The organism is Bacillus sp. PK3-037 (assembly GCF_054161355.1).
The window spans coordinates 2,989,200-3,046,870 of the sequence record NZ_CP096408.1; the positions used below are offsets into that span (position 1 = coordinate 2,989,200).

The window sequence follows — 57,671 nt, forward strand, 5'->3', positions numbered from 1 at the left end:
TGCTCAGAAAACACAAACTCAATACGATCTAAGAATGCCCGGCCTTTAAAGTACCGCTCGTTGGCTTGAAGAATGAGCATATGTTCGTCATGCTGAACAAGGCAAAAAGGTCCCGTCCCATTCACCCCGCCGTTCGTTTCTGCCGGCAGGATAGACAGCCGTTCATCACAAAGAATATATGGCAAAAGCTCATTCGGCTGATCGAGCTCAATGTCCACACAAAAAGGCCCTTTCTCTGAAATCCGTTCAACACCTTTCAGCAGCCATTTATATGGATTGTCATCATGATCCATAAAACGCTGAAACGTAAATACAACATCCCTTGACGTCAATGGCTTTCCATTATGAAAAGAAACGCCTTTCCGAAGAAAAAATCTCCACCGTTTTTTCCCCGCCTTATTCCATCCGTGGATCAAATGCGGCTGCGGCTCTCTCTTTTCCCGATCAAATCGGAGCAGTGTATCATAAATCTGCTTGACAAAATGGCCCTCTGACCGCAGAAAAATCCTGCACGGATCAAAACTGCTTACCGCAGCTGGGGCTATAAACAAGCGCAGCACATCCTGTTCACCATCCTGTCCGGTTTCTGTTACAAAACCGAACACCTCAGAAAACCACATGTCATACATATTTTGAATCCCCGGAAACGCCGGCTGATACTGGTCAAGCAGTTCTTTTGCTTTTTCAAGCTTTCCGGCTGTTGTATATTCCTTGGCAGTTTGAAGCAGCAAATCTTCCGGATGACGGAGAAAAGCGATTTTTGATTTATGGCCGCGCCCCGATCCGCTTTCGCGAATGATCCACTTTTCGCTCTCCATCTTACGTAAAATCAGCTTCGCATTTCTCTCTGTACAATATAAACATGCCGCAATCTCACTGAGCGGCATTTCCTTCATCTGTCCCGGTTCGCCGCTCTCAGCTTTTGCGAGCGCCACATAATGGTCAATCAGCTTCAATCCCTGCACCTCCTGACAAAAAAGGGGAATCTTTTTCTCTTATTTTCTTCTCTTTTTGGCCCGCCGCCCCTTCTATACACTACTACTATATCAAACAGCGAAAGGCGGAAATCACATGTTTATCCTCTTCCAATCAATTACATCCCGCTACACAGTACCCGTTTGGCTCCGATTTTTCGGCGAAATGCTGACAAGCCTGACAGGGGCCATGATGGGGCCGTTTATGGTGCTGTATCTGCATGAGCAATTAAACGGAAGCGTGATGCTTCCCATGCTGATCATCAGTCTTCAGCCCTTCGCTGATATTTGCCTGACACTCATAGCGGGACGGGTGACAGATCAGCTCGGACGGCGAACAGCGATCCTTACTGCCCTGCTTCTGCAAACAGCGGCAATGGCGGGTTTTGTTTTTGCTCACGATGCATATTTTTTCGCTTTCCTTTATATCCTCAACGGCATCGGAAGATCCCTGTACATTCCTGCATCACGCGCCCAGATTGCCGAAAGCACGCCGGAAAGCAGACGGTCGGAAGTTTTTGCCGTCATCAATGCCATCTACTCAGCAGGCTTGACAGCAGGTCCGCTGCTTGGGCTGCTGCTGTACGCTCATGATCCCGTTTGGATATTTGCATTAGATGCCGCGGCGCTGTTCATTTATTTTCTTATCGCCGCCTTTAAATTACCAGAAACAAAGCCGCTAAAAGCAGATCATTCCGCAGCATTATCCGCGAGTTTCACAAGATATCGGCCTGTTTTGATCCTTTTGCTGCTTTCTCTCCCAATCAGCATGTTATACGCACAAACAGAAACAACATACAGGCTGTTCAGCAAAAGTATGTTTCCTGATTACCTGTCCATGCTGGCAATCTACTCGGCGGCAAAAGCTTTATTAAGCTTTGTTCTTCAAGTCCCTTTAGTAAAATGGACAGAAAAATTTCCGATGAAAACGATTCTTCTCATCACCTATATCAGCTACTCACTTGCGGCCGCCGGCTTTGCATTCTCAACATCTTTGACGCTGCTTATGCTGACTGCGGCCGTGATGACGGTTGGAGAAAGCATCGGACTCACTCATATCCAAACCTTTATTTCCCGGCTGGCGCCGCCGCATATGCTCGGCCGTTTCTATGCGATATACGGCCTGCATTGGGATATCTCAAGGTCAGTCGGACCGCTGGCCGGCGGACTGATCCTGACTTCGTTTGGCGGAGAAATCATGTTTTACACTCTTTCCGCGTGTCTTCTCGCCGCCGGTTTCTTGCAGTCTCATATCATGGAGAGGATTGAATATAAGGTCATAAGAAAAGTGAATGACTGACAGAAAAAAATTCATCATTTCATTATCAACAAAAATATACTATAGTAATGATACATTCACTACATGAACAATTGGAACTGTAAGTTAATAGGAAGAAGGGTTTTATATTGAAGAAAGACAAAAATCTCCTCACAGATCTATGGTTTATCGCAATCAGTGCAGCCGGGGGGTTTATTCTTTCGTTAACCGGAATATCGATCGGGTGGATGATCGGAACGCTGATCGTCGCCTGCTGTCTCGCTATGATACGGCCGGTTTGGCTGATGATGGCGCCAGATCAAAAAGGAATTAACCGCCGGTGGCTCGCTCTCGGGCAGATGATCCTCGGCATTGAATTGGGCCAAAAGCTGAACCTATCCGTTCTGTCTGTCCTCAAAGATCATTGGTTTTCGGTCGGCATCATGCTGATTTTATCGATACTTCTTGCCATGCTGTCAGGCTATGTGCTTTGGCGTTTCAGCAAAACGGATATGATGACCAGCTTTGTCGGCACGGCTCCCGGCGGACTGTCCGCCATGCCGAGTATTGCTCAGGAGGTCGGTGCCAATACCGCTATTGTCAGTCTCGTTCAAATGATGCGGGTGCTGCTCGTGGTCCTGTCTATTCCGTTTTTGGTTATCCTGATTTACGCTAAACAAGATGGCCCTGCAAATGCCGCAACACAAACGGTATCCGCTGCCACGACAGAAATCGGGCTCGCTCCCGTACTGTGGACCGGCGTTCTCATTTTCGTTGCCTGGGGTGCTTGCAAAGCGGCAAAATATTTAAAATTTCCCGCTCCGTGGCTGCTCGGCAGTATGCTCGGTGTAGCGGCCGTGCACATAGGCGGCGCTTCAATAACAGGCCATGACATGCTTGCATGGTGGCCGTCACAAGCCAACCATCTTTCACAGATATTTCTGGGGGCTACAATCGGTTCTAAGATGTACAAAAGCATGTTTGCCGGCGTTACACGTATCATGATCGTCGGTTTCATTTCATCAGTCGGCTTAATTGCCGCTATGCTTTTAAGCGCGGTGATCGTTTCCAAACTGACAGGGATTTCGCTGATCACCTCTGTTTTGGCATTTGCACCCGGCGGCATTGCGGAAATGGCGACCACGTCTGTTACATTGCATGCCGATTCCACCTTTGTCGTTGCGGTTCAGGTCATACGCGTCATCCTTGTCATCGCCCTCTTGCCGCCGTTTTATCGTCTGCTTCACCATCTTCACGGTGAAAAAAAAGGCAAAGAGAGTTCGATAAGCGGCAGCAATGCCTAGTTGGGGAAAATCTCCATATGGTAGACTTTAGGAAGAAAAGGCTTGGGGTGACTCTATTCTGCAGAGTATGGAAGACTTCAAAATGGAGCAGGTAAGTGAAATAAAAGGATTCAAAAACTTTTAAATCGCAAACCACCAAGATGAGGTGTAAAAAGCGTCAATCCAGATATTTCGTTGTTGAGAATGCGTTGATTGAAATTGCTGACACAAATGAATGATAAGTAAAAGCGGATACAGCGTATAGAGCAATGAGTAATGAAGAATCTTTAAATAGAGCGACTTTTGGTATAAGAGCATCCATAAGAATTCCAAAAAACAGGCTTCCTGATAGAAAAAGAGGTTATATATGATAACCTCTTTTTCTATACAAAGATAAAATGATAAGGAAGTGAAAATCTCTAGTTACGTTGATTCTCTTATAATAAGATTTGTTGGAAGTTTAATAATTTTTCTGTTTAAAGAAGTGTTACCCGAAATATACTCGATTATTTTCAACACAGCCTGTTGACCCAATTCTATTATGGGAATATCAATTGTTGTTATGGTCGGAGTAACGACTTGGCAAATCGAATGGTTGTCAAAACCAATTACAGCTAAGTCTTCTGGGACTTTAAAGCCATTTTTTATCGCCTGTTTAATAATCCCTGCGGCGACTTGATCATTTCCTGTAAATATTGCTGAGGGTCTGTCCTTTAGATCCTTTATCTTATGAAAAACGCGAAAGCCATCCTCGATATTAAACAATTCGCCGAATATCCATTCGTTTCTATGATGTAAATTGTAATCTTGTAAAGCTTTCAAGTAACCCTCTCTCCTCTGACATTGAGCTTCGCTATATGGAGTATCAAAACAAAATCCAATTTTTTTATGTCCTCTTTCAATTAAATGTGCTACCCCCATGTATGCGGCTTCAAATTCATCATACCCAATGATCGTTATGTCCGCTGAGTGATGATATTCATTACACAATAAGATAGGACCATACTTTAAGAAAGGGGATATCTTATCCCATTCATTTTCTAAGGTTCCAAGAATAATGCCATCAACTTCTTTATGTTTCAATAACTCTAATAATTCCAGCTCTGTCTGTTTGTCATAAAAGGTTTGAAATACAATGACCTTGTAATTCTTAAACAGCGCCTCATGAGAGACCCCTTTTATTAATTGAGCAAAAAATGGATGGTCGATACTCGGAACCGATAACGCTATCGTTTGTGTCTTATTTCTCCTAAAATTCCGAGCTAAATAATTGGGAGTGTAGTCAAGATCGTTAATAGCCTCTAAGATCATATCTCTTTTTTCTTTTGATACATAAGGATGATTATTCAATACTCTTGATACTGTGGTTTTAGACACATTGCACAATTTTGCGATTTCATCAATTGTAGGCATATTTTCCCTTCCTCAAAAAAGTTATTGACATGTTATCGGTTTCAGAAATTAGGATAAATTTGTATCAAATTTTCCAGATTATAAAAATCATTGGAGGTACTGTTCATGCAAAAACAGGTTAGAGTTTCAGGTAAAAGTAAAGAAAACATGTTATTGCTAAAACATTTAAAAGGTGACATGCAAGGAAAAGAACTTGTTATTGAAGACAGTATTGCAAACGAGCGATGGAAACAAGTATTAAAAGAAAACACGGATATTGAAAACGACCTTTTCAACTACCAAAAAAATCGTGAAATCAGTAAAGTCCCTTTTATGCCTGTAGACAGATTAATAACCAATGATGAAGTGGATGATATCTTAAATACATTAACTGCAGTTTTGCCAACTGGAAAATTTACGAGTGGTTCCTATTTAGAGCAATTCGAAGATGTTTTATCTACATATTTACATAAAAGGTATGTAATTGCAACCAGTAGTGGAACGGATGCTATTATGATAGGATTATTGGCTTTAGGGTTAAACCGAGGGGATGAAGTGATCATGCCAGCTAATAGCTTTGCAGCTACTGAAAATGCTGTATTAGCTTTGGGAGGCGTCCCTGTCTATGTAGATATTAACCCGCAAACATTCTGCATCGATCCTAACAAAATTGAGGAAGCAATAACTCCTTATACAAAATTTATTCTGCCTGTGCATTTATACGGGAAACATTCAGACATGAAGCATATCCGTCAAATCGCAAATCGTTATAACTTGAAAGTAATTGAGGATGCTTGCCAAGGAATTGGACTGACAGACTTAGGAAAGGATGCAGACATAACCATATTAAGTTTTAATCCATATAAGAATTTTGGTGTATGTGGCAAGGCTGGAGCAATAGCAACTGATAATGAAGAACTCGCTAAAAAATGCATTCAATTTAGTTATCATGGTTTTGAAGTAAATGTAAAAAATAAGAAAGTCATCGATTTTGGACTTAACTCAAAAATGGACAATTTACAGGCAGCTATTGGTTTAGAGAGGATTAAGTATCTTTCCTTAAACAACTTCAAAAGACTGTTTTTGGCGGATAGATACATTACCCAATTAGCAGAATTACAGAATAAAGGTCTTATTGAATTACCGGAATTAAGTGAAGATCATGTTTGGCATCTGTTTCCTATTAAGGTAAGAACAGAAGATAGGACAGATATCATGACTAAATTAAATGATGATTTTGGTGTTCAAACAGATGTATATTATCCAATCCTGTCTCATATGCAAAAAACTCCTTTAGTACAGGACAAGTATACAAAACTCCAATTGGTTCATACGGAAAAGGCTCATAGCCAGGTACTGCATTTGCCATTATATCCGTCATTTACTTTAGAAGAACAAGACAGAGTAGTGGAGGGTCTGTTTCATGTTATTAAGCAAGAAGTCAGAGTATAAAACCTTATCTAAGGTTGAACATCCTAAGTATATTGTTTTTTGTGATTTTGATGAAACGTATTTTCCGCATACAATCGATGAACAAAAACAACAAGAGATATATGAACTCGAAGACTATCTAGAACAAAAAAGTAAAGCTGGGGAACTGCTCATCGGATGGGTTACCGGGAGTAGTATAGAATCTATTCTCGATAAAATGGGACGAGGGAAATTTAGATATTTCCCGCATTTTATAGCTAGTGATCTTGGAACTGAAATTACGTACTTTTCAGAGCATCATTTCGGACAGCAAGATAATGAGTGGAACAGTCGTATAAATGAAGAGTTTAGTAAAGAAAAGATTGAAATACTTGTGAAACAGTTACATGAAAGTCATAACATTCTTTTGAATCCCCAAACTCAATTAGGAAAGTCACGGTATAAGCATAATTTTTATTATCAGGAACAAGATGAAATAAACGACAAAAAAAACCTATTAGCAATTGAAAAGGTCTGCGAGGAATACGGGGTTTCAGTTAATATAAATCGCTGCAATCCCTTAGCAGGTGATCCAGAAGACAGCTATGATGTAGATTTTATACCCATGGGAACAGGAAAGAATGAAATTGTAAAGTTTATGTTAGAGAAATACAACCTAGATACCGAAAAAGCTATCGCATTTGGAGATAGCGGAAATGATGTTCGTATGTTGCAGGCAGTAGGAAATGGATATCTTCTAAAAAATGCAACACAAGAAGCCAAACATCTGCACCAATTGATAACCGATTGTGAGTACTCAAAAGGAATTACCAATACCTTAAAAAAATTAATTGGATCATGAGGAGGAAATAGAGTATGAAGAAGATTGGTATCATAGGTGCAGGCGGTATTGCAAGAGCGCACGCAACTGCTTTATCTACAATTAAAAATGCAGAGTTAGTTGGCGTGTATGACATAAATCAACAAAATGCGGAAAGCTTTGTTAAAACTTTCGGCGGGAAGACATATGAAAATGTAGATGAACTAATTGATGTCTCAGAAGGTTTAATTGTAGCATCTCCAAACTTTTGCCATAAAGAACATGCTTTGCAAGCATTAGCAAAACATAAGCATGTATTGTGTGAAAAGCCCATGGCTATTTCTCTTGAGGAAGCAAGCATTATGAAAGATACTGCTGAGAGGTTAGACGTAAGAGCTAGTATGGGATTTAATTATAGATATTTGTCTTACGTAAATATCTTAAAAAGCTTAATTATCAATAATGAACTAGGTAACATCCTGTCCATAAAAGTACACTTTAAGAAAAATAGCGCCCTTAGACGTAAGAAGTTTACTTGGAGAGATGACGCGAATAGTAAGAAAACCAGCGGGTCATTGGGGGATCTGGGTATTCACCTTATTGACATGGTATGGTATTTGTTCGAGAGTGATTTCATCACAGAATCAGTAAGGGCAAAGATGAACACAAATGTAAAAACAAAAGAGGATAAACAGGTACTTGTAGATGACTATGCAGAAATATACGGTCAACTGAAGAACAAGGTATTTGTAAATATCATCACATCAAAATGTTCTGTACCTGAAGACTGCGGTTTTAGCATTGAGGTAGTTGGACACAAAAAAGAGTTTAAATACCACACAGGCAATCCTCACGTTTACAAGCTCATAGATGGCTTGAACGCGGTAGACTGCCCAGTGCCGCAAAGTCTATTAAACGATCCGCCAAACGAATTTTATGGTTGGGCTGATTCTTTTAGAAGCGAGTTAATCAATTGGATTTCATCAACTCAGAAAGATTGGGTTGAGATCCCTTCTTTTAACGATGGTTTTAGATCTCAGGAAGTATTAGAAATGTTCTTCGAGAAAGATAGCAACTCTCAAACAATGTCTGTTTTAGCAGTCAACTAGTATTTCGAAGAGATAAGTTACTGAAAAAGCAGGAATTTATTTTCCTGCTTTTTCATATAGGGGTGTAATGAATGTTAAGAGGGACATATTTATTTGGATATGCTTTCTTTTTCACAGTGGGTATTATCCATATATCAACAGGAAGTTTGACACCATTTCTTTTAGAGTCTTTTAATAAGACAACAGATGATATTTCGATCATCATTTTCTTTCAGTTTACCGGATTCCTAAGCGGAGTATTAATCGCACCGTTAATGATTAAGAAATACAGTCACTTTAGGACACTTACTTTAGCTTTGATCATAATGCTTGCAGCGTTAAGTATCTTTTTTCTCACTAAGGATTGGTATTATATTGTTGTAATGGCTTTTCTCTTAGGATATGGAGCAGGTACATTAGAAACGACAGTTGGTTCCTTTGTTATCGCTAATTTCGAAAGCAATGCAGAAAAAATGAGTAAGCTAGAAGTCCTCTTTGGATTAGGCGCTTTAACTTTCCCATTATTAATTAATTCCTTCATCAATATCAATAACTGGTTTTTACCGTATTACTGCATATTCACCTTTTTGTTCGTCCTATTAGCAGGGTGGTTAATTTTCTTATCCAAGAACCGAAAGTACGCTAAGAATGCTAACCAGCAAGTGGCCTTGCCAGATGCAGGAGCATTTCAATACTTTATAGGAGACAGAAAAAAATCAAAGCAATTGGGCTTTTTTGTATTTTTCGCTTTCCTATATGCTGGTATTGAAACAAATTTCGCCAACTTTTTACCTTCAATTATGATAAACCAAGACAATGAACAAATCAGTCTTATCAGTGTCTCCTTTTTCTGGGTAGGGATCATCATAGGAAGAATACTGATTGGTTTCGTAAGCAAAAGGCTTAATTTTTCTAAGTACCTCCTATTTAGTTGCAGTTGTTTAATTGTTTTGTTGATCGCCTTCTCTTATATAAGTAACCCCATACTTCAATTGGGCGGCACATTTTTGATTGGTCTAAGTATAGCGGGCATATTTCCCATTGCTTTAACACTAGCATCAATCATTATTCAGAAGTACGTTGACGAAGTTACAAGTTTATTTATTGCTTCGGCAAGTTTCGGAGGAGCGATCATCTCTTTCTTAATTGGATGGAGCTTAAATCAGGATACGATCTTATTAACCATGGGAATCTTTACAACGATGGCGGTCATTCTAGTAGGTATTTCTGTAAAGATTAGGAGAACTAAAACAGAAGACCCTATTTCACTTGAAAGCAAAGCTTCAAAAACACAGTAAAAAACGTGAAAATGAAAGATACTAAAGACATATCGTAAGTAAGAAGAGGACTTAATGTCCTCTTTTTTATCATGAGAAAACAGTGTTGTAGCAAAGGAGATGGCAGATGATAGAAATGATTATGATTTTGTACCTGTCCGAGATACGTTCAGGTGACTAGCAAAGGTATTTACAGAATTGATTTATGATACATCCATAAATCAAGGTATACTAGCCTGTTGCTCCCCATCAAAAATAATTCTAAAATTTCCTCAAAAAAACATCAAAAGCCAAAGATCGACTTTTGAGATGAACCGAAGATGCATGTAAACTAAAGGAGAAATCATAAAATGAATAGGGGCGTTATGATGAAAAAGATTTTTAAAGGGAATTTGCTGCGCGACAACCCCGAGAAAGCAATGCACTTATATTATGGAATATGTTTAGGAATCTGGCTGATTTATAATTTGGTGACATCCAGCTCCCCTGGGTTGCCGCTTATCATTTTAGCCGGAGGAAATCTGATTTACCTTACAATCTTGAAAAAGAAAGAAGAAACGTGAAAAACACGCACCTCAGTGCGTGTTTTTTATTTAAAAACGTTGTGAAGACCATCTTCCATCTCTTCTGGCGACGGATACCATTTTGTCACCAGATCCCGAAACAGCCGTTCCGCAAAATGAATCTCTTCCTCTGTATACCGGTCAAAAAATGACAGAAAACGCTGTTCGACCTTCTGATGATAATATTTATGCAAATTGTGAAGTTTTTTCCCAGCCGGCGTCAGTCGGAAGTAGACCTCCTTTTTATTATCGCTGAGCTGTGTTCTGTGAAGGAAGCCTGCGCCGAGCAATTTTGTACTGATGCGCGATACAGTCGCTTTTGTCGTATTCATTTTTTCTGCTATAGACGTGACATTGATTGGTTCATTGTCCCCGACACAGGATAGAACATGCATTTCTGTCATCGTCAATTGAGATTTACTCCCGTGCTCGGCATCAAGCTTCTTCAATTCATCAGCCAAAAAGGCTTTAATGAGCCCCTCCCATTTCTCCTGCTGATGAATGAGCTCCGCATATAATTCAAAAAGATTGCGTTTCGTATGATCTGTATTCATCGGGTTTTCCATCCTTTTTCATTCGATTGTTTCTTTTATCATACCGTTTTGTTACAGATGAAACAATCGAATTACGTTACACCCGGCTGGTAACGGAAAGCCAGCGGCTGATCCCTGTTTGAATCACCTCGGCACAATCAGGCGCCGATGCATCCACAGCCCAGGCAACATGTCCGTCAGGGCGAATCAATATTGTATGCACGTCCCGCAACTTTTCATTCGGTTCTGCAAGCGAGGCGTTTACCGTGCGTAAGCCTTTCATTCGGCTATGATCATCAGCTTCTTGCATCAATGACAGCAAAACGAATGTCCCGTTTTGGAGACAGCTGTACAGCCGTTCCGAACTGCCGCCGGAACGAATCAGCTTCATATCAGGGAGCCTTAACCCGTTCAAACGATGCGGCGGCATATTGGGATCGGCTTCATACCTGACATCAAGCGCAGAAATTTGCCCCGCTACATATCGATTCACTTCAGGGAAGGCGAGCAGCTCCGACATCATACTCCGCAATTGGAGGCCTGCTTGAGTGAAATCAATCAGCTTTGTCTGCGCCTCCGTGTTCCTCAGGAGCCCTTCTGCAGCCGGATGCCGCTCCTCATGATAGCTGTCTAAAAGCCATGAAGGCGCAGCGCCCTTGACGGCCGCCGCCAGCTTCCATCCAAGATTCATCGCATCCTGAAGGCCGACATTCAGCCCTTGGCCGCCCGCTGGAAAATGAATATGCGCCGCATCCCCTGCAAGGAAGATTCTGCCGTCGCGGTACCGCTTCGCTTGGCGTGCTGCGTTCCCGAACCGTGACATCCAGGAAGGCTCGGTTAAACCGAAGTCAGTTCCGCAAATTCGTATGAGATCAGTTTTTAGCTCCTCCTCAGTGACAGGCACATCTTTCGGCGTCTGCGTGCGATAAGGGCTGATCACGACTACACGGTATCGGCCCGGAGAAAGCGGAACGATCATGACACCCCCCTCTTTTGTGCAAAGGGACAGCACGCCTGACGGCGGCGGAGAAAGGAGCGCCACATCTCCAAGCGCAGCGGTGACAGTGCTGTCTGTTCCCGGAAACTCAATTTTTGCCTGTTTCCGGACGGTACTCCCGGCGCCATCTGCCCCAACGGCAAACTTGCTTGTGATCGTCCGTACACTGCCATCCCGATCCTTAAAAATCGTTTGGACCGCTTCCCCGTTTTGCGTAACCGCCAGCACCTCTGCCCCTCGTAACACCTCTGCTCCCTGGCTCCGCGCATGTTCCTCTAGCAGCTGCTCTGTTTTGGCCTGCGGAAGCAAAAGCGTGTAAGGACAACCCGTATCCAAGTCTGAAAAATCAAGACGGGTATCCAGCATCGAAAAGTGTCCGGAAGGTATTTTGGTTCCCATGGATACGAAACGTTCCAGCAGCCCTCTCATCTCAAGAAGCTCCAGCGTGCGGGGATGCAGCGTCAGTGCCTTAGAATGCGGAACAGGCTTTTCAAGCCGCTCAATCACACATGTTTTCACCCCAGCCATCGCAAGCTCGGAAGCCAGCATAAATCCGACCGGTCCTCCTCCTATAATCACTGCTTCAACATTCATCTAAATCGCTCCTTTTGTTTCATATAAAACTAATGGAAACCACTGAAAATAAAAGAAAAACCAAAAATCAAATATATTTTTGTTACACACGTAACGATTTTGATTATAACTCCTTACAATTTTTTCTTCAACACATTTTTCCAAACCAGCACAAAAAAGACGCCGCTTCAATTGGCGTCTTTTTGTTCAGCATCGGAAATCAAACCGACGATATTTTTTTCTCTAACCGGACCAAAGTGCCGGCTGTCGAAGCTGTATATGCGATTATCTCCAACGACAAAATATTGACCTTTCGGCACCTTGCTTGTTCCTGTCACATCTTTCAACGTAAAATCACCTGTTACATGGCTTCCGGCAGAAACTGATTTCAAATGCTTCAAAAATGGTTCAGCCACCTGCTTTCCGTTCACATACAGCTGATCATCTTTATATTTGATTGATTCACCAGGCAAGCCGATTACCCGCTTAATCAGCACTTTTTGATCAGGGCCTTTAAACAAAACAATATCAAAACGATGGATGGTTTTGAATCGATGTGAAAATTTATTGACCAACAGTTCGTTCCCTTCCTGAAAAGTCGGGTTCATGCTGATGCCTTCTACTTTGTAATCAATAAAGACGGCATTTTTGACTTGAATGGCGAGAACTACGGACACGACACCGGCAAGAAACCAAAACCGTTTTTTCATGTTACTGTCTCCCTCCATCATGCTCACGCTGGCTGGCTCTCACATGCAGATGCCGTTCCACCCTTTTGCCGACATACCATAAGACAGCAATCACCAGAACGGCAATAACCGTGCGAATCGGCTGCGTGATCAGCGCGTGAAGATCATATCCGATGAAGCTGATCATAAAAATCATGCCGAGCTTTCCCGAGGCTGCCGCCAAAACAAACGGCCGCGTCCCGATCCTTGACAAACCGGCGACCACATTCACCGCGGCAGACGGTGTAAATGGAAAACAAAGCAGAAGAAACATCGGGCCAAAACCGTGTCTTTCCACCCATAACATAAGCTTTCTGACAGACGGATGCCTGCGGATGAATCCAAGAGCTCTTCTTTGTCCATAATGACGGACAATGAAAAACACGAGAATGGACCCCGCTGTTGATCCGGCCCATGACAGGATGAAGCCTTCCCACAATCCAAACGAATTTGTATTCGCCACCACAAAAACGATAAGCGGCAAAAACGGAAGAAATGCTTCAATTAAAGGCAGCAGCACAGCAATAAGCGGACCGAAAGCCCTATAGCTTTGAAATAATTCAGTTAAACGATCCTCTGTCAAATAGGATAAAAATTGCTCCAACGTTTATACTCCTCACCGGGTTTGTCTATCCTTATTCTACACATTCTCGGCGAAAAACTAAAAAGTTTTGGTGATTTTTTCTGTCTTGAAACATTTCACCAGCCGATATAGAATATAATAAGAACAAACGTTCCCTTAAGAAAGAAGGAGTTACCATGCCGCATTTGCAGCCGGAAGGATATGAATTGATAGAGCGGGCCCTCTTTTTGCCTATGGTCATTACCATTTTAAACCGCGATCTCGGCGGAATTGAGAAAAGCTCATTAAAATTGAAGCACCCTTATATACAACTTATCAAAGAATCATTAAAAATAGCACAAAAGGATCTGATTGAGGTCAGAAAAGAGCTGAGGAAAAGAAAAATCGCCATCCACGAGGCTGAGCGTGATGAAGCCTTTACGCTTTATTTATTTGTCATTGATGGCTACGAAGAAAAACACCGCTATTTTAACCCGCGAATCCGGGAGCAAGTAAGCAGTTTGTTAACATTCTATTTATTTGCGCCGGACTCGCCATGAGTCTTTCAGATCATTCTGTATTCCCCCCTTGCGCCCGTCCCCTCTTTCTGGCTCCTTACAAATAAATTTCAGACAATTCACACTATACAAACAAAATAATTTTATTTATAATTCGTACCACAGCCTTTCACTCCCCAAAAAATGACATGTGCCGCCAAATTAGCGACTTGATTTGCAGGCTGCACATGACACGCACCGCCCAACTTTTGATCAAAGGAGGATTTTATGAAACTGATTCACATTCTTGCCGCTTTGCCCTTCATCGGACTTTTGCTTGGCATCCCTTTTGCAAACAAAGTGACACCCTATCTGTTTGGCATGCCATTCATTCTCGCCTATGTCGTCATGTGGGCTTTGCTGACCTCTGTCCTGATGGCGATCGTGTATGTCCTCGACAAAGAAAATAAAAGGGAGGAAGCAGAATGAACGCAGCTCTCATCATCATTTTCGGTGTCCTGCTATTCAGCATGTATCTCGGCGTACGCGCCCAAAAAGGAAAAGACATGGACCTTGAGCAGTGGACGGTTGGAGGCCGCGGCTTCGGTACTGTCTTTGTTTTCTTATTGATGGCAGGAGAGATTTATACGACGTTTACGTTTCTCGGCGGAAGCGGCTGGGCTTACGGAAAAGGCGGACCGGCTTTTTACATCATCGCCTACGGCTGCCTGGCCTATATTCTTTCTTATTGGCTCCTGCCGGCGGTATGGTCCTATGCGAAACAGCATAAGCTGATGTCGCAGTCCGATTTTTTCATTAAAAAGTACAACAGCCCGCTGCTTGGCGTGCTCGTCTCACTTGTCGGCATCTCCGCGCTTATTCCTTATCTTGTGCTGCAGCTGAAAGGGCTTGGATTGATTGTATCGGAAACGTCTTACGGAAAAATTTCTCCTACTGCTGCCATTTGGATCGGCGTCATTTCAATCACAGTTTACGTTATGGTATCCGGCATCCACGGGTCCGCCTGGATATCCGTTGTCAAAGACATCATGATTTTGGCCGTCGTTTTATTCTTAGGCGTATATCTGCCGATTCATTACTACGGCGGATTTCAAGACATGTTTCAGCAGATTGAAAACGCAAATCCCGGTTTTATTACCCTGCCCGAAACAGGGCAAAGTGCTGCATGGTTCAGTTCAACCGTGCTGCTGACGGCGCTGGGCTTTTACATGTGGCCCCATACGTTTTCCGCTTCCTATTCAGCAGAAAACCCAAAAGTCTTTCGAAAAAACGCCATTATTATGCCTTTATACCAGCTGGTCCTTCTATTTGTCCTTTTCGTCGGCTTTGCGGCTATCCTGCAAGTTCCCGGTCTGAAAGGCGCAGACGCGGATTTATCACTTTTGAGACTGTCTCTTCAAACCTTTGATCCTTGGTTTGTCGGAATCATCGGTGCAGCCGGACTGCTGACAGCGCTTGTGCCAGGTTCCATGATTTTAATGTCGGCCTCCACTTTGTTTGCCAAAAATGTTTATCAAGTGTTTGCTCCCCGCACGACGGAACAGCAGGTGTCATTATTGGCTAAATGTTTAGTGCCTGTGATTGCGCTGATTGCTGTGTACTTTACATTCAAAGGCGGGAACACAATCGTTACGCTTCTCCTTATGGGATACAGCCTCGTCACACAGCTATTTCCGGCCCTGCTGTTCAGCCTGTTCAAGCATAAGATCGTGACCAAACAAGGAGCCTTTGCCGGCATTATAACGGGAGTCGGAGCGGTTTCTTATATTACCGTTACAGAAACAACAATCGGCACTTTATTTCCGGCGCTGCCGCAAGCGGCGAAAGACTTAAACGTCGGCATTGTCGCTTTGCTGCTGAATGTTACGGTCATGATGGCAGTCAGTCTTATGACAAGAAAAGCGAAAAACGCAGCTGCTGATCAAGCCGCTTAAACACGAAAAAAGCAATCTGGACTACAGATTGCTTTTTTGTTTAGCGTTCGCAGGCGATATAATCTTTATCGCGATCTTTCTTTTTATTGGCATCATAAAGCGCCTTAGATACGTAAGGCTTGTACTTCGTTTTTCCGCCTTTATTTTTCACCTTGGACGTACGGGCTACCCCGCCTTTGTACACTTTGTTTAATTCCTTGCAGTTCTTATACGTCTTTACCTTCGTTTTGGCTTCCGCCACATGGTCAGCTCCGTATGAAAAACCGAAAACGAGACCGAGTGACAGCAAAAGCGCCGCGGCTTTTTTCATGACAATATACTCCCCCATACCCAATATTTAGTTGTTTTATAGCGATTTTATCATAATTCAATTCGTCATATTTTACAAGATAAATATGGAAGGAGCAGCAGTTTTTTTGCTTTCTTTGTCTTGCAGAGAAGCAAACTGCCAAAACATGTTTTTCTCACTTTGCTCAAGGGTACACATACGAATGTACACCACACAAAAAGGAGCGTTGATGATGTCTGATACAAAACGAAACAATCCTTTAACAGCATTTTTTCACGATGAATTTCCTGAACAATACCAAGAACCGCCCGGCTTGCAGCAAAAAATGAAGCCGGTTCCGGACTGCGGAGAAAAAAGCTATAAAGGAGCCGGCAAACTAAATGGCCGAAAAGCTCTTGTCACCGGCGGTGATTCCGGTATTGGCCGCGCTGCCGCCATCGCTTATGCCCGGGAAGGCGCCGATGTGGCAATTAACTATTTGCCCGCGGAACAGCCTGATGCAGAAGAAGTAAAAGAACTGATTGAAGCAGCAGGACGCAAGGCAGTCCTAATTCCAGGTGATCTGAGTGACGAATCGTTTTGTCACGATTTAGTCAAACAAGCGCATAACGAACTCGGCGGGCTGGATGTGTTAGCGCTCGTTGCCGGTAAACAGCAAGCAGTGCAAAACATTGAAGACCTTCCTACTGAACAAATCTATAAAACGTTTGAAGTGAACGTCTTCTCGCTATATTGGGTTGTTAAAGCGGCGCTTCCGTATTTACCGGAGGGCGCGTCTATTATTACCACAACTTCAGTTGAAGGCTACAACCCAAGCCCGATGCTGTTAGATTACGCGGCGACGAAAAACGCCATTATCGGCTTTACCGTTGCGCTCGGAAAACAGCTGGCGCCCAAAGGCATCAGAGTGAACTCTGTTGCGCCAGGACCAATCTGGACTCCGCTGCAAATTTCCGGCGGACAGCCAACTGAAAGCATTCCGAAATTCGGCAAAGGGACTCCGCCGTCACCATTAAACCGCGCGGGACAGCCGGCGGAACTGGCAGATGTTTATGTATTCTTAGCTTCAGAGAATTCAAGCTATGTGACATCTCAAATATACGGCATCACCGGCGGAATTCCGACGGCCTGATCGTTAGAAGGAGTTGCCCTGTTTGGTCAGCTCCTTTCTATTTTCTAATACCGCTCCCCAAGCTCACGCAAAATAAAATCATAAATCATCTTCGTCCGCTCTTCCTTCGGGTACAGCATAAATTCCTGCCGTTTCGGGACACGGTGTTCGATTCTGTCCTGAAATTTGGTTCTGAGCCAGGCTGTCCGGTATACCTGATTTTCGAACGAATTGCAGGAGACCGGAAGTTCCATCGTTTTTCCGTTTGAAAACGTCACTTCCGTATCGTCGAATTCAGTCGGTTTGAATTCTTTTACATGCACATGGGAAATCCAGCCGCATTGGGGTCTAGTCGAAGAAAGTGTAGGGAATAAAAAGATTTGGTTCGAAGGGTCCACCATGATTGGCGGTTTGTGAGAAATTTTTGTCACTTCATAAGTTCCCGCTTTTCTTCCCGCGTAGCTTGATCCGAAAAATCGGCAGCTTCGGTCGACAATTTGCAGCGGCTTCATGCTGACGTAAAACATACAGTCTTTTTCAATGATTTTCGAACAGATTTTGCCGTCGATTTCTTCTGGCAAAACGGCAATTGTTGCGCTGTTTACTTCATACGATTCTAATGGTGCGTCAGTTTTCTGACTCATAGTATGGCCTCCATCCTTTTTCTGCAAAATTTATACTAATAATCTATCATCTGCATTTATAAAACAACAGTATTTTTTAACAAATGAACTAAAATTATCTTTTATTTATATTTTTTAGTTCTATTTTACTAGTAATAAACCGATTTTATTTTACTGCATGATCTCAGATCACAGCATTTCGCAGGATATGTCGATAGATTGCCAAGTGTTAGTTGTCTAAAGATTATAAAAATTTATTGATTTTTTCGACCGTTATCCATATACTATAAAAAAGGCATTGGGGGGATTCTTTATGAAAGAGAAAAAGTCGTACACTGAGCTCATGAAGTCCCGCAACACGCAAAAAACAAAAGAATTTGATGGAACAATGATGGATATTTACATTCAAATGGTGCTCGATGAATCCTTGTTTAAGCGTCGGTTGACCATGCTGACTGACCAAATCAACAAAGCCTTGGACGAAAAAGATAAAGATGCGTTTCTTACGCTCTCTAAAGAATATGCAGCGCTCAAACAGAGCGAATAAGCCAATCCTTAAGGATTGGCTTTTTTAATTACCCATTTACAATCGTTCCCCCGTTGACATGAATGGTCTGGCCGGTGACGTAAGTGGAATCATCGCTGGCAAGATATAAATAGCTCGGCGCCACTTCCACCGGCTGGCCCGGCCGTTCCATCGGCACATCCGAACCAAACACTTCCACATCTTTTGCAGCAAAGCTGGCCGGAATGAGCGGTGTCCAGATTGGCCCCGGCGCAACCGCATTGACTCGAATGCCTTGCTGAACAAGCGATTGGGAAAGGGATCTCGTAAAAGTGACAATGGCTCCTTTCGTCGCTGAGTAATCGATCAATGTTTTATTGCCTTTGTACGCGGTGATCGATGCTGTATTGATAATACTGCTTCCTTTTTTCAAATGAGGCAGCACAGCCTTCGTTAAATAAAACATAGAGAAAATGTTCGTCTGGAAGGTTCTGATCAGCTGATGGCTAGTGATTTTTTCAATGCTCGGCTGCACATGCTGCTCAGCGGCATTATTAACCAAAATATCTATGGTTGGAAAAGCCTGGCTGGCCTGTCTTACTACTTCATTACAAAAGGCTTCATCTCCGACATCTCCTGCAATCAGCAGGCACTTCACCCCTTCTTTCTCTACATACTCCTTTGTTTCTTCGGCGTCCTGATGTTCATTAAAATACACAATGACCACATTCGCCCCTTCTTTTGCGAATAACACCGATACAGCGCGTCCGATCCCGCTGTCTCCGCCTGTAATAATGGCCGTTTTGCCCGCTAGTTTTTTTGCCTTCTTCGGCTTATCAAATACCGGACGGGGATCCATCAGATATTCGAATCCCGGCTGCTGGTCCTGATGCTGCGGCGGCAATGTTTTCTTTTTCTCATTCGCCAATGCAATCACTCCTTTTCAACCCTATTATGGTATGAACAAACCCTGCTTCCTATGTATGAAAAGATAGAAAATGGAAAAATTAAGAATAAATGATATTGGAGGTACAATGGTTTGGCTAATCAACCTTTTTCAAAAGAAGCTCCCGAAACATATTGGAGAACATCGGCGGACTTGCCTTCTTTTCCGGCGCTGCAAGAAGATACGGAATGTGATGTCACCATTATTGGAGGAGGCATTACAGGAATCACGACGGCCTATGAGCTGTCCAAAAGAGGCCTCCGTGTCGTTCTGATTGAAGCGAATCAGGTTCTCAATGGCACAACGACCCACACAACGGCAAAAATTACAGCGCAGCACGACATGATTTATGATGAATTTATCCGCAATTTCGGACTGAACCACGCAAGGCTTTATTATGAAGCGAACCAGAATGCAATTGATTATATAAAAGGAATTGTTGATGAACTTCAGATCGATTGCGAATGGACCGAACAAGACGCTTACCTTTACACAACAAGTGAAGATGCTGTACAAAAAATCCGCACTGAGCATGAGGCATACACAAAACTCGGGATTGAGAGAGACCTCGTAAAAGATCTCCCCCTTCCCGTCGGCTCTAAGCTGGCGCTCGTGATGAAGAATCAGGCCCAATTTCACCCGCTTCACTTTTTAACCGGGCTCCTTGATCAGATCGTGCAAAAGGGCGGACGGATTTATGAAGAGACTGTTGCGCTTGATATTAAAAAAGGAGAAATGCCTGAAGTTGTTACAAAAAGCCGGCACGCCATTAAAAGCCGATTTATCGTATGCTGCTCCCATTTCCCTTTTTATGACGGGGGCGGCTTATATGCAACAAGAATGTATTCTGACAGATCCTATGTCCTCGCCGTCAAGCCGAAGATCGACTATCCTGAGGGCATGTATTTAAGTATAGACCAGCCGTCAGTTGCGCTTCGCTACACCATTGCAAACGGAGAAAAGCTGATTCTCTTCAGCGGAGTAAGCCATAAAACAGGCCAAGGCAAAGACATGTCGACCCATTACGAAACGCTGAGACAATTGGCAGAAAGCACAATTGGAATCGAAAGCATTCCCTATTACTGGTCTACACAGGATCTCGTGACCATTGATAAAATTCCATTCATCGGGCCTATGTCTGAAAATGAAGACAATATTCTCGTTGCGACCGGCTTCAAAAAATGGGGCATGACATCATCAGCTGTCGCAGCTCAGCTTTTGTCAGACCTTGTGGAGAAAAAAGACAATCCATATGAGAGCATTTTTACACCGTCTCGTTTTCATCTGAATCCCGGCTTACAAAAGGTGATTTCTTACAATGCAGATGTGGCTAAGCATTTCATTAAAGGGAAGCTTGAAAAACCGGACGTCGAGTTTGAAGAGATCACGCCAGGTGAAGGAAAAGCCGTCACCATTAACGGCAGACGCGCGGGGGCATTCAGAGATGAAACGGGCTGCCTGCATCTCGTTGATACAACCTGCACCCATTTGGGCTGTGAAGTGGAATGGAACGACGGAGAGCGCACATGGGATTGTCCGTGCCACGGATCTCGCTTTAAACCAACTGGCGAGGTAGTCGAAGGACCGGCCATCAAACCACTAAAACAAATTGACCTTGATTAAACCGTTCATATAACTGAACGGTTTTTTTATAAATAATTTCTATCTGCCGTCTTCATTCGTGCTTCCCTTGACCGATAAAAAAGAAAAAGGCTTAAAAAGCCAAAAGATAAAATTATATTTTCCCAAGGGGGATCACTGTATTGTTATTTAAAAAAGATAGAAAAAAAGAAACGGTTTATTTTTCAAATTCAAACGACCAGCAAAAAAACCGCATTCAGCTCACAAACAAGTTCTCAGATGTGAAAAAACAGCTCAAAATGGTCAGACTGGGAGATCCAGAGCTGCACGTGCTGCAAGAGCTGCAGCCCTTAATACAAGAAAACATTGTCTACATAGTTGACGCTTTCTATAAAAATCTTGATCATGAACGCTCATTAATGGATATCATTAACGACCACAGCTCAGTTGACCGCTTAAAACAAACGTTAAAACGGCATATTCAAGAAATGTTTGCCGGTGTCATTGATGATGAATTTATTGAAAAACGAAATAAAATTGCTTCTATCCATTTACGAATCGGCCTTCTGCCAAAATGGTACATGGGGGCGTTTCAGGAATTGCTTCTATCAATGATTGACATTTATGAAAAAGCAATTACAGATCACCAGGAACTGCTGAAAGCAATCAAAGCGACAACTAAAATCTTGAACTTAGAACAGCAGCTTGTCCTTGAAGCGTTTCAAGCTGAGTACAACCAAACCCGCGATGAACAAGAAGAAAGGAAAAATCTTCTGCATCAGAGAATCCAAGAAACCTCCGGGTCGATCGCAAATCTGTTTTCAGAAACGAGCCGATCCGTTCAAGAGCTTGTTGACAAATCTGAAGGCATTTCCGAAGCATCCAAAGCCGGCACAGTGACATCCAGCACCGTTGAAGAAAAGTCGATCGGCGGGAAAAAAGAGCTTGAAATCCAGCAAAAACAGATGAACCAAATCGATACAAGCCTCGTCCAAATCGAAAAAGAAATGGTCAAGCTGGATGAAATCGCACAGCAAATTGAAAAAATCTTCGGCATCGTCACAGGCATCGCCGAACAAACGAATCTTCTGTCGCTAAACGCATCTATTGAATCAGCCCGTGCAGGCGAACACGGCAAAGGCTTTGCCGTTGTGGCCAATGAGGTGCGAAAGCTGTCTGAAGATACGAAAAAAACCGTATCTACAGTGTCCGAGCTTGTGAACAACACCAATACACAAATCAACATCGTGTCGAAGCATATCAAAGACGTGAACGGGCTTGTCAGCGAAAGCAAAGAAAAAATGACACAAATTAACCGTTTATTCGATGAAATCGTTCACAGCATGAAAGTCAGCAAAGAACAATCAGGAAAAATTGACGTCGATCTGCAGGCCTTTCTCGGGGGGCTCCAGGAGGTCAGCCGCGCCGTTTCTCATGTGGCTGCTTCTGTTGATTCGCTTGTCATTCTTACAGAAGAATAATCATCAAAAACCGGCCGACCGAAGGGCCGGTTTTTTCACACCTCATTTGTAAACCTTTATTAAAATTAAGTTGACATAAAAACTGTCTGCATTTATTGTATAACCATATTTTATTCGTTAGTTGGAGGATTTCATATGAAATTACTAGACATGATGCACATTGCAATCTTTACTGCACTGATGGCAGTGCTTGGGTTTATCCCCCCTCTTTTCTTATCCTTTACACCTGTTCCCATTACACTGCAGACGCTCGGTGTCATGCTGGCCGGCAGTATTCTCAGACCAAAAGCCGCTTTTTTAAGCCAGCTTGTCTTTTTGCTGCTCGTCGCCTTTGGAGCGCCGCTATTGCCCGGCGGCCGCGGCGGGTTTGGCGTTTTTTTCGGACCGAGCGCGGGTTTTCTGATCGCTTATCCGTTCGCCTCGTGGCTGATCAGCCTAGCTGTTCACAGACTGCGTAAGGTGACAGTGTTCCGTCTCTTTTTCATTCATATTGTGTTCGGCATCATCTTTATTTACCTGCTTGGCATTCCTGTACAGGCTTTTATCATGCATATTGATCTGTTACAGGCTGGTTTTATAAGTCTTTCATTTGTGCCCGGCGATTTATTAAAAGCGGCAGCATCTGCGCTGCTTGCCATTAAGATCACCCAAGCCTTGTCTCTTTCTGATACGATGTATACAAAAGGAGGCTGACATTCTGTGACCATTACACATACTTATCTATCCTTTGCCAATAAAAATCCAAGCCGGATTGCGATCCAGACTGAATCTGAACATATTACATATCGGGATTGGAACCGGCTCGTTACCCAAACTGCCAATTGGCTGCGGGCGCAGCCAAACGTTCCAAAACGTGTAGCCATCCTGCTCCCAAACAGCCTTGCATTTTTACAGCTGTTTGCCGGAGCTGCCGCGGCCGGATGTACGGCGGTTCCCATTGATACACGCTGGAGTGCCGCTGAATGCGGTGAGCGGCTGGCATTAAGCGGTGCTGATTTTGTGGTGGCTTCATCTCTTTTTAAAAACAAACTGACAGATTGTCTGACACCCGTAGTTTGGCTGGAAGACTGTATGGCGCATATCGCTGAGGCATCCGCTGCCCCGGTCCCAGCCGTTGACCCGGAGCTTCCCTTTTATATGGGCTTTACGTCAGGCTCAACAGGCAAGCCGAAAGCATTTACGCGCTCTCATCGTTCTTGGGTTGAAAGCTTTCATTGTACAAAAACTGATTTTTTGGTCTCTTCAAATGACAAAGTTTTGATTCCGGGAACATTACTGTCCTCTCACTTTTTATACGGTGCTGTCAGCACTCTGTATCTCGGGGGAACCGTTTGTTTGCATAAAAAATTCATTCCCGCTCAAACGAAGGAGTGGCTAACACAGCAATCCATCAGCGTACTCTATACCGTACCGACAATGACAGATGCCCTCGCCAACATTCACGCTTTCCCTGACAGTTCCGTTAAAATCATTTCTTCGGGAGCGGACTGGCCGGCAGCATCCAAGGAGAAGCTTGCATCCAAATGGCCTCATTTGAAGCTGTATGATTTTTACGGCACATCTGAGCTTAGCTTTGTTGCGTATCTCTCACCAGAAGACAGCAAACGAAAACCTCATTCAGCGGGCCGCCCTTTTCATAATGTCCGCATAGAGATCCGCAGCGCCGCCGGGGACCTCTGTCAGCCAGCGGAAATAGGGAAAATATTCGTCAAAAGCCCGATGAAGTTCTCAGGCTATGTAAACAGCCGCACACCAGATCAACCGGAATGGATGACAGTAGATGACATGGGCTATGTTGATGAAGATGGATTTCTGTACATAGCAGGACGGGAAAACGGGATGATCGTATATGGCGGATTAAATATTTTCCCTGAAGAAGTTGAGCGCGTGCTTCTCTCCTGCCCAGAGGTTGAAAAAGCAGCTGTGGCGGGCATTCCAGACGAGTATTGGGGAGAAATCCCCGCGGCCGTCATTTGCGGGAATACAGACGCCAAAAAGCTGAAAGCCTGGTGCAAGCAGAAACTGGCATCCTACAAAATCCCGAAAAAATGGGTGTTTACAGACAGTATGCCGGAAACAAGCAGCGGCAAAATTGCCCGTTCCAGCGTAAAAAAATGGCTGCGGGGTATGGTGGATTGAATGCGGTTATTGCAGATGCAAAACGAACGATTTTCGGAAAAGAAAACGGTCTGCTGAAGCAGTTTCTGCCGGAGGATTTGGCCGCTCCTCTCATCAGCTGTCTCGGCCGAAAGTTAGAGAATCAAATTGACGAGGTGATTTTGGGAAACGCCACTGGCAGAGGCGGTAATCTCGCCCGGCTGTCAGCACTTCAAGCTGGACTTCCTTTATCTGTTCCCGGCATGACGATTGACAGACAATGCGGCTCCGGGCTTGAAGCAGTGCGTTCCGCATGCAATCTTATCAAAGCGGGTGCCGGAAACATTTATATCGCAGGCGGCGCAGAAAGCAGCAGCCGATCGCCTTTTTCAGAAAGAGCCCGCTTTTCGCCAGACACTGTTGGTGATCCCGATATGGGCATGGCGGCCGAATATACAGCAGCACGCTATGCCATCCCAAGAAGCATGCAGGACGAATACGCGCTTCTCAGCTATCAACGCAGTTGGAGTGCTCATACCGAAGGATTGTACCGTGAAGAGATTGTTCCTCTCGGGGAGTTGGAAACAGACGAAGCTTTTCTGAAAAGACGGCCGATGAAAGCGATCATATCTCGTGCAAAGCCGGTGTTTGACACCAGCTCCGGAACGGTTACAGCCGCCAATAGCAGCGGCATTTCAGATGGAGCTGCTGCACTCCTTGTCATGGAAGAGAAAAAAGCTGCATCCCTCGGCTATAAACCTGTGCTGCGCTTTATCGGAAGCGCCCTTAGCGGCATTCATCCCAACTATCCGTCCGCCGCGCCGGTTGAAGCGATCAAAAAGCTTTTAGCTGCAAACGCGTTGACGACTGATGATATCGGCTTATACGAAATCAACGAAGCCTTTGCCGTTAAAATATGTGTCTGCTCACAAGAACTTGGCATTCCCTATGCGAAGATCAATGTGCGGGGCGGCGCATTAGCTCTCGGCCATCCTTACGGCGCTTCCGGGGCGGCACTGGTCACCAGATTGTTTTATGAAGCGCAGAGACGGACAGGCTGTCAATATGCTGTCGCCGCCATCGGAAGCGGTGGCGGAATCGGCTTGGCTTTATTATTTGAGGTTTTGGCATAGGCTTTTTCATAGGATGCATGCCTCTGATTTAGTATAATAGCGATAAGATCAAAGTCAGGAAGGGGATTTTATGACAGCCGTTTGCTTAGTAAGACACGGAGAAACCGATTGGAACCTGCAGCAAAAATGCCAAGGGAAAACAGATATCCCGCTAAACGCGACAGGCGAACGCCAAGCAAAAGAAACCGGAGAATACTTAAAAGATTTTTCTTGGGATATCATTGTCACCAGCCCGCTGAAAAGAGCCAGAAGAACCGCGGACATTATTAATGAATACCTCAATCTTCCTATCGTCGAGATGGATGACTTTAAGGAGCGTGATTACGGGGACGCGGAGGGCATGCCGCTTGAAGAACGGACAAAGCGCTATCCGGACAAGAACTATCCAAACATGGAAACGCTAAAAGAGCTCACGGACAGGCTGATGGGCGGATTGGTGAAAGTAAACCGCGCACATCCAAATCAAAAGGTGCTCATTGTCGCGCATGGCGCAGCGATTCACGCACTGCTGACAGAGATTTCCGGCGGTGATGCCGAGCTTCAAAATACGCGCCTTGTCAATGCCTGCCTCAGCAACATTGAATTTGCAGAAGAAAAATGGAAAATTAAAGATTATAACATCAATAGCCATTTATCCGGTTTTATTCAATAAGAAAAGACAGGCGTTTGCCTGTCTTTTCTTATTTATTTTCTGCTGTCATATCATTTTGAAGCTCATCTAAAATCGCATTCGCTCCGTCTACACTGCGGCGCAGAGACCATACCTGACGGTCAACATGGTACACATGTCCGTTTTTCACTGCCTTCAGCTTCTTCCACAGAACATTTTTTTCGATCGGGCGTTTGCCGTCCGCGTCAATGTTGTCTGTTTTTCCTGTCATCATTATGATTACATCCGGGTCTGTTTTCAGCAGCTGCTCAAGTGTCATTTTCATGTTCACAGAGTCGCCGCCATTACCGGTTTTTTTGTTATCGGACGTGCTGATCGCATATTGATAGCCGACTTGTGTTAAAAGTCTCGATGTGAAGAAATTTTCATCTCTGGCCATAATCGTATCATTTGTATTTCCAATCAAAAGCACAGATTGGCTGTTCGCACTGATCTTTCTCTTTGTTTCATTCACTTTTTCTTCATGCGCTGTCAGCTTTTTCTCCATTTCCTTCTCTTTGCCGACTGCTTTGGCAATGGTAAGAGAAGCGTCAATTGTATCCTGATAATCAGCATTTAAATTATGAAGCGCGATCGTCGGTGCGATTTTTTTCAGCTGATCATATATCTTCTTATGACGGGTCGTGTCTGCAATAATCAAATCCGGTTTTAGCGAAGCGATTTTTTCCATGCTTGGCTGCGACCGTGTGCCGACAGATGTGTAGCCGTCAATTTTTTTCAGTACATCCTTGTTGATCAGCTGCTTTGCTTTATTGTCATCCGCCACTCCAACAGGCGTAATGCCGAGATCAAGCAAAGTGTCGATAAAGCCAAGCTCAAGCACAACGACCCGCTTCGGATGCTCAGGCACGTTCGTTTTCCCTAAATCATGTGTTACCGCTGCTTTATTTTCTTCACTGTTTTGATGGCCGGCTGAAGAAGAACAAGCCGCAGTCAAAACAGAAAGAAGTAAAACTGTAAGAATAATCAGTGTTTTTTTCATAACATTCCAATCTCTCCTGTATGTAGTTTCTCGATTAAGATGTCCAAAAGATAGTATAACACGGAATGATAATCATTATCACTATTATTATTGAAAATCAGTATAGAAAGTTTCACATCAAAGGAACGTTTAAAATACGGAAGCATTGGATGCACTTGCATATTCTAGAATCAAACAAAAAAGCTTGCAGAAAAAGCATCGTTTTTTCTGCAAGCTGAAACTTCTCATTTTACAGTTTTACAAGGACTCTTCCTTGAATGTGATTTTGCAAAATATCTTTTAGCGCATCAGGTGCTTCTGTTAACGAGACTTCCTTGTCTATGATTGTCAGAAGCTGTTCAGGCTTAAGATCGGATGCCATGCGCTCCCAAACCGCCGCTCTAAGATCCATTGGACAATAGACTGAGTCTATCCCCAGCAGGCTGACTCCGCGAAGAATAAACGGATACACCGTTGCAGGAACCTCTCCCCCGCCTGTTAGACCGCTCACCGCGACAGATCCGCCATATTGGATTTTGCTTAAAAGCGAGGCAAGCTGCTTCCCGCCGACAGGATCAACAGCTCCTTGCCATTGCTGCTTGGACAGCGCCTTACGTTTACCGTCATAGACATCTTCCCTGCTGATTACTTCATCAGCACCGAGCTGCTTCAAATAGTCAGCCGCCTCTCGGTTTCCTGTGCTTGCGACCACGTTATAGCCGCGTTTGCTGAGCATCGTTATTGCAATTCCGCCGACACCGCCGGTTGCTCCGGTGACAAGCACGCTCCCTTTTTCAGGAGAGAGTCCGTTCTGTTCAAGACGGTGCACAGATAACGCCGCTGTAAACCCCGCCGTTCCGTACGCCATCGCTTCCTGCAGCGAAAGGTTCTTTGGCAAAGGCACCAGCCAGTCGCCAGGCACTGAAACATATTCGCTTAATCCGCCATGACGTGTGACACCAAGCTCATAGCTTGTCGCAATGACTTCATCCCCTTCGGCAAAACGCGGATCATTTGAAGAGACAACCGTACCTGCGGCATCAATGCCTAAAATAAGCGGATATTCTCTCACAATATTGCCGCCCGCTTTTCCGGCCAAGCCGTCTTTGTAGTTGATACCTGAATATGCTGTTTTAATCAGCACGCCGTCTTTCGGCAAATCCTCTGTTGATATGGTTTTGATATTGACTGAAACATCATCTGCATTTTTTTCTGCCAGCAATGCTTGAAATAACGTTGACATTCGGCACACTCCTTTTCATTTTTATCGTAACCGAACATCGGCCAAAAAACCAAATCATGAGGCCTCTATTTTCACTTCTCCGGCACATTAAGGCTGTAATGCACAAATGCGGTTTCCTCTTCATAGCCGTTTTGCTCATATAAACTTCTTGCCGTCCGGTTGTGGTGTTCCGTCTGCAGCTTTAAACATTTCGCTCCGTTTTCCGCGGCATAATCCTTTGCAGCGGAAAGCAGCCGCCCGCCAACTCCCTTTTTTCGTACAGAAGAAGCGACGAATAAATCATTTAATATGTAGATTCTTTTCATAGCCACGGAAGAAAAGGCAGGATAAAGCTGTGTAAAACCTATAAATTCCCCATTTTCTTCTGCGATAAAAATAACAGACTCTTCATTTTCCAGGCGTGCTTTCAAAAAAGCATCCGCTCCTTCCAGATCCGACGCCTGCTTATAAAATTCCCGATACTGATTAAACAGCGGTGCTATAGCTGCCGCATCTGCTGGTAAAGCTTGACGAATGTTCATCTCGTTTCCTTCTCTCTATATGCTGTTAAGAATTATATTTTATATTTAATAGAATTTTCTGTAAACCATATTGATCAGAATACTTTTTTCAGCATGCATGAAAAAAATATCACGATAATATCCATTGATCTCATAGAAAAAAATGCAGGTCAATGGAACTGATTTATTCGACAGGTTTTTTTCTGGTCGCGGGAGGATTTAACCTGAAAAAACATGAAATTTCAACATAATGATTATTTACTCATGTCTATTTTCGTTCTTTTCTGTATGAATGCAGTTATTTCGAGTCTCTATAGAAATAACGAGAGATGATATACCTAAATAGAAATAAAACAATCTCAAAAAAATGGGTCTACTAAAATAGCATCCAATCTATTACAATAAATTCACAGAATAGTCTATTAATAGGCTGCTCTGAAATTGTAAAGGAGAGGGTAAAGAGTGAGAAGCAAAAAATTGTGGATCAGCTTGTTGTTTGCGTTCACACTAATCTTTTCGATGGCATTCAGCAACATGTCTGCACAGGCTGCCGGAAAAAACAGTGAAGAAAAGAAGTACATTGTCGGGTTCAAACAGACAATGGGAGCTATGAGCACCGCCAAGAAAAAAGATGTTATTTCTGAAAAAGGCGGGAACGTTCAAAAGCAATTTAAGTATGTAAATGCAGCCGCAGCAACATTGGATGAAAAAGCTGTAAAAGAACTGAAAAAAGATCCGAGTGTTGCTTATGTGGAAGAAGATCATGTTGCACATGAATATGCGCAATCTGTTCCTTACGGCATTTCTCAAATTAAAGCGCCGGCTCTTCACTCTCAAGGCTACACAGGCTCTAATGTAAAAGTAGCTGTCATCGACAGCGGAATTGACTCTTCTCATCCTGACTTAAACGTTCGAGGCGGAGCAAGCTTCGTACCTTCTGAAACAAACCCATACCAAGACGGCAGTTCTCACGGCACGCATGTAGCCGGTACTGTTGCCGCTCTTAATAACACAATTGGTGTTCTGGGCGTAGCGCCTAGCGCATCATTATATGCAGTAAAAGTTCTTGATTCTACTGGAAGCGGCCAATACAGCTGGATTATTAACGGTATTGAATGGGCGATTTCTAACAACATGGATGTCATCAACATGAGTCTTGGCGGACCTTCTGGGTCTACAGCGTTGAAAACAGTAGTCGATAAAGCGGTTGCAAGCGGTATCGTCGTTGTTGCCGCAGCCGGAAACGAAGGAAGTTCAGGCAGCACAAGCACAGTCGGCTACCCTGCAAAATATCCTTCTACTATTGCAGTAGGCGCAGTAAACAGCAGCAACCAAAGAGCTTCATTCTCAAGCGCAGGTTCTGAGCTTGACGTTATGGCTCCCGGCGTGTCGATCCAAAGCACACTTCCTGGCGGCACATACGGCTCTTACAACGGAACCTCAATGGCGACTCCTCACGTTGCCGGAGCAGCAGCTTTAATCCTTTCTAAACATCCGACTTGGTCAAACGCGCAAGTCCGTGATCGTTTAGAAAGCACTGCAACATACCTTGGAAGCTCTTTCTACTATGGAAAAGGGTTAATCAACGTACAAGCAGCTGCACAATAAGATAAAAAAGAAGCAGGCCACTCCATACCTGCTTCTTTTTTATTAATCGGCCCCCTGTTCTGAGGCCGGGTGTTCTGACGTATTTTCATCGGTTTCCGCATGTTGAATCCGCTCCATGATCGAAGGGTGGCTCCCTCTGAAAAGTTTCACGAGAAAAGGCGGATCAACCTGGCTCAGCCCCGTAACAGCCAAATCCTGAAACGTTCTGACTGCGGCTTCGCTGTCCCCTGTCAGCTCAATTCCATATTGGTCTGCCTTATTCTCCTGATAACGGGAAACGGCATTAGAAAGAGGCGTAACCGCAAAACTCAAAACAGACACGATAAGCAATAACAGCGGCAATGCCGCAAGATCACGCCGGCCCTCTACATGAAACAGATTTCGTGCAAAGCGTACCCCCCGCTTGTAAAGCTTATCAACCATATAAAATCCCGCTAGCGACACGATTAAATAGCCGGCCAATCCGATATACACGTGCTTCATGACATAATGGCCCATTTCGTGCCCCATAATAAAGAGAATTTCCGAATCATCGAGTTTATTCAGCGTCGTATCCCATAGAACAATCCGCTTATTGGCCCCAATTCCTGTCACATAGGCATTAAGCGCGTTTGTTTTCTCTGACATATTCACTTCATACACATGATCAGCCGGAATATCGGCTTCTTCGGCCAGTGCTAAAATTTTGCTTTCCAGCTCTTTGTTTTTCAGCGGATAAAAATCATTGTATAAAGGATCAATAATCACCGGCTGAATAAAAAACAGAAACAGCGAAAACGGCACTGTTAACAGCCAGGCGTAAAACCACCATTTTTTTTCATGCTTTTTGATCAGCCAATAAAACACCAGCACGCAAAGCGTAAAGATCGGAAAACTGATCCAAAAATCAATGACTTGATCTTTAGCCCAGCTGGAGGCTGTCTGCGTCGAAATATTGTAATCAAGCGATACCTGATAGCCTATCCAATCCAAAGGCAGTGTCACCAGAGCCGTGATCAACGAAAGCACAAACACAAAACCGATGATCTGCAAAAAACGAAAACGCACAGCTGCTTCCATCCATTGCTTGATTTTCTTTGAAACACCGCTGATCAGCAATACAAAAAACAGAAACCAATCAAGAGGAATACTGATAAAAAATAAAAAGTTCTTCACGTCAGAATACTGTTCGGCGACAGTCAATTGAGACGGCTTCATGAAAGAAGCCGGGTCAGCCTGTGTTCCTTTCACGGCCTCCGGCACAGCGGAATCACCGGACATAAAGAAATACCAATAGAAAAAAAGCCCATACAGCACATATGCAAGCCCTGCACCCGCAACCCACTTGCGCATAACGCCTCACTCCTCACATCTAGACCCATTACTTCTATTGTAATCATAAATTCAATTTCTTAGAACCAAGCTGTGAGTTCGGACTTTTTCGCATGGAATCGCCCTTTGCTGGAGAAACTAGCAAATGTTTGGAGTGATGCAGATGAAAAAAATAGTAGCAGCCATCGTGGTTATCGGTCTTGTGTTTATTGCATTTTTCTACCTTTACAGCCGGTCAGGCGATGTATATCAATCGGTTGATGCGGAATTGATCACCCTGTCTTCAGACGGGCGGAAAAATATTGAAATCGAAAAAAGACAGCACGTCAAAGATATGCTGGACATTATGAATCAGGGAAAGCAGCTGAAAACGGAAAAAACATCAGCTCCTGATTACGAAGGCACGATTAAATTTCATAAAGACAGATTTGACTCATTCAGATTATGGATTAACGACAGCCAGCAGGCCATTTTTTTAAAAGACGGCACGTATTACAAATTAACGCGAAACGATACCAAAGCGCTGCAAACGATCATTAAAAAAGAAGCAAAGGATTAACAATGAAAAAAGCGAAGCTCACTGGCTTCGCTTTTTTCACATTAATGAGGCAGCATATCTTTGAGCGCCCGTCTGAGCATTTTGCCGGTCGCATTTTTCGGAATCTCATCAAGAAAGATGATCGCGGCAGGCCGTTTGTATTTTGCCAGATGTTTTTCGCAATGCGCCATCATTTCTTCTTCTGTGACACCAGACCGTTTCGGTACGACATATCCCTTTACCGCTTCGCCGCTTTCAGCATCAGGCACGCCGATGACAACAGCCTCCTTTACGTCCGGATGGCTGTACAGCACCTCTTCCACTTCACGCGGATACACATTGTAGCCGCCTACAATAATCATGTCTTTTTTCCTGTCAACAATGTAAAAATAACCGTCCTCATCCCGCCTTGCCAGGTCTCCCGTATAAAGCCATCCGTCCTTTAAAGCGTGCTTCGTTTCCATCGGCATATTATAATAGCCCTTCATCACATTGGGCCCTTTTACGATCAATTCGCCCACCTGGTGATCAGGGACCTCTCGGCCGAGCGGATCAACGACCTTGTTTTCGACATGCAAAATACTTGTCCCGATGGAGCCTGGTTTTCTCCCTCTGTCAAACGGGTTAAAGCATGTGACAGGCGATGCTTCCGAAAGCCCGTAGCCCTCCAAAATGGTAACGCCGAATTTCTCTTCAAATGCCGTAAGCAGCGCGACCGGCATGGCCGCACCACCCGAGATGCACAGGCGAATAGAAGAAAAATCATCTGCCTTTCCTTCTTCATGCTGGAATAAATAGTTATACATCGTAGGCACGCCGGCAAAAATGGTTGCCTGCCGCTGCTTTACAAGCTTAAAAACAGATGCGGGGCTGAACTGCGGTTCAATCAGCACGCATGCGCCGCTCATCAGCGGAGCGTTCATGCAGACAGTTAAGCAAAAAACATGAAACATCGGAAGAGCGCAAACCACATTGTCTTTCTCATCCATTCCCAAATACCCGGCGACATCGTTTGCATTGCTGAACAAATTCCGGTGGGTCAGCATCGCGCCTTTCGGTTTTCCCGTTGTTCCTGACGTATATAAAATTACCGCAGTATCATCAGGCACAACCTCTGGATGGCGTGCAACACCGGGTGTCGGACGCAACATTTTTGTAAACGTTGTCATTTTCATTCTGACCTCGGGATCTGAAGCTTCCGGCTCAGTTTCTCCCGTCCGGCATAACATGACGAGTTCGACCTTTGGCAAAGATTCGTGCATGCTTTCATAAATCGGCAAAAGCTGATCTACTCCTACGATTGCTTTGACATCGCCGTTTGTCAGCATATAGCCGATTTCTGTCGGCGTGTACGTCGGATTGATCGGCACCACCACAATACCGGCCTTTAATGCGCCGAAAAATGCGATGACAAAATCAGGCGAATTGCCAAGCAGCAAAGCAAGGTGATCCCCTTTTTCCATACCCGCTTCCTGAAGACCGTCCGCAAAACGCTGAATATTGTCATTCAGATCCTTGTAAGTAATGACTTGATCTCTAAACCTGCATGCGATGCTGTCCGGCTTCTCAGATGCTGTCTCTTCTAATTTTGAAACCAGATTCATTCTCCCACCCCTTAAAGTGAATGAGTAGTCATTCATTATTGAAGATAAGCTTTCCTTTTCATTATAGAGAAACACAAAAAAACACTCAAGAGCAAAAAGCCCCGAGTGTCAGTACTGTTATATATTCTTCAAAGCTTCGGCAATCGGTGTATCTCCTTCAGTGAGATCAAAAGCCCGATTTTCCGTGTTGGTTTCATCTAAAGAGGCAATGACTGCTGCCGCAACGTCATCACGTGATATATCACCCCGCTCTAGATCTGCGGCTGCGGAAACCGTTCCAGTTCCCGCTTCATTGCGAAGGCCTCCCGGACGTATAATCGTATAGGCTAAGCCGCTGGATTCCAGAATTATATCAGCATAATGCTTGGCCGCGTAATAAGGTTTAAGTGCCTCATTCCAATTTTCACGGCGGTGGGCCTGCAGGGCGCTGACCATAATAAAACGTTTGATTCCCGCGATTTCCGCAGCCTCTATTGCTTTTGCCGCTCCGTCAAGATCAACCAGCAGCGTTTTATCATAGCCTGTGCTGCCCCCGGAGCCCGCTGTAAAAATCATCGCGTCACAGCCTTTTGCCGCGGCTGCGATTTCTTCCGGGCTTCCTTCTAGATTTGCTAGCACAGCTTCCGCGCCGGCCGCTTCCAAAGATGCTTTCTGTTCTTCTTTTCTGACCATCGCTCTGACGGAATGATCAGCATTCTCTTTGAATAAAGAAACAAGTCTTTGTCCGATTTGTCCGTTCGCTCCGATTAAAAACACTTTCATGTGAATCCCTCCTGCCTCCATTATTTCAAAACACAAATTCCCTTTCAAAAAATGTGTTTCACATTAATAAATCAGATCAAGAAAATCTTCTTTCGTAATGTTCCCAAAATAATGCTTCAGATTCACATCAGCCAGCGCATCAGCGATCACACTGCGCTCATATTGTTTTCCAATCAGCAGGTTCTCGATTTCCGATACATCGCCCACACCGAAGAAATCGCCGAAAATTTTGCAGTCTTCGATTTTCCCTTTTTTTACTTCCAAACGCAAATCAATGGACCCGACCGGATAACGCTTCGAGTGGTTCAGGTTAAATTTAGGTGAGCGGCCGTAGTTCCAGTCCCAATTTTGATAGCGTTCTTCCGAGATTTTGTGAATGACTTCCCAATCTTTTTCAGTCAGCTTATACTCCGGCACATCTTGAATGTGATTTGTATTGAAAATATGTTTGAGCAAATGACTGCGGAAATCTTCGGTCGTCATTTTATCATCAAGAAACTCACTGATGTTTGCCACACGGCTTCTGATTGATTTGATGCCCTTTGATTCAATTTTATCCTTTTTGACTTTTAAAGCGGATACAACATGATCAATGGCTGAATCAAACATGAGGGTGCCATGGCTGAAGATGCGGCCTCTTGTGGCAAATTGGGCGTTACCTGATATTTTGCGGCCATTTACCACAATATCATTCCGGCCGCTTAATTCCGCTTCAACTCCGAGCTGATGTAACGCTTGAATCACCGGCTCAGTGAATTTTTTGAAGTTATGAAAGCTTTCACCGTCATCCTTCGTGATAAAGCTGAAATTTAAATTCCCTAAGTCATGATACACAGCCCCGCCGCCTGATAAACGGCGGACGACGATAATTCCGTTTTCCTCTACATACTTTGTATTGATTTCTTCTATTGTATTTTGATTTTTTCCGATGATGATAGACGGCTGATTCACGTAAAAAAGCAAATACGGCTGTTCAGGGTCTAAATATTTAAGGCAATACTCCTCGATAGCAAGATTGATCCGCGGATCATTGATATTTTGATTGTCAATAAATAACATGGTGCTCCTCCTTTATCCTTCCCACACAAAACCAGATTTCGCAATGTTCACTTTCCCGTTAAAAACGGTCTTGGCTTCTTTGCGAAGATTGTCATGCACGCCGAAATGAGGCAGATGGGTCAGCAGCAGCTCGCCCGCTCCCGCTTCTTCTGCAATTCGCCCTGCTTCCAAGCTGTTCATATGGCCTGCGCTTGTCCCGTCTTGATCAGCATAAAAATTACATTCTGAGATCAATAAATCAGCGTTTTCCGAAAACGGAATAAATGAATCCTGATAGCTCGAATCAGCAGTATACACAACAGTATGGCTGCCGTCAGTAATCCGCATCGCATAACAAGTCACCGGGTGAACCGTTTTTAAAAAGGTGATCGTAAACGGACCGACAGTCAGCTGCTGATCAGGCTGATAGGCAATCCCTTTCGTATGCGTTTTATATGTAAGCTTTTGAAACTGTTCTATATCAGCATCATGTCCGTAAATTGGAAGCGAGTGCTCTCCTTTGCCGAGGAATGATCCGACTTGCTTCGCAAATTGCAGCGGCCCGATGTCGGCAATATGGTCATGGTGATAATGAGACAGAATCACCGCGTCCAGCTTTTCCGCCGGGACATATCCAAACAGCTTAGATAACACGGCACTTCCGCAGTCCACTAACAATGAAAAATCCCCCGATTGAAACAAGTAACCCGACGTCGCTTCATTTGCGGCCGGAAAACCGCCGTAGCATCCGATAACTGTAACTTTCATAATGTCCTCCTTCTTTTCAAAGAAAATTGATCCTCCTTCAATATACCCATTTTTCTAAAAAAAAGCATGTTTTAAACATTGTATCAAAACAGATGTTGAATTTTACTTTCTGTTATATTACAATGAAGACATTACAAAGGGGAAAGAGGGATTGGTTATGCTAGGGAAAATTACTGAATTTTTTAGAAACCTGCCTTCGAAAAAGTGCGCGGAATGCGGAAAAAAGATTGATGAGCAGCATGAGTGTTATGGTAATATTTGCAACGACTGTATAAAAGTAAGCGATATGTAAAGAGGCGAAAATCTCACACATACAGTGTGAGATTTTCTTCATTCTTCTAACTTCTCTTTATATTGAAATAATAGTCAGGTTGGGACAAAGCTCACCTGTTTTTAGATAATTCTGGTGATTCACTTTCTATTTGCGAATATTCTATATTTTCAAAATATAATTTACTATAGACGAACCTATTTCTTATCTATTATAATTTGATCTAATAGTGAGATTAAATATATGTCTATTCATGATATATGTTGATACTTTGTTTTTTGGGAGGTAATCTATGAAAAGAATTAGGTTTGGATTAGCCACGCAAATATTCGTTGGACTTATTCTAGGTGTTATTGCTGGCGTTATTTGGTACGGCAACCCAGCACTGCCTACTTATCTGCAGCCAATCGGGGATCTCTTTTTACGCTTAATCAAAATGATAGTGATTCCTATTGTTGTCTCCAGTTTAATCATCGGTGTAGCCGGAGCCGGAAATGGAAAGCAAGTTGGTAAATTAGGCTTCAGAACAATTCTGTACTTTGAAATCATTACGACCTTTGCCATCATTCTCGGACTAGCCCTTGCAAACATCTTCCACCCGGGTACAGGAGTTAATATACACGAAGCTCAAAAAACAGACATCAGTCAATATGTTGAAACAGAAAAAGAACAAAGCAATAAATCAGTGGCAGAGACATTCCTGCACATTGTACCGACAAACTTCTTCCAATCTTTGGTCGAAGGGGATCTTCTTGCCATCATCTTCTTTACCGTACTATTTGCGCTGGGAATTTCCGCGATCGGTGAAAGAGGCAAGCCAGTATTAGCCTTTTTTGAAGGCGTTTCCCATTCGATGTTCCATGTGGTAAACCTTGTGATGAAAGTAGCGCCATTCGGGGTTTTTGCTCTAATCGGAGTTACTGTCTCTAAATTCGGACTCGGTTCTCTTCTATCTCTCGGAAAACTTGTCGGATTGGTATATGTCGCACTTGCTTTCTTCTTAATCGTCATTTTTGGGATTGTCGGAAAAATTGCCGGTATCAGCATCTTCAAATTCCTGGCTTACATGAAGGACGAAATTTTATTGGCGTTCAGTACGTCCAGCTCTGAAACCGTTCTTCCGCGCATCATGGAAAAAATGGAGAAAATCGGCTGTCCGAAAGGTATTGTATCTTTCGTTATCCCGATTGGATATACGTTTAACTTAGACGGCTCCGTTCTCTATCAATCTATCGCCGCTCTGTTTCTGGCACAAGTGTACCACATCGATTTGTCGATCTGGCAACAAATAACGCTAGTACTTGTGCTAATGGTGACGTCTAAAGGAATGGCTGCCGTTCCTGGAACTTCATTTGTCGTCTTGCTTGCGACGCTGAGCACGATTGGTGTTCCGGCAGAAGGACTTGCCTTTATTGCCGGTGTAGACCGCATTATGGACATGGCACGTACAGTTGTAAACCTGACTGGTAACGCACTTGCTGCCGTTGTCATGTCTAAATGGGAAGGCATGTTTAATCCTGCAAAAGCGGAAGCTGTCATGACCCAATCTAAAGCAGATCAAAACGCAACCATTTCCGGTTAATCAAAAAGCCTGCGGGATTCTCAACGCCCCGCAGGCTTTTTTTAATCTTGGACAAGCTCAAACAGCTCTGTAATCAAAACAGTGTCCTCATTCAGTTCCATTTCGCCATTTTTGATCAGATCCGCCCATGCTCTTCGATGGTCCTCTTGAAATTCATCAATTCGGTCTCCGTTGCCCTCTCCTTTGACTAACCTCATATCAGGCGCTCCAAAGGTCGTTTCAAACACATCTGTCACTTTTATATTGCATCTCGGATGATCATGTTTATCATAAACGGTTACAAGCTGTCCCGCTGTTTGATATACATCACTCAGTTCACCTTTTGAATATAATGATTTCGGCGCGCAGGTGGCCGTTTTTTCTCCAGCAAGGATTTGCTGGATCAGCTGTTCCCCAAGACCTTCATCGCCTTCCCAGCCGAAAGTGCTTTTCAGTTCATAGATTTTCATTTGTTTTCTCCCTCTTATACCATCGGTGATTGCACATAATAATACAGGAGCTTCGCTGTATGGCGGAGAGAAGACTTATGCGTGCGCTCAAAAGCGTGCGAAGCGTCAATTCCCGGCCCGATCAGACCGTGCACAATATCATGCCCGGATTTGATCGCTGCTGAGGCGTCCGACCCGTAATACGGGTAAATATCAAGCTTATAGTCAATATGGTGCTTTTCAGCTAAATCGACCAAATGCTTTCTCAGCTGGTAATGATACGGACCGCTCGAATCCTTCACACAAATCGAAACCGAATATTCGTCTGTCGCCTGGCCGTCACCGATAGCCCCCATATCCACCGCCAAGTATTCAACAGTTTCAGCAGGAATATTAGAGTTCCCGCCGTATCCGATTTCTTCATTATTAGAAATCAGAAAATGAGTCGTATACGGCAGTTCAATGTCTTCTATTTGAATTTGATAGATTAAGCGAAGCAACAAGGCCACACTTGCTTTGTCATCTAAATGGCGTGATTTAATAAACCCGCTTGATGTGATCTCAACACGGGGATCAAACGAAACAAAATCTCCGACGCCAATGCCAAGCTCTTCCGTATCCTTACGGGAGTGCACAGGCTCATCCAGGCGGATTTCCATATTCTCTTGATTGCGCTCCGCTTTTCCCGCGTCTTTGTACACGTGCACAGACGTTTGATGCATTAAAATGGTGCCCGTATACGTTTTCCCCGAAGCCGTTTCAATTTGGCAATACTCCCCTTCGATCGAGTTGTAGCGGAAACCGCCGATCAAATCGATTTTCAGCCGGCCGTCTGCTTTAATTTCTTTCACCATCGCGCCCAAGGTGTCAACGTGCGCCGTCAGCATTCGGTGGCGGGATGCATCGCGGCCCGGAAGCGTGGCAATCAAACCGCCCTTATGGTTCAGAACCGTTTCGACCTTCCATTCTTTTAAAAGGTGTTCAACGTATTTGATCACCTCATATGTATTCCCTGTCGGACTTGGGATAGAAACGAGTTCTTTAATCAGCTCCATTGTTTTACGAACGGACGTCATAGGACATTCCTCCTTTAATTTTCTATTTAAAATATACTCTTTTCTCGCTGAACCCGTCCAATCTTTTCCTATCAATCTAGCATATACTGTAGAGAGCATGGGAAGAGGAGGGATATCTATGTGCTGTCGTCATTCACAGGAACGGAAACATCATTGTAATTTTTGGTTTGATGATTTTTGGTTCTTTGACGAGTGGTTCGATAAGGATTTCCACGACCATTGCAAGAAAGAGAAAGAATGCCATGACCCTTGCGAGAAAAAGAAGAAAAAGAAAAGACATTGCTCTTGCAAAAAACGCTGCCACTCTTGCTGTCATTGCTAAGGACTGAATCAGAAATATTCTGATACCCATGCCTAAACGAATATTTCATTCATATTTTTCCAAGCGGGCTGTTACTGCTGCTTGGATTTTTTATTGAAACAGCCTTTTTGCCTTTACAATCCAAACCACTGATACCGCGGCTATCCCAGCAACGATGAGTTCAACAGCCGCCGCATGTTCTATCACTCCTTTTTGGTATAAAACCGCCGGTACATTAAACAGCCCGTGTAAGAGAATCGAATACAGCAAAAACAGCGGCCGGCGGCTTTTAACCGTATACAGCACAAGCAGTGACAGACCGATTTGAACAGAGATCGCGCTGATTCTTTCAATTCCGCCGAGCAGCCATTCATACGAAGGTGTATTCAGCAGCTGCGCCTGAATCGGCATAAGTGCCTGCTTCACATCTTGATTCATCAAAAGCTGTTCAAAAGTGCCGCTATTGATCGCAAAAGCATACACGATAAGCGTAATGCTGGACAAGCCGGTTATGAATATCGCCTCCAAACCGCCGTGGCCCGCTCCGAAGGCTAGGCCGTCCGCCCAAGAAAGACGGCGCTTCATAAAGAAACGCATCATGATATACCTTCCGCACTCCTCAAAAATCCCGGCCATCAAGCATCCGTAAATGGCATACCAGACTGGATGCTTCATCACTTCTTTCGTCGTTTCATTCATTTGCAGCACATAAACATGAACGCCGCCCTCCAACAGCTGAGCAAAGACAAAAAACGTAAGGGCGCCAATAAAAAACACCTTAATCGGAGCATTGTACTTTCGCCTAAACCATATCATCAGTCCGATCGGCAACAAAAACGCAATAACCCCGGAAATAATCATAGAGGCTATCGCTCCTTGACTGACCATTTTTTTCCTCCTTTTCTGGTTTTCTACTGACAGTTTCTCTTTTTTTATCAAAAATCCTCTTTTTAGCACCAGATACTAATATCTAGTGTTATAATCTGATAATAAAAGGAGTTGTGTTATTATGTCAAAAGCAAACATTACAGCAATCGGCACCTATGCGCCGAGCCAGCGTTTAACCAATGCGGATCTGGAAAAAATCGTAGATACGTCTGATGAATGGATTGTTCAGCGCACAGGAATGAGAGAACGGCGGATTGCCGATGAGCAGCAGTTCACTTCAGACCTATGCATTGAAGCAGTCAAAGATCTCGAGAGCCGTTACGAAGGAACACTTGAAGACGTGGATATGATTCTCGTCGCCACAACAACAGCAGATTATGCCTTTCCGAGTACGGCTTGCCGGGTGCAGGAATATTTCGGCTGGGAGAACACCGGCGCGTTAGATATCAATGCGACATGCGCAGGACTGACATATGGTCTCCATTTGGCAAACGGATTGATTACATCCGGGCTTCATCAAAAAATTCTCGTCATCGCCGGAGAAACATTGTCAAAAGTGACTGATTATACAGATCGAACGACATGCGTGCTGTTCGGCGATGCTGCGGGCGCACTATTGATTGAACGAACTGAAGAGGCACCGGGATACCTCGCCTCCGTCCAAGGAACATATGGAAAAGGCGCGGATATTTTGTACCGGGCAGGACTGCGGAACGAACTCAACGGCATGCCGCTTGCGGATTCCGGGAAAATGGTCCAAAACGGACGCGAAGTGTATAAGTGGGCCGCAAGAACCATTCCCCATGAATTTGATCATCTTTTACACAAAGCAGGGCTTAGCCGTGATGATCTTGATTGGTTTGTTCCCCACAGCGCCAACTTGCGCATGATCGAATCGATTTGTGAAAAAACACCGTTTCCGATTGAACAAACACTCACCAGTGTAGAATACTACGGAAATACATCCTCAGTCTCTATTGTTTTGGCCCTTGATCTGGCAGTGAAAGCCGGGAAGCTGAAAAAAGACCAAACCTTGGTGCTTTTCGGCTTCGGCGGAGGATTAACGTATACCGGACTTCTGATCAAATGGGGATGTTAAATCAAAAAAGACCTTGTTTCCTGAGAAACAAGGTCTTTTTCATTAGGAAGCCGGCTGTTCTTCTGAAGTGTCTTCCTTCCGGCTTAAGATCGTAAAGTAGGTAATGCTCAGCGCGATCATGACTAGAGCAATGCCGATTAAGACACCGGCCATCTGCCACATGTAGCCGAAATCTCCGTTTGAAATCACCGCTCTGAACCCGTTTATGCTGTAGGTCATCGGCAGCGCGCCATGGATCACCTGATAGAAATTCGGAAGCAATTCTAACGGGAAGGTTCCTCCGCTGGCCCCGAGCTGCAGCACTAAAATAATGACTGCAATAAAACGGCCCGGATTGCCCATCGTCGTGGCCAAAAATTGAATCATTGCAAGGAAAGCGAGACTCGTAATGATCGTAAACACGTAAAATCTCCATGTGCTCTCCACCTCAAGCCCGATTCCCAGAAGAAGAACTGTCGCCACAATAAGCGATTGAATGATTCCCACCAGCATCATGACATTAAATTTACTGAAGAACCACTCAAATCCGTTTCTCGGACGGCCTGATGTTTCTTTCAGCGGGAATACGACCGTCAGCATAATGCCGCCGACATACAAACCCATTGATAGGATATAAGGCGTCAGCCCTGTTCCGTAGTTAGGGACGGAATGAATCGCGTCGTCATTAGTTTTGACCGGATCCGCAAACATACCGTATGTTTTATCATCAGCGCTGATACCCCCTGTTTGATCAGCCGCGTCATTCAGCTTATTAGACAGCTGTCCTGTGCCGTCCAATAGCTTGCCTAAACCTGTATCAAGTGATGCAGACCCGTCTGCCAGTTTTGATGATCCGCTTTGGACCTGTTTAGACCCGTCTAACAGCTTCAGCAATCCGCCGGATACTTGGCTGCTTCCTGTCACCAATTGCTCTGAGCCCGCTTTTGCTTTTGCGAACTGCTTATTATATTCACCAATGCCGGCTGTCAGTTTATTTTGGCCATCTGTCACCTGCTGTGACGCATTGTATATTTTCTCAGATCCAGCAGTTAATTTGTCAATCGCGTCTTGAGTGGCTTTTGCGCCGTCATAAAGCTTAGAGGTAGCTTCCGGCAATGCCTTCACCTGGGCAACCTCCGCTTTCACATCCTCCAATGAGCTTTTTATCGTTGCGATGTCAGGCAGCTGATCAGCTGCAGGAAGCCCATTTAAAATTTCATCAAAATCAGGCGCATCAACTTTCGGAAGCTGGTTTTCAACAGAATTGATCAGCTGGCTTTTTTGCTCTGCTGTTAAGAAATCACTCGAGTTGATGAGATTTTTGAATGCCTGATCACGGTTTTTCAAACTGTTTTCAAAGTCAGACAGCTGTTTTTTAAATTCCTTCATCGCAGTTTCTGACTTTTCCAGATTGTTCACAGCTGTTTCAAGCTGTGTTAAATCGAGCGCATTTATGAGTTTTTCCGCTTTTGCTGCTTTCTCCGACTCTTCTTGCGCTTTACTGTTGAGCTGATCCAGCCCGTTTGTCAGATTAGGCAAGCCCTGCTGCACCTTTTGAAGGCCGGCATTCAGTTCATTTAGCTTGCCCGTCAGCTTGCCTGATCCTGCCGCAAGCTGGCCAGATTTATCATAAATCTGGTTGCTGCTGTCCTGGAATTTACCGAGCGAGCTGTCAAGCGATTGGATGCCGCTCGTCACCTGAGCCGCTCCATCTGCAAGCTGCGCTGTTTTGTCACTGATGGTAGCGGTGCTTTCCTTCAGCTTCGCCAGATTTTCTTTCAGCTGGGCGCTTCCGTTTTTCGCATCCTTTGTGCCGTCATCAATTTTTTTCGCTCCGCTGCTCGCGTCGCTGAGACCTTTGGCAATATCTTTAAAGTTATCAAAAATCACTTTCGTATATTGCTCGGTCACTGCTTTAGAAACAGAAGCTTTCAGTTTATCAATCGCTTTTTCGCCAATCGTTGCGCCTACATAGTTTGAACCGGCATTCGTATGGTATTTCAAATCCAGTTTTTTCGGATTTTTGTCCATTACAGTGCTGGCGTTTTTAGAAAAGTCTTCTGGAATCTCGACTACTAAATAGTATTTTTGATTTAATAAGTCCTTTAACGATTGGTCGAGATCATTGGAAAAATGCCAGTCAAAGTTTTTATTATCCTTTAATTCTTTTACCAGATCATCACCGATTTGAAGCTTTTCTCCCTCATATGTCGTTCCTTTGTCCTGGTTGACGACAACGACAGGCAGCTGGTCAACTGTGCCGTACGGGTCCCAATAGGCCTTTAAGAAAACACCGCTGTAAATAAGCGGGACAAACAAAATGGCGATGATGGGAATCAATAATTTTTTACTCGTTACGATGTCTTTCCATTGACTTCGTATTGTGTTCATCCTGATGCCTCCATTCTAAAACTGACTCATCATGAAAAATGGTCATTTTCTTGTAAAGAGAAAGGATTATCTATTTGGCTGACAATCCTTTGACAACATACAACTCAAGCAGTTCCGCAATCGTTTCTTTATCAAGCGGGGGATGCTGTTTTTCCCAATCAAAAATGAGCGCGATATAAAGCTTCAGCATGACAAAAGCCGTCAGCTCAGGATCACACGGCTTGATATCTCCGTTTTCGACACCCGCTTCTATCTTATTTTTAATATAAGAAAGAATGGAACGCTCCATTTTCTGAATCACGTCCTGAACTGCCATTGTACCAATCTCAGCATTTTCTTGAAAAATTTTAATCGTCAGCTGATGTGTTTTCCTGAATTCAAGAATGGCAAACAGCGCTCTGTGAACATTTTCATGGAACGGGAGATCAGGCTCCATCGCTTCGTCAGCTTTTTGCTTCATTTCTTTTAATAACGTAGAGAAAATATCGTCAAACAGCTCTTCTTTATTTTTGAAAAACGTATAGATGGTTCCCTTTCCCACGTTCGCAAGCTTCGCCACCAAATCCATAGTCGTCGCTTTATAGCCAAACTGTGTGAAAGACTTTGTGGCAGCCTCTAAAATGAGCTTTTTTCGATCTATTGACATTGTATATCACCTCAAAACTGACCATTTGAACATTTTAGTCAATAAGTACATATGCAAATGTATCATACCATGCTGAACAATTCAAACATTTTTTACACAATATTGCCATCATCTAGACACAAAAACCTCCGTACCGGGTACGGAGGTTTTTTAGTCGAATAAATATTTCAGCGCGTCTGACACAGCTGCTTTTCCTTGATCGATACAGTCCGGGATTCCAACACCCTCGAAGGACGCGCCAGTCATGTACACACCAGGATATGAGGAAGCCAGCGCTTCACGGAGCTCATTGATACGGCGTTTATGGCCGACATGGTACTGCGGCATGCTTTCATGCCAGCGCGTAACACATGTCATTTCCGGCTCACCGTTGATTTTCATTACTTTCTTTAAGTCTTCCAGCACAATGTTGATAATGTCGTTATCTGAGAGGTCGACGATGGATTCGTCTCCGGCTTTTCCGACATATGCCCGAAGCAGTGTTTTGCCTTCCGGCGCTGCGTGCGGCCATTTTTTGTTCGTCCACGTACAAGCTGTGATCGCGAAATCACTGTTTCTTGAGATGACAAAACCCGTGCCCTCATGTTCCATTTGGACGGCGCCTTCCGGGAAGCCCAAGGCGACATTTGCCACAGATGTGGAATGCATGTTTTTCAGATTTTCAACAGCCGGCAAATCTGAAAGCATTCCCGCGGCAGCTTTATGCGGTGCTGTTACAATCACTGATTCGGCATCAAGTGATACGCCGTTATCAAGATCAAGCGAGTAGCCCGTGCCCTCTCGGCTAATCTTGGTAACCTTTGTGCCTTTGTATACCTTTGTCAGCTTTAGTTGATTTTCGATCTCTTCGACAAGCGTCTGCAGGCCTGTTGTCAGCGTCTGAAACTGCCCTTGTTTTTTGGCTGTCAGCTGCTGGCCGGAGCCTTGAGGTCTTGTTTTTTTCATCCCGAGGATCAGGCTTCTGTGCTTTTGTTCCGTCTGATAGAATTGCGGGAATGTTGACATCAGGCTGAGTTTGTCGATATCACCTGCATAGATGCCTGATAAAAGCGGCTCGATTAAATTCTCGACAACTTCATCCCCGACACGTCTGCGGAAAAATTCTCCCAGTGACTGATCCTCTTTTGATTTACTTGCGGGCAGAATGAAATCCATTGCAGCTCTCGCCTTCCCTGACAGAGAAAACAGCCCCGTTGACACGAACGGCGCGATTTTAGTCGGTATTCCCATCACAGCCCCCTTCGGCATCGGATGCAAAGTGCGGTTGACAAGCACGTAAGATTGTCCGGTCGCATTGTTCACAAGCAGATGGTCAAGACCTAAGTCTTTGACAAGCTGCGGAGCGCTTTTTTTCCGCTCCAGGAATGAATCAGGCCCTCTTTCGATGATATAGCCGTCCTTCTTGACTGTCTGGATTTTTCCGCCTACTCTCGGACTTGCCTCAATAAGCGTCAGCTCAAGCGGCAAATCTTTGTCTCTGATTTCTTTTTCCATGTAGAAGGCGGCGGCTAAACCGGTAATGCCGCCGCCGATGATGACTACATGTTTTTTGCCGTCACTCATGTTCATCGCCTTCTTTAACGTCCTAATTTTTTCAAAACGACTGTTGCTAAAGCATCAATAAATGCCGGCTTAGCGTTTGGCATTTCCGGCCGGTAATAGCTGGCGCCGATATCGTCAGTCACCACTTTGCATTCATAATCGTTGTCATAAAGCACTTCTAGATGGTCCGCGACAAATCCGACAGGCACATATACAAATGCTTGATAGCCTTTTTGTTCAAATAAATCACGTGTCAGATCTTGCACGTCAGGTCCGAGCCACGGATCAGGCGTATTGCCTTCACTTTGCCAGCCGACAGCGTATTCAGATACGCCTGCGCCTTCAGCGATCAGCTTTGCGGATTCATGAAGCTGATCCGGGTACGGATCTCCGTACTCTTTAATTTTTTCCGGAAGGCTGTGCGCGGAAACGATGAGCATCGCGTTTTCTCTTTCTTCCTTCGGCATTGACGCGTACGTGTCCTTTACTTGGTCAACCCAATATTTCACAAACTTCGGTTCATCGTACCAGCTTTCGACAGACGTAATTGTTAAGCCGCCGAGTTTTTCAGCCTCTTCTTTCGCACGTTTGTTGTAAGACTGCACGCTGAATGTGGAGAAGTGCGGTGCCAATACAAGGCTGACCGCCTCTGTAATGCCGTCCTTATGCATCTCTGCCACAGCGTCTTCAATAAACGGCTCGATATGCTTCAGCCCGATATACGCTTTAAACGTAATCTCATCCTGAATCTCGTTTAAGTGCTGTTCAAGCTTATAAGCCTGTTCCTCTGTGATTTTGGCAAGCGGCGAAATGCCCCCGATTGCTTCATATCTGTCTTTCAGATCCTGAAGCATTTCAGGCTCAGGCTTTCTGCCTCTTCTGATATGTGTATAATAACGCTCTATATCTTCTTCTTTGTAAGGCGTGCCGTACGCCATAATGAGAAGCCCCATTTTCTTTTTACCCACTGTTTACACCCTCTTTAGATGATCTATCACAAAACAATTTTGACAGGCTTTGATCCTGATACCAAAAAATATGCTCAGGAGTATTGGCCTATTTTCTTTGATTGAGAATATTCATGTACAAATGCAGTCAGTTTTTTCAGCATTTCCGGACTGACATCAGGAAATACGCCGTGTCCGAGGTTAAAAATGAAGCCGTCCGATTTTAAGCCTTGATCGAGAATCTCTTTTGTTCTCTTCTCGATCACTTCCCACGGAGCAAGCAAAATGGACGGGTCCAGGTTGCCTTGCACCGTTTTGGTGATGCCTTTTGATCTGGCTTCATCAATGCCAAGTCTCCAATCGAGCCCCACAACATCGAGAGGCAGGTCATGCCAATCCGTCGCTAAATGGCTGGCACCTACACCAAACATGATAAGCGGCACATTTTCCGTTGCCAGCTCAGAAAAAATCCGGTTCATCACCGGTTTGATGTACGTTCTGTAATCCGCTTGATTCAGCGCGCCAACCCATGAATCAAAGATTTGAATGGCTTTTGCGCCCGCCTTCATTTGCGCTTTCGCGTACACGATAATCATGTCGGCAAGCTTTGTCATCAGCAGGTTCCAGGCATCCGGCATGCTGTACATAAAGGCTTTTGTTTTATTGTAGTTTTTCGAAGGCCCGCCTTCGATCATATAGCTGGCAAGCGTAAAAGGCGCACCAGAGAAACCGATTAGCGGGACGTCAAGCTGTTCATTGACAAGCAGTTTGATCGTTTCGAGCACGTACGGCACGTCCTGTTCCGGCTCAAGCTTGCCGAGCTTTTCAATGTCCCGCAGAGAACGAATCGGCTGATCAATCACCGGCCCGATTCCATTTTTAATTTCAACATCCACACCGATCGACGGAAGCGGCGTCATAATATCTTTATAAAGGATTGCAGCATCGACTCCGTATTGCTCGACCGGAAGTCTTGTGACGTACGCACACAATTCGGGCTGATGTGTAATTTCGAACAATCCGTATTTTTCCTTCAGCTTACGGTATTCCGGCTGTGAGCGCCCGGCTTGTCTCATGTACCAAACAGGCGTGTGATCCGCTTTTTCTCCCCGCGCAGCTTTTAAAAACGTCTCGTTAAACGTTTCTCGTTTCCTCATCTGATTTCCACCTTTCATACTGCAACCATACGTTCGTGTTCCTTGACCATTACACTATACCTCGTTTTGGGCAAATGGTATAGAAATGCGGCTCAAAGTTCAAAAAATCGCCGAATTCCATTAAGAGGAAAACAGTTTCGGCTGAACGTAATCGGTTCCTTCTCCTTCTTTTTTTGTCTGTGTATTATAAGGCACCACTTTATAGGAAGCGCCCGAAAACAAATTGGCGTATGGGATCTCATAGCTTCCCTTTCCTTCAACAGAATCAAGAAGCGTTTCCTTACCGTCCTTATTTACATAAATTCTGTACACTGCCCGATCATCCTCTTGCGCATCCCATTTTAATTCAATCGTAAACAGCCCCGCTGCCCTAAATGTATAGTCAGCCGTCAGTGTTTTGACCGGCTCAAGCTCAATTGGGCTTTCAAGTTCTTTTACTTTTTTAGGCTTCGCAAACGCAGAACCCGTTTCGCCAACCTGTGTCAAAATATCCTTAAACATTCTGGTCGGATATGCGCTTCCGCCTTTTAAGTAATGGTTTTGATCTGTTTTGTCATAGCCCATCCAGACAGCTCCCGTTATGTTCGGCGTATAGCCTGCAAACCAGGCATCCTTTGTTGCGCCGGAAACGCCTGTATATGAAGTAGAACCGGTTTTCCCGGCAAGATCGCCGTGATAGGTGCCGGACGTTGCTGTTCCCTTCTTAACCACCTGCTGAAGCATTCTCGTCATGTTCCAAGACGTCTGTTTGCTGAATACTCGTTTTCCTTCTTCTTTATGATCGGCTATTGTTTCCCCGTCTTCATCTGTTATGTTTGAAATAAAGTACGGCTCAGTGTATGTTCCATTCGCGGCAAACGTATGAAAAGCGCCGGCAAGCTGGAGGGGTGACACGCCTTTTTCCAAACCGCCGAGAGCCAGAGCAAGCCCTTCATCCGGTATATCAATGCCGTTTGCCTTCAAATAAGATTTCCCCGTTTCCACACCGATCTCATTCAGCGTCCACACTGCCGGCGCGTTTTTGCTGTAAGTGATGGCATCAGACATCGTGACTTCCCCTTCATAACGGCCGTCATAGTTTTTCGGTGTGTAATCTCCATAGGATTGTAATTCATCCTTTAACAGAGAGTACGGCTTAAATTTCTTTTCCTGCATCGCCGGTCCGTATACGGCCAGCGGCTTAAACGTTGACCCCGGCTGGCGCACAGCTGTCACACGATTATATCCTTTAGCCGTGTAATCTCTTCCGCCGATCGCCGCTTCCACACCGCCCGTTTTATTGTTGATAAAGACTGCGCTTCCTTCAGCATCTTGATCTGTTCCGGGATAATAGCTGCCTTCCTTCATGACTTGATATGCCGTTTTTTGCAGTTTTGAATCAAGCGGCACCTTAATCGTGTACCCGCCTTGAAGCAGCTGCTCTCCGGAAATGGAATACTTGTCCTCCGCTTCTTGGATCACAAGGTCAATATAGCTGTCAAACCAAGGTGTTTCCGACTGTTTTTTCACGTTCAGCCCGAGCGTCCTCCCCTGCGCGCTGACAGCCTCTTTCGCACTGATATAGCCTTGGTCATTCATCATGCCGAGAATCGTATCACGGCGCTCCTTGCTTTTATCAGGATGCAAAACAGGAGAATACGTAGAAGGCGCCTTCGGAATAGCAGCCAAGACCGCGCCTTCTGACACGGTTAAATCTTTAACTTCCTTATTAAAATAATAGTGGGATGCAGCTTGAATGCCATAAACCCCGTGTCCGAAGTATAGCTGGTTCAGATACATTTCCAGCAGCTTGTCCTTGCTGTAATCCCGTTCAAGGTTGATCGCTATGATCACTTCTTTCGTTTTTCTTAAAAACGTTTTGTCATGTGTCAGAAAAATATTTTTGGCAAGCTGCTGGGTGATCGTGCTCGCGCCTTCTACTTTTCCTCCTGCTAATATATCGCGGTACACCGCTCTTCCGACAGATTTCACATCGATACCGTGGTGTTCATAAAATCTCTTATCTTCCACTGAGATAAACGCTTCTCTGACCTCTTTCGGAATTTCATTGATAGAGACCGGTTCACGATTTTCTGTATACAGACTTGCGACCTCATCCCCGTTTTGGTCAACAATTTTTGAAGATGCGTGAAGGATCAGCTTCTTTTCATCTATGACATAATGACCGAGAAAAATGATTGAAATATATCCTATTAAAGCGAGAAAAGCAGTTAACACTAAAATAATGATGGGAATGAAAAGTTTCTTTTTCTTTATCTTAAACATGAACTCACCTCGCCTTTCTAAAGGTAGTATGGGAAAAATTGTTTGGATTTATGTTTGAAGCAGTCGCCAATAGAAACTTATACCATTGTTTTGATATACTAGCAAGCAGGAGGTGGCTGATATGAAGGTTTATATTACATATGGGACAGCCGATTTTTTGAAAAACATCGTGCAAAAACATTCCTCGGAAAATATGCTTTTGATGCAGGGACAGGAAAATGCGATTTTAATTCACGAAACAAACGGAGAAACGGTTTTTCAGGCCCCCCATTCCTATGAAGTCATTGACCAAGTCGGGGACATGAAGCATCCCGGTTTCGCAGTATTGAACAATATAGCCGTCACACAGGAAGGACGGCCGCTGTTTGAAAACAGATTTAAAAACAGAGCGGGAAAAGTCGAAAACGAGCCAGGTTTTGAAGCCATTCGTGTCCTGCGTCCGCTTGACAGCGACACGTACGTCATTCTCACCTTGTGGGAAACAGAAAGATCCTTCCAAGACTGGCAGCAGTCAGGCTCATACAAAGAAGCCCACAAAAAACGCGGCACGTCTGCCGGAGTTGACACAACGTCCATTTTCTCCCGGCCTTCGTATGTCACCACATATGTTGCTGTCGAATAGCTGCCGGAATGCCCGGCAGCTTTTCTTATGGCAAGAAGCTAGATGGAGTATATTTGCCCAGTCTGCGGGTTTAAAGGGCTGACAGACCGGCATATGATGACCAAGGGAATCACTCCTATGAAATCTGTTCGTGCTGCGGCTTCCAATTCGGATTTGACGATTTTGAAATGACGCGTGAGGACGGTTCATATTTAGAGCCTTCGGAAAGCATAATCGCTTACCGAAAAAACTGGCTTGCTGTACCCGCAGCATCAGCAGCAGGCTAAAAAAGTATTGAAGCACGAGTTGATCGAGCAGCTAAAACATATCTGTCTAATCTGAAGTAATATCTGCGGTCAGATGCTATCTGTCCCGGCACCTTCCGCCCGCCTATGAATAATCTGTAGGAAGCGGAAGGAGTGATCAATGATGGAAATCGGGATTATGTCTGTTCATGTTCTTTATGTGTTTTTTATTGGAGCGATCATTCTTTTTATGCTGCTGCGAAAAGATACAACCTTTATTTCGTTATTTGGGATTTTCATCATTTCATTATGGGCCAGCCATTCGCTTTCAGCTTCGGTCAGCAGTTTATTCCACAGCTTCATCTATGCGGCATCTGAGCTGCTTCCTACGATTTTCATCATTTGTTTTATCGTGTCTATGAGTGATGTGTTAACGAAAACAGGGATAAATGAAGCGATGATTTCTCCCTTTGTCCGTCTTGTTAAAGGTCCTGTAATTGCATACTGGCTGATTGGCGGACTGATGTTTGCCATTTCTCTATTCTTCTGGCCTTCGCCGGGTGTCGCTTTAATCGGCGCCGTTCTGCTTCCTGCTGCCGCCCGTGCCGGCCTGCCGCCTATCGCTGCCGCCATGGCAATGAATTTATTCGGGCACGGCTTTGCCCTTTCAGGAGACTTTGTCATTCAGGCAGCGCCAAAACTGACAGCTGATGCAGCAGGCATCCCTGTCGGTGATGTCATCTCAGCAAGCATTCCGCTCGTTCTGATTATGGGCGTGACCACAACAACTGCCGCTTTCTTTATGATTCAGCGTGAACGCAAAAAACAAATGCGTCCCGCTTCTTTTTCCCCGATGTCAGAAGAACATGACACTTCAATGTATTTGCCGAAACGTCTTCGTTCATTGCTGGCTCTTTTGATTCCTCTTGTATTTGCAGCTGATATCGCGTGCATGGTCATATTCAACCTTCAAGGAAATGATGCAACCGCGTTAATTGGCGGATCGGCCATTTGCATCCTGCTGATCGTCCATTTCCTTGTGTATAAACAGAAAGGGCTTGAAAAAATTACTGGATATTTTATCGAAGGGTTTCAATTCGGCTTTAAGGTTTTCGGTCCCGTCATTCCAATTGCCGCTTTCTTTTATCTTGGTGATTCCGGCTATGAGAGCATCTTGGGTACTGAACTCCCTAAACATTCACACGGCATTGTCAATGATCTCGGCATCGCCTTATCCCACGCTATGCCTATGTCTAAGGAGCTTGCCGCCGCAGCCTTGACTGCCGCTGGAGCAGTAACCGGACTCGACGGTTCAGGTTTTTCAGGCATTTCCCTCGCCGGCTCCATCGCCAAGCTATTTTCATCCGCTCTCCATGCTGACCCAGCCGTCCTGACCGCACTCGGGCAAATATCAGCTATCTGGGTGGGCGGCGGTACGCTTATTCCATGGGCGCTCATTCCCGCTGCAGCCATTTGCAAGGTCGATCCATTTGAGCTTGCCAGAAAGAACTTCCTCCCCGTTGTGATCGGGCTTTTGGTGACAACCATTGCAGCGATGATCATGCTTTGAAACCCGACCAGTTGAAATATTCAGACTTTTTCTATACAATCATGGAAAAGCTTAGAAAAGGGGGAAGCGGCCTTGTCCATAAAGATGCTGCAAAAAGAGATAAACAAACAGCTCGACAGCTGTTTCGATGAAATGGTCGAAATCAGGCGCCATTTTCATATGTACCCTGAACTTTCCAATGAGGAAGAAAAAACTGCCGCTTTTATTGCTTCCTATTACGAATCGTTAGGAGTCCCGATCCGCACCAAAGTTGGCGGCAATGGGGTTCTGGCTTATATTGAAGGCAGCGAACCCGGTCCTGCTGTCGCATTGCGGGCTGATTTTGACGCCCTTCCCATCCAGGATGAAAAAGATGTTCCTTACGCCTCCAAAGTGCCCGGTGTCATGCATGCATGCGGCCATGACGGCCATACAGCGGCTCTGCTTGCCGTCGGAAAGGTGCTTTATCAGAACAGGCATGATCTGAAAGGAACATTTATTATGATCCACCAGCACGCTGAGGAGTACGCGCCAGGGGGCGCAAAACCGATGATTGAAGACGGCTGTCTTGAAAACGCAGACGTCATATTCGGCACCCATCTTTGGGCGACTGAGCCGATCGGAACCATTCTCTGCCGCTCCGGCGCCGTAATGGCCGCAGCTGACAGATTTACAATCAGCATTCACGGAAAGGGCGGCCATGGCGCTCACCCCCATGATACAAAAGACGCCGTCCTGATCGGCTCGCAAATCGTTTCCTCGCTGCAGCATATTGTCAGCCGCAAAGTCAATCCGATTCACTCCGCTGTCATATCGACAGGCTCTTTCATGGCTGATAACCCGTTTAATGTGATTGCAGACCATGCAACTCTCATTGGCACAGCTCGTTCGTTTAATGAAAATGTCCGCGACATTCTGGAAAAAGAAATCGAAGCTGTTGTAAAAGGAGTGTGCAGCATGCACGGTGCTTCCTATGACTACAACTATGAACGCGGCTACCCGGCGGTAGTCAATCACCCAGCGGAGACCGACCATCTGGTAAACATCGCAAAAAACACAGACGGCGTTCAACAGGTTCTTCAAGGTGAACCGCAAATGGGCGGCGAAGATTTTTCTTATTACCTACAGCATGTCAAAGGAACCTTTTTCTTTACCGGCGCCGCTCCTGAACAGCCTGAGCGTATCTTTTCCCACCACCATCCGAAATTTGATATCAATGAAAAAGCGATGCTGACTGCTGCCAAAGTGCTTGCGGGCGCTGCAATCACTTACCATTTATCATAAAAAAACAGCCGGAGTTTTACTCTCCGGCTGTTTCCTTTAATATTCTCAGATGAAAAACGTGTCTTGCTGTATCTCCAAGCTGAGCAAGCAGTTTATAATTGGCTATTCCGCCGACTGCGGCCCCTACCCCTGGTAAAAGCTGAAAAAGCTTGACGACATCAATATAATCGCGATACTCCTGCTGAAACACTCTCCAGTCAATATCCTTTTTCTCCGTCTCCCAGTTTTCAATGACGGAAAAAAGCGCTTTGCGGCAGTCATCACTTGAAAAAGCAAGCTGAAATACAAGAAGCAAAAACATCCTTTCTTCTGCATTCTTCACATCAAAGCCATATATCGAGGACAAAGTGAATAAACATTTCATCTTAATGGAAAGCAGCAGCGGGAAATCGGCAATACCTAAAAAGATGCCGCCCGCCCCTGTGCCGACTCCTTCAGCAGCCGCCACTTTCTGATAAGAAGCAATCGTTTTTTTCGCAAGCTCGTTTTTTTCACTGAGTGAAAGCGTGCTTGTATCCTTCTTATAAGTGGTGATATTAGATCCCGCCATCGTTGCTTCCACCATTTTTTTCACGCTTTCAGTTACCGCTGCATGAATTTTTTCAGGTATTCGTTCATTCACCTTTGTTTGCACACGCTTTGAGAAGCGTTCAAACATGGAATCCTTTCGCAAAAAATGCATTTTCCATTGAAGAGCTTCCTGCATCAGCAGATTCTCGCTCATTTGACCTACCCCTTTTTCAGCTCACAGCTTTCCGTGTTTTTTTAATCTGGCGGTCATGTAAGACGGCAGAACGACAAAGATTAAGACGGCAGAGCCGATCAGCGCGTACAGAAGACCTGCAGCGCCCGCAGCATACGCAGAGGCCGCTGCCATGAGCAGAGCCTGCACGCTAAGCGCAGTTTTTAATAGAGAGAAATAGCTTTTCAGCTTCGCTTCCTTTTTGACAGGATATAGCTCTTGAAGCGCCAGATGGTCAAAGTGGCCAAACAGCGGCAGAAGCTGAATGCCTGTGATAAAGACGGTAAACACAGTCAAAATCCCTGCGATCATCGGGCTTGCAGACGCATACATCATAATAAGCGCGAAAATAACGGTTAATCTGACTTGAATGCCCAGATAATCACTTGAACGCAAAAACGCGCGGGCAAACATATAGGCGAACGTTTTACGCTGTTCAAACGGCACAAACCGCAGCAAAAAGTCGAGATACGCTCTCCGTTTCGCTTGTTTCTTTAAATGCGGCACATCTGTAAACAGGTTGGCAATCCGGTAAAAACGCTGCTTGCGTCTCAATTCGTATTCAATATGGCTTTCCCATTTAAATGTTTTTCCTTTTGCAGCGGAAGACACATAAAGATAAAGAGCCGCCATAATGATATAGATCACAAGCGCATACACATAAACCGACTGAAAAACAAAATACAGAACGAGTGTATTAGCGGCAAAACGAATGACAAGATCCATCTGTTTCATGCTTCGGTCATTTTGAAACGTCATACGCCATTCCAAGGCCTGATTCCACGCTTTCAGCAGCAGAAGCTGTACAAATACCGCCGCGTACGACACGAGCGATGCTCCCGGCGTGACAGCGAAATAAAGCGGCATCGCTACAAGGCTCAATGCAATCAGCGGAAACAGCTGGGACACATAGCTGTAAACAAACGCCTGTCTCAAATACGGCTCCATCTTAGCCTCAAGCGGCAATAAGAAGACAAGGTCAGCCTCCTTTAAAAGCGTCCGCACATAAGATCCTGTCAGAACGAGTGAAAACAGAACGGCCATCACCCAAAAGGACGGAAAGTGAGCGGGAATGTCCCGTATCCATTTGCTGTACCAGCTCGCCGCACCTGCGATAAAAAAGATCAAAACGATAACGAGGTGATCGTTGAGCATATATTTCATGTACATTCTTGTTTCTTTAATATGCTCCTGCAGCCGTGACTGCCAAATATCCAGCATGTTATTCATGGCCAGCGTCTTCCTTTGTGAGCTCTAGATACAAATCATCCAGCGCCGCGTCCTTCATTCCAAACTGCTCTCTGAGCTCGGACAGCGTGCCGCGCGCCCGCACTTCGCCGTTATGTAAAATGATAAACGAATCACAATAGCGCTCCGCCGTTGCCAGGATGTGCGTTGACATCAGCACGCTCGCCCCGCTTTTCTTCGCTTCATTCATCCGCTCAAGCAGAGCATTGATTGCCAGCGGATCAAGTCCCAGAAACGGCTCATCAATGATGTAGAGCGCAGGCTCTGCCAAAAACGCACACATGATCATAACCTTCTGCTTCATTCCTTTAGAAAAATGCGCCGGGAACCATTTCAGCCTTTTTTCCATACGGAATTCCTTTAACAGCGGCGGCAATCTTTTTTCCATCGTTTCTTTTGAAAGGCCGTATGCCATCGCCGTCAATTCAAGGTGTTCCATCAGCGTCAGTTCTTCATATAAAACGGGTGTCTCAGGAATATAAGTGAATTGGGACCGATAGCCTTCCCGATCCTCAGCAAAGGTTTTCCCGTTTAACTCAATAGATCCTTTATGCGGGTCCATCAGCCCGATGATATGTCTTATTGTTGTACTTTTACCTGCACCATTTAAACCGATTAAACCGACAATTTGGTTCGGCTCAAGGGTGAATGACACGTTTTTCAAAACCGGATTTCTCGTATAACCGCCGGTTAAGTCTTTTACCGATAGCAGAGACATAGTTTCTCCCCTTATATTGTTTTTCTTCATAGT

The 57,671-nt window shown here is 44.6% G+C and carries 55 protein-coding genes and 2 pseudogenes (1 of these 57 only partly in view); 28 read left to right on the forward strand and 29 right to left on the reverse strand.

The window, feature by feature from the left end; translation table 11 throughout:
• Window positions 1-956, reverse strand: partial view of an ABC transporter substrate-binding protein gene (locus M1D69_RS15410; protein WP_458105599.1) — the 5' portion only. It extends 775 nt beyond the left edge of the window; the window shows 956 of its 1,731 coding nt (coding positions 1-956); it begins with the start codon at window positions 954-956; its stop codon lies beyond the left edge, outside the window.
• A 115-nt stretch (window positions 957-1,071) separates the two neighbouring features.
• On the opposite strand from M1D69_RS15410, the gene M1D69_RS15415 reads away from it, so the two are divergent.
• Both M1D69_RS15415 and M1D69_RS15420 read left to right on the forward strand, forming a co-directional pair.
• On the forward strand, window positions 1,072-2,274 hold the full coding sequence (locus M1D69_RS15415) for an MDR family MFS transporter (RefSeq protein WP_458105598.1): 1,203 nt from the start codon (window positions 1,072-1,074) through the stop codon (window positions 2,272-2,274).
• Window positions 2,275-2,381: 107 nt separating this feature from the next.
• Complete coding sequence (locus M1D69_RS15420) at window positions 2,382-3,536, forward strand: AbrB family transcriptional regulator (protein ID WP_458105597.1); 1,155 nt, start codon at window positions 2,382-2,384, stop codon at window positions 3,534-3,536.
• A 402-nt stretch (window positions 3,537-3,938) separates the two neighbouring features.
• On the opposite strand, the gene ntdR is transcribed toward M1D69_RS15420, so the two are convergent.
• A complete protein-coding gene (gene ntdR / locus M1D69_RS15425; protein WP_024120832.1) occupies window positions 3,939-4,928 on the reverse strand; it encodes an NTD biosynthesis operon transcriptional regulator NtdR in 990 nt (329 codons plus the stop codon).
• A 105-nt stretch (window positions 4,929-5,033) separates the two neighbouring features.
• Between ntdR and M1D69_RS15430 the strand changes: the two genes are divergently transcribed.
• From M1D69_RS15430 to M1D69_RS15450, 5 genes are all read left to right on the forward strand, one after another.
• Window positions 5,034-6,359, forward strand: a complete 1,326-nt coding sequence (locus M1D69_RS15430) for a DegT/DnrJ/EryC1/StrS family aminotransferase (RefSeq protein ID WP_458105596.1) — start codon at window positions 5,034-5,036, stop codon at window positions 6,357-6,359.
• Window positions 6,331-7,179, forward strand: coding sequence for an HAD-IIB family hydrolase (locus M1D69_RS15435; RefSeq protein WP_458105595.1), 849 nt, complete (start codon window positions 6,331-6,333; stop codon window positions 7,177-7,179). Before M1D69_RS15430 ends, M1D69_RS15435 begins: the two co-directional genes overlap by 29 nt.
• 14 nt (window positions 7,180-7,193) lie before the next feature.
• Complete coding sequence (ntdC, locus tag M1D69_RS15440) at window positions 7,194-8,246, forward strand: glucose-6-phosphate 3-dehydrogenase NdtC (protein WP_458105594.1); 1,053 nt, start codon at window positions 7,194-7,196, stop codon at window positions 8,244-8,246.
• Window positions 8,247-8,317: 71 nt separating this feature from the next.
• Window positions 8,318-9,523 (forward strand): glucose/mannose transporter GlcP, encoded by a 1,206-nt coding sequence (gene glcP, locus M1D69_RS15445; RefSeq protein ID WP_458105593.1) that lies wholly within the window; start codon window positions 8,318-8,320, stop codon window positions 9,521-9,523.
• 347 nt (window positions 9,524-9,870) lie between these two features.
• Window positions 9,871-10,065, forward strand: a complete 195-nt coding sequence (locus M1D69_RS15450; protein ID WP_458106136.1) for a hypothetical protein — start codon at window positions 9,871-9,873, stop codon at window positions 10,063-10,065.
• 26 nt (window positions 10,066-10,091) lie between these two features.
• Here the strand turns inward: M1D69_RS15450 and M1D69_RS15455 are convergent, their stop codons facing one another.
• The 4 genes from M1D69_RS15455 to M1D69_RS15470 all read right to left on the reverse strand — a co-directional run bounded on the left by M1D69_RS15455 (window position 10,092) and on the right by M1D69_RS15470 (window position 13,500).
• A complete protein-coding gene (locus M1D69_RS15455) occupies window positions 10,092-10,619 on the reverse strand; it encodes a MarR family transcriptional regulator (RefSeq protein WP_458105592.1) in 528 nt (175 codons plus the stop codon).
• A 76-nt stretch (window positions 10,620-10,695) separates the two neighbouring features.
• Window positions 10,696-12,189 (reverse strand): monooxygenase, encoded by a 1,494-nt coding sequence (locus M1D69_RS15460; RefSeq protein ID WP_458105591.1) that lies wholly within the window; start codon window positions 12,187-12,189, stop codon window positions 10,696-10,698.
• Window positions 12,190-12,356: 167 nt separating this feature from the next.
• On the reverse strand, window positions 12,357-12,878 hold the full coding sequence (lepB, locus tag M1D69_RS15465; protein WP_044156498.1) for a signal peptidase I: 522 nt from the start codon (window positions 12,876-12,878) through the stop codon (window positions 12,357-12,359).
• Window position 12,879: 1 nt separating this feature from the next.
• A complete protein-coding gene (locus M1D69_RS15470) occupies window positions 12,880-13,500 on the reverse strand; it encodes a TVP38/TMEM64 family protein (RefSeq protein ID WP_458105590.1) in 621 nt (206 codons plus the stop codon).
• Between the two features lie 155 nt (window positions 13,501-13,655).
• Here M1D69_RS15470 and M1D69_RS15475 point away from each other — a divergent pair, with 155 nt between their 5' ends.
• The 3 genes from M1D69_RS15475 (at window position 13,656) to M1D69_RS15485 (ending at window position 15,910) form a co-directional block, all read left to right on the forward strand.
• Window positions 13,656-14,018, forward strand: a complete 363-nt coding sequence (locus M1D69_RS15475; RefSeq protein ID WP_458105589.1) for a hypothetical protein — start codon at window positions 13,656-13,658, stop codon at window positions 14,016-14,018.
• A 225-nt stretch (window positions 14,019-14,243) separates the two neighbouring features.
• The gene (locus M1D69_RS15480; RefSeq protein ID WP_010333642.1) at window positions 14,244-14,444 is read left to right on the forward strand and encodes a DUF3311 domain-containing protein; all 201 of its coding nucleotides are present in this window, start codon (window positions 14,244-14,246) and stop codon (window positions 14,442-14,444) included.
• A complete protein-coding gene (locus M1D69_RS15485; RefSeq protein ID WP_458105588.1) occupies window positions 14,441-15,910 on the forward strand; it encodes a sodium:solute symporter family protein in 1,470 nt (489 codons plus the stop codon). The genes M1D69_RS15480 and M1D69_RS15485 overlap by 4 nt, the downstream gene beginning before the upstream one ends.
• A gap of 40 nt (window positions 15,911-15,950) precedes the next feature.
• On the opposite strand, the gene M1D69_RS15490 is transcribed toward M1D69_RS15485, so the two are convergent.
• Window positions 15,951-16,220, reverse strand: coding sequence for an excalibur calcium-binding domain-containing protein (locus M1D69_RS15490; RefSeq protein WP_199398395.1), 270 nt, complete (start codon window positions 16,218-16,220; stop codon window positions 15,951-15,953).
• Window positions 16,221-16,431: 211 nt separating this feature from the next.
• Between M1D69_RS15490 and M1D69_RS15495 the strand changes: the two genes are divergently transcribed.
• A complete protein-coding gene (locus tag M1D69_RS15495; RefSeq protein ID WP_458105587.1) occupies window positions 16,432-17,331 on the forward strand; it encodes an SDR family oxidoreductase in 900 nt (299 codons plus the stop codon).
• A gap of 44 nt (window positions 17,332-17,375) precedes the next feature.
• Here the strand turns inward: M1D69_RS15495 and comK are convergent, their stop codons facing one another.
• Entirely contained in the window at window positions 17,376-17,954 is a 579-nt protein-coding gene (gene comK / locus M1D69_RS15500; RefSeq protein WP_024120818.1) for a competence transcription factor ComK, read from the reverse strand.
• Between the two features lie 292 nt (window positions 17,955-18,246).
• Between comK and M1D69_RS15505 the strand changes: the two genes are divergently transcribed.
• On the forward strand, window positions 18,247-18,480 hold the full coding sequence (locus M1D69_RS15505; RefSeq protein WP_044156508.1) for an IDEAL domain-containing protein: 234 nt from the start codon (window positions 18,247-18,249) through the stop codon (window positions 18,478-18,480).
• A 28-nt stretch (window positions 18,481-18,508) separates the two neighbouring features.
• Here the strand turns inward: M1D69_RS15505 and M1D69_RS15510 are convergent, their stop codons facing one another.
• Window positions 18,509-19,366, reverse strand: a complete 858-nt coding sequence (locus M1D69_RS15510) for an SDR family oxidoreductase (RefSeq protein ID WP_059293097.1) — start codon at window positions 19,364-19,366, stop codon at window positions 18,509-18,511.
• A gap of 111 nt (window positions 19,367-19,477) precedes the next feature.
• On the opposite strand from M1D69_RS15510, the gene M1D69_RS15515 reads away from it, so the two are divergent.
• The 7 genes and pseudogenes from M1D69_RS15515 to M1D69_RS15545 all read left to right on the forward strand — a co-directional run bounded on the left by M1D69_RS15515 (window position 19,478) and on the right by M1D69_RS15545 (window position 26,328).
• Window positions 19,478-21,007 (forward strand): FAD-dependent oxidoreductase, encoded by a 1,530-nt coding sequence (locus M1D69_RS15515; protein ID WP_458105586.1) that lies wholly within the window; start codon window positions 19,478-19,480, stop codon window positions 21,005-21,007.
• Between the two features lie 257 nt (window positions 21,008-21,264).
• Window positions 21,265-21,639 (forward strand): annotated as a pseudogene (locus tag M1D69_RS15520) (protoglobin domain-containing protein); the annotation flags it as partial.
• Between the two features lie 12 nt (window positions 21,640-21,651).
• Window positions 21,652-22,446: a methyl-accepting chemotaxis protein gene (locus M1D69_RS15525; protein ID WP_372588344.1), complete on the forward strand. Its 795-nt coding sequence runs from the start codon at window positions 21,652-21,654 to the stop codon at window positions 22,444-22,446.
• A gap of 135 nt (window positions 22,447-22,581) precedes the next feature.
• Window positions 22,582-23,139, forward strand: coding sequence for a biotin transporter BioY (locus tag M1D69_RS15530; protein WP_059293099.1), 558 nt, complete (start codon window positions 22,582-22,584; stop codon window positions 23,137-23,139).
• 6 nt (window positions 23,140-23,145) lie between these two features.
• Window positions 23,146-24,585: an acyl-CoA synthetase gene (locus M1D69_RS15535; protein WP_458105585.1), complete on the forward strand. Its 1,440-nt coding sequence runs from the start codon at window positions 23,146-23,148 to the stop codon at window positions 24,583-24,585.
• Window positions 24,582-25,676 carry an acetyl-CoA C-acyltransferase gene (locus tag M1D69_RS15540; RefSeq protein WP_458105584.1) on the forward strand — a complete coding sequence of 365 codons (1,095 nt, stop codon included), beginning with the start codon at window positions 24,582-24,584 and terminating at the stop codon, window positions 25,674-25,676. The genes M1D69_RS15535 and M1D69_RS15540 overlap by 4 nt, the downstream gene beginning before the upstream one ends.
• A gap of 70 nt (window positions 25,677-25,746) precedes the next feature.
• Entirely contained in the window at window positions 25,747-26,328 is a 582-nt protein-coding gene (locus tag M1D69_RS15545) for a histidine phosphatase family protein (protein WP_458105583.1), read from the forward strand.
• Window positions 26,329-26,356: 28 nt separating this feature from the next.
• Here the strand turns inward: M1D69_RS15545 and M1D69_RS15550 are convergent, their stop codons facing one another.
• The 3 genes from M1D69_RS15550 to M1D69_RS15560 form a co-directional block, all read right to left on the reverse strand.
• Window positions 26,357-27,328, reverse strand: coding sequence for an ABC transporter substrate-binding protein (locus M1D69_RS15550; protein ID WP_458105582.1), 972 nt, complete (start codon window positions 27,326-27,328; stop codon window positions 26,357-26,359).
• A 229-nt stretch (window positions 27,329-27,557) separates the two neighbouring features.
• Window positions 27,558-28,550 carry an NADPH:quinone oxidoreductase family protein gene (locus M1D69_RS15555; RefSeq protein ID WP_458105581.1) on the reverse strand — a complete coding sequence of 331 codons (993 nt, stop codon included), beginning with the start codon at window positions 28,548-28,550 and terminating at the stop codon, window positions 27,558-27,560.
• A 71-nt stretch (window positions 28,551-28,621) separates the two neighbouring features.
• A complete protein-coding gene (locus M1D69_RS15560) occupies window positions 28,622-29,071 on the reverse strand; it encodes an N-acetyltransferase family protein (RefSeq protein WP_458105580.1) in 450 nt (149 codons plus the stop codon).
• 441 nt (window positions 29,072-29,512) lie between these two features.
• Between M1D69_RS15560 and aprE the strand changes: the two genes are divergently transcribed.
• Window positions 29,513-30,658: a subtilisin AprE gene (gene aprE, locus M1D69_RS15565; protein ID WP_458105579.1), complete on the forward strand. Its 1,146-nt coding sequence runs from the start codon at window positions 29,513-29,515 to the stop codon at window positions 30,656-30,658.
• Between the two features lie 42 nt (window positions 30,659-30,700).
• Here aprE and M1D69_RS15570 read toward each other — a convergent pair whose 3' ends face one another.
• The gene (locus tag M1D69_RS15570) at window positions 30,701-31,990 is read right to left on the reverse strand and encodes a M48 family metallopeptidase (RefSeq protein WP_458105578.1); all 1,290 of its coding nucleotides are present in this window, start codon (window positions 31,988-31,990) and stop codon (window positions 30,701-30,703) included.
• A 142-nt stretch (window positions 31,991-32,132) separates the two neighbouring features.
• Between M1D69_RS15570 and M1D69_RS15575 the strand changes: the two genes are divergently transcribed.
• Complete coding sequence (locus tag M1D69_RS15575) at window positions 32,133-32,528, forward strand: hypothetical protein (RefSeq protein ID WP_458105577.1); 396 nt, start codon at window positions 32,133-32,135, stop codon at window positions 32,526-32,528.
• 41 nt (window positions 32,529-32,569) lie between these two features.
• Here M1D69_RS15575 and M1D69_RS15580 read toward each other — a convergent pair whose 3' ends face one another.
• The 4 genes from M1D69_RS15580 to M1D69_RS15595 form a co-directional block, all read right to left on the reverse strand.
• Window positions 32,570-34,111, reverse strand: coding sequence for a fatty acid--CoA ligase family protein (locus tag M1D69_RS15580; protein ID WP_458105576.1), 1,542 nt, complete (start codon window positions 34,109-34,111; stop codon window positions 32,570-32,572).
• Between the two features lie 117 nt (window positions 34,112-34,228).
• Window positions 34,229-34,873: an SDR family oxidoreductase gene (locus M1D69_RS15585; protein ID WP_458105575.1), complete on the reverse strand. Its 645-nt coding sequence runs from the start codon at window positions 34,871-34,873 to the stop codon at window positions 34,229-34,231.
• Window positions 34,874-34,936: 63 nt separating this feature from the next.
• Entirely contained in the window at window positions 34,937-35,932 is a 996-nt protein-coding gene (lplJ, locus tag M1D69_RS15590) for a lipoate--protein ligase LplJ (protein WP_458105574.1), read from the reverse strand.
• 12 nt (window positions 35,933-35,944) lie between these two features.
• Complete coding sequence (locus tag M1D69_RS15595) at window positions 35,945-36,679, reverse strand: MBL fold metallo-hydrolase (RefSeq protein WP_326210056.1); 735 nt, start codon at window positions 36,677-36,679, stop codon at window positions 35,945-35,947.
• Between the two features lie 157 nt (window positions 36,680-36,836).
• Between M1D69_RS15595 and yhfH the strand changes: the two genes are divergently transcribed.
• Both yhfH and gltT read left to right on the forward strand, forming a co-directional pair.
• Window positions 36,837-36,971: a protein YhfH gene (yhfH, locus tag M1D69_RS15600; RefSeq protein WP_024120799.1), complete on the forward strand. Its 135-nt coding sequence runs from the start codon at window positions 36,837-36,839 to the stop codon at window positions 36,969-36,971.
• A 271-nt stretch (window positions 36,972-37,242) separates the two neighbouring features.
• Window positions 37,243-38,532 (forward strand): glutamate/proton symporter GltT, encoded by a 1,290-nt coding sequence (gene gltT / locus M1D69_RS15605; protein ID WP_044156533.1) that lies wholly within the window; start codon window positions 37,243-37,245, stop codon window positions 38,530-38,532.
• Between the two features lie 41 nt (window positions 38,533-38,573).
• Here the strand turns inward: gltT and M1D69_RS15610 are convergent, their stop codons facing one another.
• From M1D69_RS15610 to M1D69_RS15620, 3 genes are all read right to left on the reverse strand, one after another.
• Window positions 38,574-38,981, reverse strand: coding sequence for an ASCH domain-containing protein (locus M1D69_RS15610; protein ID WP_458105573.1), 408 nt, complete (start codon window positions 38,979-38,981; stop codon window positions 38,574-38,576).
• Between the two features lie 14 nt (window positions 38,982-38,995).
• On the reverse strand, window positions 38,996-40,036 hold the full coding sequence (locus M1D69_RS15615) for a M42 family metallopeptidase (RefSeq protein ID WP_458105572.1): 1,041 nt from the start codon (window positions 40,034-40,036) through the stop codon (window positions 38,996-38,998).
• Between the two features lie 412 nt (window positions 40,037-40,448).
• Window positions 40,449-41,225 carry a YhfC family intramembrane metalloprotease gene (locus M1D69_RS15620; protein ID WP_458105571.1) on the reverse strand — a complete coding sequence of 259 codons (777 nt, stop codon included), beginning with the start codon at window positions 41,223-41,225 and terminating at the stop codon, window positions 40,449-40,451.
• Between the two features lie 121 nt (window positions 41,226-41,346).
• On the opposite strand from M1D69_RS15620, the gene fabHB reads away from it, so the two are divergent.
• Window positions 41,347-42,324, forward strand: a complete 978-nt coding sequence (fabHB, locus tag M1D69_RS15625) for a beta-ketoacyl-ACP synthase III FabHB (RefSeq protein WP_458105570.1) — start codon at window positions 41,347-41,349, stop codon at window positions 42,322-42,324.
• Window positions 42,325-42,366: 42 nt separating this feature from the next.
• Here the strand turns inward: fabHB and M1D69_RS15630 are convergent, their stop codons facing one another.
• From M1D69_RS15630 to M1D69_RS15655, 6 genes are all read right to left on the reverse strand, one after another.
• On the reverse strand, window positions 42,367-44,694 hold the full coding sequence (locus tag M1D69_RS15630; RefSeq protein ID WP_458105569.1) for a YhgE/Pip family protein: 2,328 nt from the start codon (window positions 44,692-44,694) through the stop codon (window positions 42,367-42,369).
• 70 nt (window positions 44,695-44,764) lie between these two features.
• Complete coding sequence (locus M1D69_RS15635; RefSeq protein ID WP_458105568.1) at window positions 44,765-45,340, reverse strand: TetR/AcrR family transcriptional regulator; 576 nt, start codon at window positions 45,338-45,340, stop codon at window positions 44,765-44,767.
• A 150-nt stretch (window positions 45,341-45,490) separates the two neighbouring features.
• Window positions 45,491-46,903, reverse strand: a complete 1,413-nt coding sequence (gene hemY, locus M1D69_RS15640) for a protoporphyrinogen oxidase (RefSeq protein WP_458105567.1) — start codon at window positions 46,901-46,903, stop codon at window positions 45,491-45,493.
• Between the two features lie 14 nt (window positions 46,904-46,917).
• Window positions 46,918-47,850, reverse strand: a complete 933-nt coding sequence (gene hemH, locus M1D69_RS15645; protein ID WP_010333609.1) for a ferrochelatase — start codon at window positions 47,848-47,850, stop codon at window positions 46,918-46,920.
• Window positions 47,851-47,924: 74 nt separating this feature from the next.
• Window positions 47,925-48,986: a uroporphyrinogen decarboxylase gene (gene hemE / locus M1D69_RS15650; protein ID WP_458105566.1), complete on the reverse strand. Its 1,062-nt coding sequence runs from the start codon at window positions 48,984-48,986 to the stop codon at window positions 47,925-47,927.
• Window positions 48,987-49,106: 120 nt separating this feature from the next.
• Entirely contained in the window at window positions 49,107-51,251 is a 2,145-nt protein-coding gene (locus M1D69_RS15655; protein ID WP_458105565.1) for a transglycosylase domain-containing protein, read from the reverse strand.
• A 121-nt stretch (window positions 51,252-51,372) separates the two neighbouring features.
• Between M1D69_RS15655 and hmoB the strand changes: the two genes are divergently transcribed.
• The 4 genes and pseudogenes from hmoB to M1D69_RS15675 all read left to right on the forward strand — a co-directional run bounded on the left by hmoB (window position 51,373) and on the right by M1D69_RS15675 (window position 54,930).
• Window positions 51,373-51,873 carry a heme-degrading oxygenase HmoB gene (hmoB, locus tag M1D69_RS15660; RefSeq protein ID WP_024120788.1) on the forward strand — a complete coding sequence of 167 codons (501 nt, stop codon included), beginning with the start codon at window positions 51,373-51,375 and terminating at the stop codon, window positions 51,871-51,873.
• Between the two features lie 42 nt (window positions 51,874-51,915).
• Window positions 51,916-52,194: pseudogene (locus M1D69_RS15665) on the forward strand (hypothetical protein).
• Between the two features lie 84 nt (window positions 52,195-52,278).
• Window positions 52,279-53,667 carry a hypothetical protein gene (locus tag M1D69_RS15670; RefSeq protein ID WP_458105564.1) on the forward strand — a complete coding sequence of 463 codons (1,389 nt, stop codon included), beginning with the start codon at window positions 52,279-52,281 and terminating at the stop codon, window positions 53,665-53,667.
• Between the two features lie 72 nt (window positions 53,668-53,739).
• A complete protein-coding gene (locus tag M1D69_RS15675) occupies window positions 53,740-54,930 on the forward strand; it encodes a M20 family metallopeptidase (RefSeq protein ID WP_458105563.1) in 1,191 nt (396 codons plus the stop codon).
• Between the two features lie 16 nt (window positions 54,931-54,946).
• Here the strand turns inward: M1D69_RS15675 and M1D69_RS15680 are convergent, their stop codons facing one another.
• The 3 genes from M1D69_RS15680 to ecsA are packed head-to-tail and all read right to left on the reverse strand — an operon-like array spanning window position 54,947 to window position 57,638.
• Window positions 54,947-55,654, reverse strand: a complete 708-nt coding sequence (locus M1D69_RS15680) for an EcsC family protein (RefSeq protein ID WP_458105562.1) — start codon at window positions 55,652-55,654, stop codon at window positions 54,947-54,949.
• 21 nt (window positions 55,655-55,675) lie between these two features.
• Entirely contained in the window at window positions 55,676-56,902 is a 1,227-nt protein-coding gene (locus M1D69_RS15685; RefSeq protein ID WP_458105561.1) for an ABC transporter permease, read from the reverse strand.
• Window positions 56,895-57,638, reverse strand: coding sequence for an ABC transporter ATP-binding protein EcsA (ecsA, locus tag M1D69_RS15690; protein WP_024120782.1), 744 nt, complete (start codon window positions 57,636-57,638; stop codon window positions 56,895-56,897). The genes M1D69_RS15685 and ecsA overlap by 8 nt, the downstream gene beginning before the upstream one ends.
• Between the last annotated feature and the right edge of the window lie 33 nt (window positions 57,639-57,671).

Coding starts and splice junctions, on each gene's coding strand:
- M1D69_RS15415 (WP_458105598.1), top strand. CDS start 1,072: ATGTTTATCCTCTTCCAATCAATTACATCCCGCTACACAGTACCCGTT.
- ntdR (WP_024120832.1), bottom strand. CDS start 4,928: ATGCCTACAATTGATGAAATCGCAAAATTGTGCAATGTGTCTAAAACC.
- M1D69_RS15430 (WP_458105596.1), top strand. CDS start 5,034: ATGCAAAAACAGGTTAGAGTTTCAGGTAAAAGTAAAGAAAACATGTTA.
- M1D69_RS15435 (WP_458105595.1), top strand. CDS start 6,331: ATGTTATTAAGCAAGAAGTCAGAGTATAAAACCTTATCTAAGGTTGAA.
- ntdC (WP_458105594.1), top strand. CDS start 7,194: ATGAAGAAGATTGGTATCATAGGTGCAGGCGGTATTGCAAGAGCGCAC.
- glcP (WP_458105593.1), top strand. CDS start 8,318: ATGTTAAGAGGGACATATTTATTTGGATATGCTTTCTTTTTCACAGTG.
- M1D69_RS15450 (WP_458106136.1), top strand. CDS start 9,871: ATGAAAAAGATTTTTAAAGGGAATTTGCTGCGCGACAACCCCGAGAAA.
- M1D69_RS15455 (WP_458105592.1), bottom strand. CDS start 10,619: ATGAATACAGATCATACGAAACGCAATCTTTTTGAATTATATGCGGAG.
- M1D69_RS15460 (WP_458105591.1), bottom strand. CDS start 12,189: ATGAATGTTGAAGCAGTGATTATAGGAGGAGGACCGGTCGGATTTATG.
- lepB (WP_044156498.1), bottom strand. CDS start 12,878: ATGAAAAAACGGTTTTGGTTTCTTGCCGGTGTCGTGTCCGTAGTTCTC.
- M1D69_RS15475 (WP_458105589.1), top strand. CDS start 13,656: ATGCCGCATTTGCAGCCGGAAGGATATGAATTGATAGAGCGGGCCCTC.
- M1D69_RS15480 (WP_010333642.1), top strand. CDS start 14,244: ATGAAACTGATTCACATTCTTGCCGCTTTGCCCTTCATCGGACTTTTG.
- M1D69_RS15485 (WP_458105588.1), top strand. CDS start 14,441: ATGAACGCAGCTCTCATCATCATTTTCGGTGTCCTGCTATTCAGCATG.
- M1D69_RS15490 (WP_199398395.1), bottom strand. CDS start 16,220: ATGAAAAAAGCCGCGGCGCTTTTGCTGTCACTCGGTCTCGTTTTCGGT.
- M1D69_RS15495 (WP_458105587.1), top strand. CDS start 16,432: ATGTCTGATACAAAACGAAACAATCCTTTAACAGCATTTTTTCACGAT.
- comK (WP_024120818.1), bottom strand. CDS start 17,954: ATGAGTCAGAAAACTGACGCACCATTAGAATCGTATGAAGTAAACAGC.
- M1D69_RS15505 (WP_044156508.1), top strand. CDS start 18,247: ATGAAAGAGAAAAAGTCGTACACTGAGCTCATGAAGTCCCGCAACACG.
- M1D69_RS15530 (WP_059293099.1), top strand. CDS start 22,582: ATGAAATTACTAGACATGATGCACATTGCAATCTTTACTGCACTGATG.
- M1D69_RS15545 (WP_458105583.1), top strand. CDS start 25,747: ATGACAGCCGTTTGCTTAGTAAGACACGGAGAAACCGATTGGAACCTG.
- M1D69_RS15550 (WP_458105582.1), bottom strand. CDS start 27,328: ATGAAAAAAACACTGATTATTCTTACAGTTTTACTTCTTTCTGTTTTG.
- M1D69_RS15555 (WP_458105581.1), bottom strand. CDS start 28,550: ATGTCAACGTTATTTCAAGCATTGCTGGCAGAAAAAAATGCAGATGAT.
- M1D69_RS15560 (WP_458105580.1), bottom strand. CDS start 29,071: ATGAACATTCGTCAAGCTTTACCAGCAGATGCGGCAGCTATAGCACCG.
- M1D69_RS15570 (WP_458105578.1), bottom strand. CDS start 31,990: ATGCGCAAGTGGGTTGCGGGTGCAGGGCTTGCATATGTGCTGTATGGG.
- M1D69_RS15575 (WP_458105577.1), top strand. CDS start 32,133: ATGAAAAAAATAGTAGCAGCCATCGTGGTTATCGGTCTTGTGTTTATT.
- M1D69_RS15580 (WP_458105576.1), bottom strand. CDS start 34,111: ATGAATCTGGTTTCAAAATTAGAAGAGACAGCATCTGAGAAGCCGGAC.
- M1D69_RS15585 (WP_458105575.1), bottom strand. CDS start 34,873: ATGAAAGTGTTTTTAATCGGAGCGAACGGACAAATCGGACAAAGACTT.
- lplJ (WP_458105574.1), bottom strand. CDS start 35,932: ATGTTATTTATTGACAATCAAAATATCAATGATCCGCGGATCAATCTT.
- M1D69_RS15595 (WP_326210056.1), bottom strand. CDS start 36,679: ATGAAAGTTACAGTTATCGGATGCTACGGCGGTTTTCCGGCCGCAAAT.
- yhfH (WP_024120799.1), top strand. CDS start 36,837: ATGCTAGGGAAAATTACTGAATTTTTTAGAAACCTGCCTTCGAAAAAG.
- gltT (WP_044156533.1), top strand. CDS start 37,243: ATGAAAAGAATTAGGTTTGGATTAGCCACGCAAATATTCGTTGGACTT.
- M1D69_RS15610 (WP_458105573.1), bottom strand. CDS start 38,981: ATGAAAATCTATGAACTGAAAAGCACTTTCGGCTGGGAAGGCGATGAA.
- M1D69_RS15615 (WP_458105572.1), bottom strand. CDS start 40,036: ATGACGTCCGTTCGTAAAACAATGGAGCTGATTAAAGAACTCGTTTCT.
- M1D69_RS15620 (WP_458105571.1), bottom strand. CDS start 41,225: ATGGTCAGTCAAGGAGCGATAGCCTCTATGATTATTTCCGGGGTTATT.
- fabHB (WP_458105570.1), top strand. CDS start 41,347: ATGTCAAAAGCAAACATTACAGCAATCGGCACCTATGCGCCGAGCCAG.
- M1D69_RS15630 (WP_458105569.1), bottom strand. CDS start 44,694: ATGAACACAATACGAAGTCAATGGAAAGACATCGTAACGAGTAAAAAA.
- M1D69_RS15635 (WP_458105568.1), bottom strand. CDS start 45,340: ATGTCAATAGATCGAAAAAAGCTCATTTTAGAGGCTGCCACAAAGTCT.
- hemY (WP_458105567.1), bottom strand. CDS start 46,903: ATGAGTGACGGCAAAAAACATGTAGTCATCATCGGCGGCGGCATTACC.
- hemE (WP_458105566.1), bottom strand. CDS start 48,986: ATGAGGAAACGAGAAACGTTTAACGAGACGTTTTTAAAAGCTGCGCGG.
- M1D69_RS15655 (WP_458105565.1), bottom strand. CDS start 51,251: ATGTTTAAGATAAAGAAAAAGAAACTTTTCATTCCCATCATTATTTTA.
- hmoB (WP_024120788.1), top strand. CDS start 51,373: ATGAAGGTTTATATTACATATGGGACAGCCGATTTTTTGAAAAACATC.
- M1D69_RS15670 (WP_458105564.1), top strand. CDS start 52,279: ATGATGGAAATCGGGATTATGTCTGTTCATGTTCTTTATGTGTTTTTT.
- M1D69_RS15680 (WP_458105562.1), bottom strand. CDS start 55,654: ATGAGCGAGAATCTGCTGATGCAGGAAGCTCTTCAATGGAAAATGCAT.
- M1D69_RS15685 (WP_458105561.1), bottom strand. CDS start 56,902: ATGAATAACATGCTGGATATTTGGCAGTCACGGCTGCAGGAGCATATT.
- ecsA (WP_024120782.1), bottom strand. CDS start 57,638: ATGTCTCTGCTATCGGTAAAAGACTTAACCGGCGGTTATACGAGAAAT.